The 56,567-nt window shown below is 30.0% G+C and carries 62 protein-coding genes and 3 pseudogenes (2 of these 65 cut by a window edge); 13 read left to right on the forward strand and 52 right to left on the reverse strand.

Features of this window, described 5'->3' with window-relative positions:
* The 5 genes and pseudogenes from surE to L8X28_RS03060 form a co-directional block, all read left to right on the forward strand.
* Positions 1–752, forward strand: partial view of a 5'/3'-nucleotidase SurE gene (gene surE / locus L8X28_RS03040; RefSeq protein WP_263665480.1) — the 3' portion only. It extends 22 nt beyond the left edge of the window; the window shows 752 of its 774 coding nt (coding positions 23–774); its start codon lies off the left edge, out of view; the stop codon is at positions 750–752.
* Positions 745–1,398 carry a ThiF family adenylyltransferase gene (locus L8X28_RS03045; protein ID WP_263665481.1) on the forward strand — a complete coding sequence of 218 codons (654 nt, stop codon included), beginning with the start codon at positions 745–747 and terminating at the stop codon, positions 1,396–1,398. Before surE ends, L8X28_RS03045 begins: the two co-directional genes overlap by 8 nt.
* A complete protein-coding gene (locus L8X28_RS03050; protein WP_263665482.1) occupies positions 1,382–1,825 on the forward strand; it encodes a GNAT family N-acetyltransferase in 444 nt (147 codons plus the stop codon). Before L8X28_RS03045 ends, L8X28_RS03050 begins: the two co-directional genes overlap by 17 nt.
* Positions 1,826–2,133, forward strand: a pseudogene (locus L8X28_RS03055) (hypothetical protein); the annotation flags it as partial.
* A gap of 13 nt (positions 2,134–2,146) precedes the next feature.
* Positions 2,147–2,968 carry a CPBP family intramembrane glutamic endopeptidase gene (locus L8X28_RS03060; protein WP_263661492.1) on the forward strand — a complete coding sequence of 274 codons (822 nt, stop codon included), beginning with the start codon at positions 2,147–2,149 and terminating at the stop codon, positions 2,966–2,968.
* A 3-nt stretch (positions 2,969–2,971) separates the two neighbouring features.
* Here L8X28_RS03060 and bioC read toward each other — a convergent pair whose 3' ends face one another.
* From bioC to L8X28_RS03080, 4 genes are read right to left on the reverse strand one after another with little or no spacing between them, the layout of a single operon-like run.
* Positions 2,972–3,670: a malonyl-ACP O-methyltransferase BioC gene (gene bioC, locus L8X28_RS03065; RefSeq protein WP_263665483.1), complete on the reverse strand. Its 699-nt coding sequence runs from the start codon at positions 3,668–3,670 to the stop codon at positions 2,972–2,974.
* Positions 3,655–4,281, reverse strand: coding sequence for a pimeloyl-ACP methyl esterase BioG family protein (locus tag L8X28_RS03070; protein WP_263660467.1), 627 nt, complete (start codon positions 4,279–4,281; stop codon positions 3,655–3,657). Before L8X28_RS03070 ends, bioC begins: the two co-directional genes overlap by 16 nt.
* The gene (locus tag L8X28_RS03075; RefSeq protein WP_263665484.1) at positions 4,278–5,402 is read right to left on the reverse strand and encodes an aminotransferase class I/II-fold pyridoxal phosphate-dependent enzyme; all 1,125 of its coding nucleotides are present in this window, start codon (positions 5,400–5,402) and stop codon (positions 4,278–4,280) included. The genes L8X28_RS03070 and L8X28_RS03075 overlap by 4 nt, the downstream gene beginning before the upstream one ends.
* Positions 5,402–5,914, reverse strand: a complete 513-nt coding sequence (locus L8X28_RS03080) for a tetratricopeptide repeat protein (protein ID WP_263665485.1) — start codon at positions 5,912–5,914, stop codon at positions 5,402–5,404. Before L8X28_RS03080 ends, L8X28_RS03075 begins: the two co-directional genes overlap by 1 nt.
* A 128-nt stretch (positions 5,915–6,042) precedes the next feature.
* On the opposite strand from L8X28_RS03080, the gene L8X28_RS03085 reads away from it, so the two are divergent.
* Complete coding sequence (locus tag L8X28_RS03085) at positions 6,043–7,311, forward strand: adenosylmethionine--8-amino-7-oxononanoate transaminase (RefSeq protein WP_263665486.1); 1,269 nt, start codon at positions 6,043–6,045, stop codon at positions 7,309–7,311.
* Here the strand turns inward: L8X28_RS03085 and bioD are convergent.
* From bioD to L8X28_RS03115, 6 genes and pseudogenes are all read right to left on the reverse strand, one after another.
* Positions 7,285–7,857 carry a dethiobiotin synthase gene (gene bioD, locus L8X28_RS03090; RefSeq protein WP_263665487.1) on the reverse strand — a complete coding sequence of 191 codons (573 nt, stop codon included), beginning with the start codon at positions 7,855–7,857 and terminating at the stop codon, positions 7,285–7,287. The two genes, L8X28_RS03085 and bioD, sit on opposite strands and share 27 nt — an antisense overlap.
* A 7-nt stretch (positions 7,858–7,864) precedes the next feature.
* Positions 7,865–8,179, reverse strand: a complete 315-nt coding sequence (locus L8X28_RS03095; protein ID WP_087699706.1) for a DMT family transporter — start codon at positions 8,177–8,179, stop codon at positions 7,865–7,867.
* Positions 8,179–8,526: a DMT family transporter gene (locus tag L8X28_RS03100; protein WP_087699708.1), complete on the reverse strand. Its 348-nt coding sequence runs from the start codon at positions 8,524–8,526 to the stop codon at positions 8,179–8,181. Before L8X28_RS03100 ends, L8X28_RS03095 begins: the two co-directional genes overlap by 1 nt.
* A gap of 61 nt (positions 8,527–8,587) precedes the next feature.
* A pseudogene (locus L8X28_RS03105) lies at positions 8,588–9,697 on the reverse strand (methyl-accepting chemotaxis protein); the annotation flags it as partial.
* Positions 9,698–9,802: 105 nt separating this feature from the next.
* Positions 9,803–10,246: pseudogene (locus L8X28_RS03110) on the reverse strand (cache domain-containing protein); the annotation flags it as partial.
* A 15-nt stretch (positions 10,247–10,261) separates the two neighbouring features.
* On the reverse strand, positions 10,262–10,579 hold the full coding sequence (locus tag L8X28_RS03115) for a hypothetical protein (protein ID WP_263665488.1): 318 nt from the start codon (positions 10,577–10,579) through the stop codon (positions 10,262–10,264).
* 188 nt (positions 10,580–10,767) lie between these two features.
* Between L8X28_RS03115 and L8X28_RS03120 the strand changes: the two genes are divergently transcribed.
* Positions 10,768–11,802 carry an isoaspartyl peptidase/L-asparaginase family protein gene (locus L8X28_RS03120; protein ID WP_263659513.1) on the forward strand — a complete coding sequence of 345 codons (1,035 nt, stop codon included), beginning with the start codon at positions 10,768–10,770 and terminating at the stop codon, positions 11,800–11,802.
* On the opposite strand, the gene L8X28_RS03125 is transcribed toward L8X28_RS03120, so the two are convergent.
* The 11 genes from L8X28_RS03125 to L8X28_RS03175 all read right to left on the reverse strand — a co-directional run bounded on the left by L8X28_RS03125 (position 11,799) and on the right by L8X28_RS03175 (position 22,666).
* Positions 11,799–12,221, reverse strand: coding sequence for a Sua5 YciO YrdC YwlC family protein (locus L8X28_RS03125; RefSeq protein ID WP_263665489.1), 423 nt, complete (start codon positions 12,219–12,221; stop codon positions 11,799–11,801). The genes L8X28_RS03120 and L8X28_RS03125 overlap by 4 nt on opposite strands.
* Entirely contained in the window at positions 12,218–15,481 is a 3,264-nt protein-coding gene (carB, locus tag L8X28_RS03130; RefSeq protein WP_263665490.1) for a carbamoyl-phosphate synthase large subunit, read from the reverse strand. The genes L8X28_RS03125 and carB overlap by 4 nt, the downstream gene beginning before the upstream one ends.
* A gap of 97 nt (positions 15,482–15,578) precedes the next feature.
* Positions 15,579–16,550: a catalase gene (locus tag L8X28_RS03135; RefSeq protein ID WP_263660462.1), complete on the reverse strand. Its 972-nt coding sequence runs from the start codon at positions 16,548–16,550 to the stop codon at positions 15,579–15,581.
* 89 nt (positions 16,551–16,639) lie between these two features.
* Entirely contained in the window at positions 16,640–17,383 is a 744-nt protein-coding gene (gene mreC, locus L8X28_RS03140; RefSeq protein WP_263665491.1) for a rod shape-determining protein MreC, read from the reverse strand.
* Positions 17,373–18,410, reverse strand: coding sequence for a rod shape-determining protein (locus L8X28_RS03145; protein ID WP_012662095.1), 1,038 nt, complete (start codon positions 18,408–18,410; stop codon positions 17,373–17,375). The genes mreC and L8X28_RS03145 overlap by 11 nt, the downstream gene beginning before the upstream one ends.
* Before the next feature lie 2 nt (positions 18,411–18,412).
* Positions 18,413–19,642 carry an ATP-dependent Clp protease ATP-binding subunit ClpX gene (clpX, locus tag L8X28_RS03150; RefSeq protein ID WP_263665492.1) on the reverse strand — a complete coding sequence of 410 codons (1,230 nt, stop codon included), beginning with the start codon at positions 19,640–19,642 and terminating at the stop codon, positions 18,413–18,415.
* A complete protein-coding gene (gene lpxA, locus L8X28_RS03155; protein WP_263665531.1) occupies positions 19,635–20,426 on the reverse strand; it encodes an acyl-ACP--UDP-N-acetylglucosamine O-acyltransferase in 792 nt (263 codons plus the stop codon). Before lpxA ends, clpX begins: the two co-directional genes overlap by 8 nt.
* On the reverse strand, positions 20,426–20,866 hold the full coding sequence (gene fabZ / locus L8X28_RS03160) for a 3-hydroxyacyl-ACP dehydratase FabZ (protein WP_039619275.1): 441 nt from the start codon (positions 20,864–20,866) through the stop codon (positions 20,426–20,428). Before fabZ ends, lpxA begins: the two co-directional genes overlap by 1 nt.
* A 68-nt stretch (positions 20,867–20,934) precedes the next feature.
* Complete coding sequence (locus L8X28_RS03165) at positions 20,935–22,008, reverse strand: epoxyqueuosine reductase QueH (protein WP_263665493.1); 1,074 nt, start codon at positions 22,006–22,008, stop codon at positions 20,935–20,937.
* The gene (gene bcp / locus L8X28_RS03170; protein WP_263665494.1) at positions 22,002–22,463 is read right to left on the reverse strand and encodes a thioredoxin-dependent thiol peroxidase; all 462 of its coding nucleotides are present in this window, start codon (positions 22,461–22,463) and stop codon (positions 22,002–22,004) included. Before bcp ends, L8X28_RS03165 begins: the two co-directional genes overlap by 7 nt.
* Positions 22,460–22,666: a tautomerase family protein gene (locus L8X28_RS03175; protein WP_133319508.1), complete on the reverse strand. Its 207-nt coding sequence runs from the start codon at positions 22,664–22,666 to the stop codon at positions 22,460–22,462. Before L8X28_RS03175 ends, bcp begins: the two co-directional genes overlap by 4 nt.
* A gap of 100 nt (positions 22,667–22,766) precedes the next feature.
* Here L8X28_RS03175 and ilvE point away from each other — a divergent pair, with 100 nt between their 5' ends.
* Genes ilvE through L8X28_RS03195 form a run of 4 tightly spaced genes read left to right on the forward strand, consistent with a single transcriptional unit; the run spans position 22,767 to position 25,848 of the window.
* Complete coding sequence (ilvE, locus tag L8X28_RS03180) at positions 22,767–23,681, forward strand: branched-chain-amino-acid transaminase (protein ID WP_133319507.1); 915 nt, start codon at positions 22,767–22,769, stop codon at positions 23,679–23,681.
* A 12-nt stretch (positions 23,682–23,693) separates the two neighbouring features.
* Positions 23,694–24,764 (forward strand): prohibitin family protein, encoded by a 1,071-nt coding sequence (locus tag L8X28_RS03185; protein ID WP_133319506.1) that lies wholly within the window; start codon positions 23,694–23,696, stop codon positions 24,762–24,764.
* A gap of 17 nt (positions 24,765–24,781) precedes the next feature.
* Entirely contained in the window at positions 24,782–25,318 is a 537-nt protein-coding gene (locus L8X28_RS03190; protein ID WP_263665495.1) for a DUF2393 domain-containing protein, read from the forward strand.
* Between the two features lie 41 nt (positions 25,319–25,359).
* Entirely contained in the window at positions 25,360–25,848 is a 489-nt protein-coding gene (locus tag L8X28_RS03195; RefSeq protein ID WP_263665532.1) for a DUF2393 domain-containing protein, read from the forward strand.
* Between the two features lie 3 nt (positions 25,849–25,851).
* On the opposite strand, the gene purF is transcribed toward L8X28_RS03195, so the two are convergent.
* Together purF and dapB are read right to left on the reverse strand one after the other, a co-directional pair.
* Positions 25,852–27,192 carry an amidophosphoribosyltransferase gene (gene purF, locus L8X28_RS03200; protein WP_133319503.1) on the reverse strand — a complete coding sequence of 447 codons (1,341 nt, stop codon included), beginning with the start codon at positions 27,190–27,192 and terminating at the stop codon, positions 25,852–25,854.
* Entirely contained in the window at positions 27,193–27,921 is a 729-nt protein-coding gene (gene dapB / locus L8X28_RS03205) for a 4-hydroxy-tetrahydrodipicolinate reductase (RefSeq protein ID WP_133319502.1), read from the reverse strand.
* Between the two features lie 135 nt (positions 27,922–28,056).
* Between dapB and L8X28_RS03210 the strand changes: the two genes are divergently transcribed.
* Positions 28,057–29,838, forward strand: a complete 1,782-nt coding sequence (locus L8X28_RS03210; RefSeq protein WP_263665496.1) for a PhoX family protein — start codon at positions 28,057–28,059, stop codon at positions 29,836–29,838.
* Between the two features lie 19 nt (positions 29,839–29,857).
* Here L8X28_RS03210 and trxB read toward each other — a convergent pair whose 3' ends face one another.
* From trxB to mqnP, 19 genes are all read right to left on the reverse strand, one after another.
* Positions 29,858–30,796 carry a thioredoxin-disulfide reductase gene (gene trxB, locus L8X28_RS03215; protein WP_258107683.1) on the reverse strand — a complete coding sequence of 313 codons (939 nt, stop codon included), beginning with the start codon at positions 30,794–30,796 and terminating at the stop codon, positions 29,858–29,860.
* 117 nt (positions 30,797–30,913) lie between these two features.
* Positions 30,914–31,228, reverse strand: a complete 315-nt coding sequence (gene trxA / locus L8X28_RS03220) for a thioredoxin (protein WP_039619298.1) — start codon at positions 31,226–31,228, stop codon at positions 30,914–30,916.
* 50 nt (positions 31,229–31,278) lie between these two features.
* Positions 31,279–31,617 (reverse strand): YraN family protein, encoded by a 339-nt coding sequence (locus tag L8X28_RS03225; RefSeq protein WP_263665497.1) that lies wholly within the window; start codon positions 31,615–31,617, stop codon positions 31,279–31,281.
* Entirely contained in the window at positions 31,617–32,870 is a 1,254-nt protein-coding gene (locus L8X28_RS03230; RefSeq protein ID WP_263665498.1) for a homoserine dehydrogenase, read from the reverse strand. The genes L8X28_RS03225 and L8X28_RS03230 overlap by 1 nt, the downstream gene beginning before the upstream one ends.
* A gap of 1 nt (position 32,871) precedes the next feature.
* The gene (locus tag L8X28_RS03235) at positions 32,872–34,074 is read right to left on the reverse strand and encodes an LL-diaminopimelate aminotransferase (protein WP_220566550.1); all 1,203 of its coding nucleotides are present in this window, start codon (positions 34,072–34,074) and stop codon (positions 32,872–32,874) included.
* Positions 34,075–34,086: 12 nt separating this feature from the next.
* The gene (locus L8X28_RS03240; protein WP_263665499.1) at positions 34,087–34,893 is read right to left on the reverse strand and encodes a hypothetical protein; all 807 of its coding nucleotides are present in this window, start codon (positions 34,891–34,893) and stop codon (positions 34,087–34,089) included.
* Positions 34,887–35,759: a hypothetical protein gene (locus L8X28_RS03245; RefSeq protein WP_263665500.1), complete on the reverse strand. Its 873-nt coding sequence runs from the start codon at positions 35,757–35,759 to the stop codon at positions 34,887–34,889. The genes L8X28_RS03240 and L8X28_RS03245 overlap by 7 nt, the downstream gene beginning before the upstream one ends.
* Positions 35,752–36,432, reverse strand: coding sequence for a 23S rRNA (guanosine(2251)-2'-O)-methyltransferase RlmB (gene rlmB / locus L8X28_RS03250; protein WP_263665501.1), 681 nt, complete (start codon positions 36,430–36,432; stop codon positions 35,752–35,754). The genes L8X28_RS03245 and rlmB overlap by 8 nt, the downstream gene beginning before the upstream one ends.
* Positions 36,433–36,451: 19 nt before the next feature.
* The gene (rsmI, locus tag L8X28_RS03255; RefSeq protein ID WP_263665502.1) at positions 36,452–37,270 is read right to left on the reverse strand and encodes a 16S rRNA (cytidine(1402)-2'-O)-methyltransferase; all 819 of its coding nucleotides are present in this window, start codon (positions 37,268–37,270) and stop codon (positions 36,452–36,454) included.
* On the reverse strand, positions 37,270–37,470 hold the full coding sequence (rpmE, locus tag L8X28_RS03260; protein WP_039664588.1) for a 50S ribosomal protein L31: 201 nt from the start codon (positions 37,468–37,470) through the stop codon (positions 37,270–37,272). The genes rsmI and rpmE overlap by 1 nt, the downstream gene beginning before the upstream one ends.
* Positions 37,471–37,547: 77 nt before the next feature.
* Entirely contained in the window at positions 37,548–38,210 is a 663-nt protein-coding gene (locus tag L8X28_RS03265; RefSeq protein ID WP_263662759.1) for a 16S rRNA (uracil(1498)-N(3))-methyltransferase, read from the reverse strand.
* A complete protein-coding gene (locus L8X28_RS03270; RefSeq protein WP_220566545.1) occupies positions 38,210–38,620 on the reverse strand; it encodes a hypothetical protein in 411 nt (136 codons plus the stop codon). The genes L8X28_RS03265 and L8X28_RS03270 overlap by 1 nt, the downstream gene beginning before the upstream one ends.
* Positions 38,620–38,820 (reverse strand): cytochrome C, encoded by a 201-nt coding sequence (locus L8X28_RS03275; RefSeq protein ID WP_133319490.1) that lies wholly within the window; start codon positions 38,818–38,820, stop codon positions 38,620–38,622. Before L8X28_RS03275 ends, L8X28_RS03270 begins: the two co-directional genes overlap by 1 nt.
* Positions 38,820–39,404, reverse strand: a complete 585-nt coding sequence (locus L8X28_RS03280) for a 6-pyruvoyl trahydropterin synthase family protein (RefSeq protein WP_263664558.1) — start codon at positions 39,402–39,404, stop codon at positions 38,820–38,822. The genes L8X28_RS03275 and L8X28_RS03280 overlap by 1 nt, the downstream gene beginning before the upstream one ends.
* Positions 39,401–40,150, reverse strand: a complete 750-nt coding sequence (locus tag L8X28_RS03285; RefSeq protein WP_263665503.1) for a 7-carboxy-7-deazaguanine synthase QueE — start codon at positions 40,148–40,150, stop codon at positions 39,401–39,403. The genes L8X28_RS03280 and L8X28_RS03285 overlap by 4 nt, the downstream gene beginning before the upstream one ends.
* On the reverse strand, positions 40,150–41,118 hold the full coding sequence (gene moaA, locus L8X28_RS03290; protein ID WP_263665504.1) for a GTP 3',8-cyclase MoaA: 969 nt from the start codon (positions 41,116–41,118) through the stop codon (positions 40,150–40,152). The genes L8X28_RS03285 and moaA overlap by 1 nt, the downstream gene beginning before the upstream one ends.
* A gap of 9 nt (positions 41,119–41,127) precedes the next feature.
* Positions 41,128–41,649, reverse strand: coding sequence for a DUF6115 domain-containing protein (locus L8X28_RS03295; RefSeq protein WP_133319486.1), 522 nt, complete (start codon positions 41,647–41,649; stop codon positions 41,128–41,130).
* Positions 41,642–42,139 (reverse strand): hypothetical protein, encoded by a 498-nt coding sequence (locus tag L8X28_RS03300; RefSeq protein WP_220566541.1) that lies wholly within the window; start codon positions 42,137–42,139, stop codon positions 41,642–41,644. Before L8X28_RS03300 ends, L8X28_RS03295 begins: the two co-directional genes overlap by 8 nt.
* Entirely contained in the window at positions 42,136–43,011 is an 876-nt protein-coding gene (gene mqnP, locus L8X28_RS03305; RefSeq protein WP_263665505.1) for a menaquinone biosynthesis prenyltransferase MqnP, read from the reverse strand. Before mqnP ends, L8X28_RS03300 begins: the two co-directional genes overlap by 4 nt.
* 69 nt (positions 43,012–43,080) lie before the next feature.
* Here mqnP and miaA point away from each other — a divergent pair, with 69 nt between their 5' ends.
* Positions 43,081–43,956: a tRNA (adenosine(37)-N6)-dimethylallyltransferase MiaA gene (gene miaA, locus L8X28_RS03310; protein ID WP_263665506.1), complete on the forward strand. Its 876-nt coding sequence runs from the start codon at positions 43,081–43,083 to the stop codon at positions 43,954–43,956.
* Here miaA and L8X28_RS03315 read toward each other — a convergent pair.
* The 10 genes in view from L8X28_RS03315 to L8X28_RS03360 are tightly spaced (at most 24 nt apart) and all read right to left on the reverse strand, a layout consistent with a single transcriptional unit that may run on beyond the window.
* Complete coding sequence (locus L8X28_RS03315; RefSeq protein ID WP_263665507.1) at positions 43,947–46,310, reverse strand: tetratricopeptide repeat protein; 2,364 nt, start codon at positions 46,308–46,310, stop codon at positions 43,947–43,949. The two genes, miaA and L8X28_RS03315, sit on opposite strands and share 10 nt — an antisense overlap.
* A gap of 24 nt (positions 46,311–46,334) precedes the next feature.
* Positions 46,335–47,732: an NADH-quinone oxidoreductase subunit N gene (locus L8X28_RS03320; protein ID WP_263665508.1), complete on the reverse strand. Its 1,398-nt coding sequence runs from the start codon at positions 47,730–47,732 to the stop codon at positions 46,335–46,337.
* Positions 47,732–49,204 carry a complex I subunit 4 family protein gene (locus L8X28_RS03325; protein ID WP_263665509.1) on the reverse strand — a complete coding sequence of 491 codons (1,473 nt, stop codon included), beginning with the start codon at positions 49,202–49,204 and terminating at the stop codon, positions 47,732–47,734. The genes L8X28_RS03320 and L8X28_RS03325 overlap by 1 nt, the downstream gene beginning before the upstream one ends.
* 1 nt (position 49,205) lies before the next feature.
* On the reverse strand, positions 49,206–51,008 hold the full coding sequence (gene nuoL, locus L8X28_RS03330) for an NADH-quinone oxidoreductase subunit L (RefSeq protein ID WP_263665510.1): 1,803 nt from the start codon (positions 51,006–51,008) through the stop codon (positions 49,206–49,208).
* Positions 50,996–51,307 carry an NADH-quinone oxidoreductase subunit NuoK gene (gene nuoK, locus L8X28_RS03335; RefSeq protein WP_087699810.1) on the reverse strand — a complete coding sequence of 104 codons (312 nt, stop codon included), beginning with the start codon at positions 51,305–51,307 and terminating at the stop codon, positions 50,996–50,998. Before nuoK ends, nuoL begins: the two co-directional genes overlap by 13 nt.
* Entirely contained in the window at positions 51,307–51,813 is a 507-nt protein-coding gene (locus tag L8X28_RS03340) for an NADH-quinone oxidoreductase subunit J (RefSeq protein WP_263665511.1), read from the reverse strand. The genes nuoK and L8X28_RS03340 overlap by 1 nt, the downstream gene beginning before the upstream one ends.
* On the reverse strand, positions 51,806–52,438 hold the full coding sequence (gene nuoI, locus L8X28_RS03345) for an NADH-quinone oxidoreductase subunit NuoI (protein ID WP_263661511.1): 633 nt from the start codon (positions 52,436–52,438) through the stop codon (positions 51,806–51,808). The genes L8X28_RS03340 and nuoI overlap by 8 nt, the downstream gene beginning before the upstream one ends.
* Before the next feature lie 9 nt (positions 52,439–52,447).
* Positions 52,448–53,446 carry an NADH-quinone oxidoreductase subunit NuoH gene (gene nuoH, locus L8X28_RS03350; protein WP_263665512.1) on the reverse strand — a complete coding sequence of 333 codons (999 nt, stop codon included), beginning with the start codon at positions 53,444–53,446 and terminating at the stop codon, positions 52,448–52,450.
* A complete protein-coding gene (locus L8X28_RS03355) occupies positions 53,443–55,896 on the reverse strand; it encodes an NADH-quinone oxidoreductase subunit G (RefSeq protein ID WP_263665513.1) in 2,454 nt (817 codons plus the stop codon). The genes nuoH and L8X28_RS03355 overlap by 4 nt, the downstream gene beginning before the upstream one ends.
* Positions 55,893–56,567 carry the 3' portion of a hypothetical protein gene (locus L8X28_RS03360; RefSeq protein ID WP_263665514.1) on the reverse strand. It continues 42 nt past the right edge of the window, so 675 of the gene's 717 nt are visible here — the last part of the coding sequence; its start codon lies beyond the right edge, outside the window — the gene reads right to left on this strand; its stop codon occupies positions 55,893–55,895. Before L8X28_RS03360 ends, L8X28_RS03355 begins: the two co-directional genes overlap by 4 nt.

The following is a 56,567-nucleotide window of genomic DNA, read 5'->3' on the forward strand; positions in this document are numbered from 1 at the left end:
ACGATGATGGCTATGAAAGTGAGGGTTTAAAAAAGCTTATAAAAATGCTAAGAAAGCATTTTAAAGCTAAAATTACCATAGTAGCTCCTGCTAGTGAAAAATCAGCATGCTCACACTCCATAACACTAACCAAACCTTTGAGATTTCACAAGGTTGGTAAAAGATTTTACAAGCTTGATGATGGCACGCCTGCAGATTGCGTTTATCTTGCTTTGCATGCTTTATACAAAAAGCGTTTACCTGATCTTGTCATAAGTGGGATTAACAAAGGTGCTAATGTAGGCGAGGATATAACCTACTCAGGAACTTGCGCAGGTGCTATGGAAGCAGTGCTTCATGGAATTCCTGCCATTGCTTTATCACAATTTTACAAAGATAATCAAAAAGAGCTTGATTATAAACTTGCTTTAAAACTTACTAAAAAAATAGTCAAAAATATCTTTGAAAAGGGCTTTCCTTTAGATAAAAAAGAATTTTTAAATATCAACTTTCCTTCTAGCAAAACAGCCTTTCAAGGCTTAAAAATTTGCAAAGCAGGTAAAAGAATTTATAGCTATAAAGCACACTCAAATACAAATCCAAGAGGTGTAGAATACTACTGGCTAGCTGCTGCTAATCTTGATCATGAAAATGAAAAAGACTCAGACATAGCACTTTTAAAACAAGGCTATGCCACAATAACCCCTATAATGCTTGATCTAACAGCTTATAAACAAATGAAAAATCTCAAAAAATGGATGAAAAATGGATAGATACACGCGTATAAAATGGCTTATTAATGAAGAAAATTTTATCAAAATTCAAAACACTAAAGTTTTAGTTTGTGGGCTTGGTGGAGTTGGTGGAATTTGTGTTGATGCGCTTTTTAGAAGTGGCTTTAGTAATCTAACTTTAATTGATGCGGATAAATTTGAAACTACTAATCAAAACCGCCAGCTTCATAGTGAAAATATAGGCGAAGAAAAAGCTAAGGTTTTTGAGCGTATTTACAATGCTAAAGGTATAGTCAGTAAAATCGATGATGAGTTTTTGAAAAGTTTTGATTTGAGCGAGTTTGATCTTATCATCGATGCGATTGATGATATACCTGCTAAGGTTGCTTTGGCTAATTTACTTGATTTGAAAAAGCAATTTTTTATCTCATCAACCGGTGGAGCTAGAAAGCTTGATCCAACGCGTATTAAAACGACAAGCATATTTAAAACACATGGCGATGCTTTAGCTAAAAAATTCCGCTATGAACTTAGAAAATCGGGCTTTAAAGGGGATTTTGATGTAGTATTTTCAGATGAAGAAGCCCATTGTAAAGATCTTGGCTCATTTATGGGTGTAACAGCTTCTTTTGGACTTGCTCTAGCTTCTTTGGCTTTAAGGAAAGTGCTTGATAAGAAAGCTTGATATAAAAGACTTAGCTCCTTGTATCAAGCTTTTTAAGCAAAGCGTATCCATTCTTTGTAAAAATGATTATACAAAAGAACAAATTCGTGTTTGGATTAATATAAACCAAAAAGCTTGGGAAGAAAAATTTCAAAATCAACTAGGTTTTATTTATGAAGAAAAAGGCCAAATTGTATCTTTTATAAGTATAAATTTAGAAGAAAAAACACTCGATCTTTGCTTTACTCATGCAAACTATGCTCATCAAGGTTATGGTAAAGCTTTATTGGAATTTGCTCTTAAAAACTACCCTTATAGTGAAATTTATACTTTTGCTAGTCTTAGCGCTAAAAATTTCTTTTTAAAAGCAGGATTTAAAATCATCAAAGAAAACATTGCTATAAGAGATCAACAAGAATTGAAAAATTTTTTCATGAAAAGAAAATAAAACGATTTTAAAAAAGCAAATAAAATGCATTTTATCTGCTTCTACTTTAAAATTTTTAATGTCTTAATTACACTCAATAAAGGTATTGTAAAAGATAATAATAAATTTTTCACTACAAAGGTAAAAATTATAAATATCATCAAGCTAAGTAAAAACACAAACTGGAATTTAAAACAATATAGACAAATTGTAGGTTTTATAAAAAGTAACAAAATTTACACTTTTGTCTTAAATATATAAATATAAATGATTTAAAAAAGCTTTACCTAAGAGAAGAAGTAGTAAAACTATATCTAGATCAATTATAAACAAGGATTTTATATGTTAGCTTTAAGCACTCATCTTTTTTTGGCTATTTCTTTGATATTGCTTTCATTTGATAAAGTCAAAATTTCGTATATTTTTTTACTCTTTTCAGTCTTGTTGGGATATGTATTTAAAATTATAGATATAACTTTTATAGTGATTAATGTATTAGTTTTTATAACGGCTATATTGTATCAGTATAAAAAAATTTTCATATTAGAAATAGCATTATTTATCTATGCTTTAGCTTTATTTCTTCATTTTATCCCTGGTGTAAATAACATCAAAGTTTTAGATCAAGTTTATGCAAGCACAAATAGCGCACCTTTTAATCTTTACTTTAGTATTGACAAGCCACTAGGGGTTTTTATACTTTTTATACTTTTTCCTATTTTATTTAAAAACACAAACTACACCAAAGCTTCAGTGTTAAAATGGAGCTTATTGCTTTTATCTCCTATTCTTTTGCTGTGCGTGCCTTGGTATTTGGGTGTTATCAAACTAGAAATAAGCATACCATCATGGATTTTATATTTTTTATTTTCAAATCTTTTGTTAGTTGCTTTAGTAGAAGAAGCTTTTTTTAGAGGTTATCTCCAACAAAGACTTACACAATTTATTCACCCCAATCTTGCTTTATTAATCGCAAGCATAGCTTTTGGATTAGTGCATTATAAAAGCGGTGTTTTGATGATTGTATTTGCTAGTGTTGCAGGCGTGATTTATGGCTTAGCTTATAAACACTCAAAAAGCTTATGGATGAGCGTATTGTTTCACTATGGATTAAATTTAATCCATTTGATATTTTTTACCTATCCATTTTACTTAAAACATTAGCGATTATAGTTTTCTAACTAGAAAAAATAAAGGATGATAAGTCAAGGTATTTTGAAATTCTTTTTCATAGTTTTTTAAAAATGCCTTGCTTATAAAAAATTTTTCACTCAAAGCATTTACCCCGCTTAGTTTCAAATGCCTAAAAAGCTCCAAAGTATCATCAAATTTTAACTCTTTTAACTCTTCTTTTGCTTTTATGATCTTAAAATTTTTAGAAAGTTTTTGCCTAATTTGCTCTAAAGTTAAATATTCAAGTGATAAATTAGTGCTTTGTTTTATTTGAGTGAAATTTTTTTCTCCAAAAGTAGAAAAAAGCAAAATCCCATTTTTATTTAGCATGCTTGCAAGATTTTCTAAAAGCTCATCTATCTTTAGCCACTGCATACAAGCATTTGAAGCAATAAGATCAAATTTTTTCGTATAAAAATGATGATTTTTAAGCTCATTCATATCAAAAACACCAAATTCATCAAATTTACAAGGATTTTCAAAAGGATAAATATCATTTAAAAAATAATGCTTAAATTTAATACACTCTTGCAAAGCCTTACTAAAAACCCCTACTCCACAGCCAAACTCAAATACCACTTTAAAATCGCTCAAATCATTCTCACTAAGCATTTTACAAAGCTCTTTAGCCATGTCTTTTTGCACTGGTGTATTTGCACTATAAGTATCTTTTGCTCTTATGAAAGTTTGCAAAGCTCTTCCCAAGTGTGGTATTTAAAAAATGCAAAATGTGGCTCATCGATAAACATTGCCTTTTCTTTAAAAAAATTTAAAACATGTTTTGGTGGAAAGATCTTATCCTCTTTGCTAATTATAGCTTTATCCCAAGTAAAATTTTCATTTAAATCTTTAGTGCAAAACTCATATAAACTTAAAAGTTCTGCTTTTAAATGCTCGTTTTTTTCAAAGTAAAACTCATCACTTAAATTCATTCTTTTTTCAAGCAAATTTGCTTTAAAATCCTCTAAAGCAAACCTTTTCATCGTAAGTTTAAAAATGGCTTTTTTAATCCCAAATTCATCATCTATAGGTAAATTTGTGCCATTTATGGCTATTTTTTTATCAAATTTTATATCTTTTAAAATTTTACTCGCCACGCAAACTCCCATAGAAAAGCCAACAAGAGTGATTTTTTCAAATTTATTAAGATCAAATTCCCAACCAAAACTCGTATAATCATACACCATTAAAACATTTACGTCACTTTTTAAATGCGTAAAATGGCTAAAATGCGAGCAAAATCCTGAAAAAAATAAAATCAACTCAGATGAATTTGCATTTTCATGTAAAAAATGAGTTTTCAAAGTACCTCCAAAACCTTTTCTAAGTCTTTTTTCACTAAACCAGCATGCAAAGAAAAGCGAATTCTAGCTGTATTTTTAGCCACGGTTGGCTCTTTAATAGCAGGTGCAAAAATACCATTTTCTAAAAGCTTTTGTGAAATTTCACTAGCTAGTGCATTTTGCCCTAAAATAAAAGATATCACATAAGCCTCGCCTAAAACTGCACCTTTACTTGCCAAAGCATTTTTAAACCAAGTGCTTAACTCTAAAAGCTCTTTTCTTTGAGCATTAAATTCATGCAAATGCTTAAAAACATGCAAAGTCCAAGCTACATTGATAGGCGCAATGGCAGTTGAGTATATAAAGGCCCTTGCTTTGTTGATAAAAAAATCTTTTTCATCACTTATCATGCAAGCTCCCATGGAAGCTATGGCCTTACCAAAGGTAAAAACTAAAAAATCCACTTCCTTTTCTAAGCCCAAAAATTTCACATAACCCAAACCATCATCTCCAAAACAACCTATGCTATGAGCTTCATCGATGTAAATTTTGATATTTTTAAACTCTTTTTTTAAATTTATGAATTCTTTTATAGGCGCAAAATCTCCATCCATACTAAATAGCGCTTCACTTATGATGATGATATTTTCAAATTCTTTATAATGCTTTTGCACTAAGCTTTGTAAATGCTTTATATCATTGTGTTTAAATCTTATAAATTTAGCTCCGCCAAGCCTTAAACCATCAATAATACTTGCATGTACTTGCTTATCTGCTAAAAATAAAGTATTTTTAATGCTTGCTAAAGCTTGCAAACAGCTAACATTTAAGGCATAGCCATTATTAAAATGCAAGATTTTTCTGCCTAACTTAGCCTCTAAAAAGCTTTCAAATTCATCAAAAATCGCATAATTTCCACTCAAGCTTCTTGAACTTGAACTAGAAAATTCAAATTCTTTTAAATGTGTTAAAAAATCTTGCTTTAATGTTTTTTCATTACTTAAATTTAAATAATCATTGCTTGCTAAATTTAGCAATTTTTGCTCATTATAAATAACATATTTTTCCTCATGTTTTAATGAGCGTAGAATTCTAAAATTATCTTGTTGTTTTAATGCATTTAAAATTTGTGCAATTTGCATTATTGTTTAAGCCTTGCGTAGTTTTGACAACCCTCATCGCTTTTTAAATCACAAGCCTTGCCAAAATATTCTAAAGCTTTAGAAAGATCCTTTCTAACACCTTTTCCATTTGCATACATAGCTCCAAGATTAGAACAACCCAAACCATTATTTAAACCACAAGCTTGCTGAAATAATTCCATTGCCTTAAAATTATCTTTTTTTACTCCAAATCCGTCTATATACATAACTCCAAGATCAGAGCAACTTAAACTATCGTTCAAGTCGCAAGCTTTTTTATAAAATTCTACCGCTTTAAAATTATCTTTTTTTACCCCTTCACCAAATTTATACATAGCACCAACATTACCACAACCAAAACCATCATTTAAATCACAAGCTTGTTTGTAATACTTCATAGCATTTATATAATCACCACTCTCATAAGCTTTAAATCCTTTTACAAATAAATCCTCTTGCGAGTATGCAAAATTTAAAAATAAAATCGCCAAGATAATCAATACTTTTTTCATACTTTACCTCTAAATTTAAGATAAAAGCTAATTATATAAATATTTTCTAAATAATCCTTTTTCATTTTAAAGCATAAATTTGAGTAAAAATTGTAGTATTATTAGTAATAAAAATCAAAGAAGTAAAAATGAATTTAAAAGAACTAGACTTAAAACACATTTGGCACCCTTGCACGCAAATGAGCGATCATGAGTTTTTACCTTTAATACCTATAAAAAAGGCTAAGGGAGTGTATTTGTATGATTTTGATGAAAAATCATACATAGACTGCATTAGCTCTTGGTGGGTAAATATCTTTGGTCATTGTAATGAATACATCAATGAAAAAATCAAAGATCAACTTCAAAATTTAGAGCATGTCTTGCTTGCAGGCTTTTCACATGAGCCTATCATAAAGCTATCACAAAGGCTTTGTGAGCTTTTACCTTTTGATAAATGCTTTTTTGCAGACAATGGTAGTTCAGCCATAGAAGTGGCTTTAAAAATGAGTTTTCAATACCACTTAAACAATGGCTCTAAAAAGGATAAATTCTTATCGCTTAGCAATTCTTACCATGGAGAAACCTTAGGTGCATTAAGCGTTGGCGATGTAGCACTTTATAAAAAAACCTATGATCCTTTACTTTTAAAAAGTATCACAACGCCTGTGCCAACAAGCAAAGACTATACAAAAGAACTTGAAATTTTAGAAAGTATTTTAAAAAATCATCATCATGAAATTTGTGCTTTTATACTTGAGCCTTTACTTCAATGTGCGGGCAATATGCATATGTACGAGCTTGGGTATTTAGATGAGGCAGTTAAACTTGCTAAAGATTATGGCGTGCAAGTGATATTTGATGAGATAGCCACAGGTTTTGGACGCACAGGGGAGATGTTTGCGCTTGATTATTGCTCACAAAGTATTGATTATATATGTCTTTCTAAAGCTATCACGGGTGGGTATTTACCACTTTCAGTAGTGCTTACTAAAGATGAAATTTATGAGAAATTTTATGATAGTTATGAGAGCCAAAAGGCCTTTTTACACTCTCACTCTTACACAGGTAATGCCCTAGCTTGTGCAGCGGCTAATGCGACTTTGGATATTTTTGAAAAAGAAAATATCATCGCAAAAAATAAAATCAAAAGTGCTTTTATAAAAACTCAATGGGAGAGTTTAAAAGAATTTGACTTTTTAGGAAATTTTAGAAATTTAGGCATGGTAAGTGCATTTGATATACAAAAAAGCAAATACCAAAGAGCAGGACTTGAAGTCTTTCAAAGAGCCTTAGAAAAAGGCTTGCTTTTAAGACCACTTGGAAATACAATCTACTTTATGCCACCATATGTTATAAATGAAGATGAGATTGCTTATGTAGTGGAGTCTTTAAGAGAGATTTTCAAGGATTTTTGAAAGTTTTTCACACACTTTATCATCAAATTTTATGATAGGAATTTTAGCGTAATTGCTTATAAAATCCTTGCTAAAAGTATCTTGAGTTTTTAAGATTAAAGCAAGGATTTTAATATCTCTTTGTTTTAGTGCTTCTATGCTTAAAAGCGTGTGATTGATACTTCCTAGATAGTCTTTTGCGACTAAAATCGTAGGGTGCTTAAACGCACTCATATAATCAATCATTGTTTTTTCATCATCAAGGGGCGAAAAAAGCCCGCCAGCTAGCTCGATAATGAGTTTTTCACTTTGTGGAATTTGTATATCAAAAGCTTTATAATTTAAATTCTCTAAAATCCTACCTTTGTGCGGGGAAGCAGGGGTTTTTAAAAACACACCTTCTTTGAAAATCTTAGTTTTTGGGCTAAACTCAGCTACTACCTCGCTATCTTTTGGCGTGCCTGCTTGGATAAGCTTAAAATAATCAAAACCCAATTCCTTACAAAGTCTAGCACTAAGATAAGTTTTGCCAACATCTGTGTCTATACCACTAATGTATATTTTCATTTTAAACCTATGAAAGTATTTTTAAACCCACAGTGCAAGCAATAATAAGGGCAATTAAAAAAAGCTTTAAAAAGCTTTTACTTTCTTTATAAAAAAGTACCCCTATGATAACCCCGCCTGCAGTTCCAGCTCCTGTCCATATAGAATAAGCCACACTCATAGCAATGCTTTGCATACTAAGGCTTAAAAATCCAAATGAAAAAGCAAAACACACTATCAAAGCTAAAAGATAAAGCTTATTTTTAGTGCTTACAAGTTGTTTCATAATAATCACGCCAAAAATTTCAAAAGCGGTCGCTAAAAATAAAAAAAACCATTCCATTACTTAGCTTCCTTGCTAATGATTTTAAGGCCTATGATACTTAAAAGCAAAATGGCTATTAAAGTAAGCTTGGTAATAGAGCTTGGCTCATTGAAAATAAACATCTCATTAAGCACCACTCCAACCGTGCCAATACCTACAAAAACACTATAAGCAATACTTACTTCAAGTCTTTCACAAGCTTTTAAAAAACATGTAAAAGATATACAAACTCCAATGGCTGTTAAAGCATAATGCCAAATTTCAGTAGAGTATTTTAAACCACTTACCCAAAAACACTCAACCAAACCACCTAAAATTACCATAAACCAACCAAAATTAGAGCTTATTTTTGTTCTTTCAATCATAATCTACCTTTTTAAAAGTGCAAATTATAACCAAAATTACAAAATAATAAGCTCCTTGGTATTAAATTTTCTTACTTTCTACCTCTTTTAATATATCTTGAGAAATATCCCCTACTTCTTTAGTAGTTTCATTAGTAAAATTAGCTATTTTTACATTTTCTTTTGTGACATCTTCTAGTTGAATTATCGCATCATTGATTTGTGAAATACTTTGAGTTTGTTCATGCATTGATATAGAAACATCATTAACACTTTGAACTAAAATATTTACATTAGCTTCTATCTCACCTAAACTTCTTTCTGTCTTTTCAGCCAAATGACGCACCTCATCAGCAACCACAGCAAAACCTCTGCCATGTTCGCCCGCACGAGCAGCTTCTATGGCAGCATTTAATGCTAATAAATTTGTTTGTTCTGCTATGTCCTTGATCACATTTACTACTTCTTTAATATTTTCAGCTTGAGAAACAACCTCTGTAGTTTTACCTCCAACATTTTGCATAGAAATGTTTATTTGCTCTACTGCTTTTATGGATTTTTCCAAAGAATTTGATTGAGAATAAGTTCCATCAACAAGTTTTTGCATAAATTCTTCTAGTTTTTCACATTGTATAGTTAGTTTATGTGCAAATTTAGAAGAAGAAATCAACATCTTTTTGATTTCTGAACCTAAAATATTTGTTGTTATTTCTACACTTCCTTTTGCATTTTCAACCTGTGTTGAAAAATCTAAAGCCTTATAACTTTCAAGCACTCTATCAAGCTCGTTGATGTTTGATCCTATTTTCTCTTCTAAAATATCAAGCAATTCATTTAATACATTTTTTAACTCTATTAGTTGAGGATTTATAGGATCATTATCAATTCTAACAGATAAATCTCCAAGCTCTATCTCTTTCAACTTTTGAACACTTTCAAACACAGCCTTCTTATCTTGCTTTAAATTCTTTTGGATATTTTTTATACCATTATTGATTTCTTTACCAATAATAGCAAATTCATCATTTCCTTTGATATTTAAATCTATATCTTTCATATCGCCTTTGTAGTTTAAACTTTCAAAAAAATCTTCTAAAGCTTCTTTAATAAATATAATTTTCTTAAGAAAATGCTCTATCATACCGCCCAAAATAACGATAATAACAAGGACAAAAATCACACCAAATATAACTTGGGTAATTAAAAGTCCGTTTAAAACCTCATCATAATCACTCAAAGCATTAGAAGAACACAAAGTTAAAGAATTTTCTCCCATAATACATACAGCTAAGCGTTCTTGACCTTTAAGTTTATACAAAATCAAATCAGTAGTTTCATTTGGAGTTACACTTGCAACATTAACAAAATTTTTTAACACTTCTTTAACTTCATTGTCTTCATAAAAATCTATATTAGCAGAAGAATGAGCTATCATTTCCTTTCTTTCATTGATTAAAAACACATTATTACTTGCAGTAGTTTTTAATCTTCCAAAAGCATTGCGTATATCATCTAGAAAAAACTCACCTGCTAAAACTCCATAAAATTTCCCATCAATAACAATCGGAATTGACACTGACAAAGCTATTTTTTTAGTTACGACATCTAAAAAAGGTTCTGAAATGCTTACCTTATTTTTATTTTTTGCATTTTGATACCACACGCGTTCTCTAGCATCAAAACCATCTTTTTCTTGATTTAAAATAAAATGTTTTCCTTTAGAATTAATATCTACATCAATTAAGCTACCATCTTTTTAATACCCAACATAAATAGCATTAAAAGAATAAAAACCAAACATCTTTTCTAAAAAAGAACCAATATATTCCTCACTTACATTTTTATGTTCAATAATATTTGCAGCGATTTTTTTAATATTCTCTATCTTGGTATTGAAGTATAAATCTGAAAAATTTTTTCCATTTTTAACACTTTCTTGCTTTCCACTTACAATACTTTGAAGAATATCCGTTTTAGACGAATAATAATTTAGTCCAACAAAAATACCAAATCCAACAACCAAAATCAAAGCTGTGAAAAATGATATTTTCTTAGCTACAATAGTTTTAAACATTAAAATACCTCCTAATTTTGCAATAAATATAAAAACATTTTAATTAATTTCTAAAAAATTTTTCAAAAATAACACCTATAAAAATAAAAAGTAGAATTTTTGTCCTAAAAATACTCATTTATTAATTAAATTTTAGTTATATTTAATTTTTATTAAATATAATAATAATTTTAAAAAAGGAGTAAATAATGAAATTTTTAACCTGTAGTAAAAGAATTTTATTGACATTAACTAGTTTAATATTTTTACTAAGCAATAATGTCTTTGCAAAAGATTTTGAACCTATCATCGTTATACATGGTGGAACAAGTGGCTTAGGACTTACCAAAGAAGAATTTGCCAAAAGAGAAAAGGTAATGAAAGAATCTTTAAAAGCAGGTCAAAGCATACTTGAAAAAGGAGGAAGCTCGGTTGATGCAGTTATAGCCGCTATTAAAGTAATGGAAGATAGTCCTGAATTTAATGCTGGGAAAGGTGCTGTTTTTACCTCTGATGGATTTAATGAACTTGATGCATCTATAATGGATGGAAAAAATTTAAAAGCAGGTGCAGTTGCTATGGCTAGGACGATTAAAAACCCTATAGAAGCAGCAAGACTTGTTATGGAAAAAACACCCCATACTTTAATAGCAGGCGAGGGTGCTGATAAATTAGCCAAAAAACATGGCTTAGAAATAGTAGGACAAAAATACTTCTTTACAGAGCACAGATACAAACAACTTCAAGAAGCTAAAAAAAGCAAGGAAGTTTTATTAGATAGTGATAAGGCAAAAGCTCATCTTGGTGTAAGCACCGAGCCATATTTAGGCACAGTAGGTGCAATAGCTTTAGATAAAAACGGCAACCTAGCAGCAGGTACAAGCACAGGTGGCACTACAAATAAAATGACAGGACGCATTGGGGATTCTCCTATCATAGGAGCAGGAAATTATGCAAATAATGACTCAGTAGCAATTTCTTGCACAGGAACAGGTGATATTTACATAAGAGTAGCTGCAGCTCATGAAGTTGCATCTTTGTATAAATACAAAAAACTTTCAGTGCAAAAAGCAGCCCAAGAAACTATCAAACAAGTTGCAAAACTTGGTGGTACAGGCGGAATTATTTCAATAGATAAAAATGGAAAAGTTGGTTATGCTTGGACTAAAGATAAACTTGGAATGTATCATGGACAAGCAAAAATCGGCGAAGAGCCAAAAGTATTTTGGCCGCTTGGAAATTAACGCAGTTTAACTTTTTTAATGCCTCGAAGTTTAAAAATCTTTGAGGCTCCACTTTCAAAAAACTTTTCATCTATTATTTTATCTGCATTTTGCATAGCCCAATTTAGATCAAATTTTTTTCCATGAATGTTTGCAGAAGTAGAATAAAGCCAATCAAACTTTTTTAAAAATTCCTCATGAGTGCAATCTTTCACAACGCGTATTGCTTTAGAATTAGGATATAAAAAAGTAGTTTTTTTGGATTTTCTAATAGTATTTTTAAAATGATTTGGCACTCTTGTAAGTTTTTTAAGCTCACTAAATTTAGCTGTGGTAATCAAACAATCTTGCTTTAAGGGCCTTTTTTTTAAAGTATTAAGGGCTTTTAAGTCCTTACTTAAAAACCCTGCTGTTGTATCAGTTTGAGCAAGATAAATCATGTTTTTAAGTATTCTTGTAAGCTCTTTACTTCAAGACATGATTTATTTTGTATAGCTTTGATAGCTTTAATCCCCGCATAAGCTGCTCTTAGATTTGTAAAATATGGGATTTTAAAGCGTAAAATATTTGCTCTAATTTTTTTAGTGTCGCCTTTAAAACTATGCTCATCGCTAGTATTTATAGCAAGTTGAATTTGAGAATTTTTTAATTTATCCTCTACATTCGGGCGTCCTTCAGAAATTTTATGCACAAACTCACACTCCAAGCCCGCTTCTTGTAAAACTTTATAAGTTCCACTCGTAGCAATGATTTTAAATCCTAGCTTAATATACTCATTAGCTAAATCTACTGCATATTTTTTATCTTGCTCTCTTAGTGATAAAAACACATTACCACTTTCTGGTAAGAAATTTGAAGAAGCAAGTTGGCTTTTTGCATAAGAGTTATCAAAGTCTTTACTTACCCCCATAACTTCACCGGTTGAGCGCATTTCAGGTCCAAGCTCAAGATCGCTTCCGCTAAGTTTAGCAAAAGGAAATACCACTGATTTTACACTAATATGTTTTGGCTTTTTAGCTCTTAAAATTCCGTTTTTTTCCTCTACCACTTTAAAGGTGTCATAAAATTTCAAGCTTTCTCTTAAATTTCCTTGCCACATCACGCGTGTTGCAACCTTAGCTAAAGGAATTCCTGTAGCCTTACTCACAAAAGGCACGGTTCTACTAGCTCTTGGATTTACTTCTATCATATAAAGTTTATTATCATAAATAGCAAATTGTATATTTAAAAGTCCTACTACACCTAAATTTAAAGCAATATCTTTTGTTTTTTGCTCAATCATTTCAAGCATAGCTTCATCAATATTTACAGCAGGTAAAGAGCAAGCGCTATCGCCTGAGTGAATTCCTGCTTCTTCAATATGCTCCATAATACCTGCTACATAAACTTCTTTTCCATCACTTATCGCATCTACATCAAGCTCAGTTGCATTATCTAAAAACTGATCGATTAATACCGGAGATTTATCACTCACATCTACTGCTTCTTGCATATAAAGTCTAAGCTCACTCTCATCATGCACTACACGCATTGCACGACCACCCAAAACATAACTTGGTCTAACAAGCACAGGATAACCTATCTCATTTGCTTTTATAATCGCTTCTTCTACACTTATAGCTGTGCCATTTTTAGGTTGATTTATACCTAGATCTTCAATAAATTTAGCAAATTTCTTTCTATCTTCAGCTAAATCTATTACCCTTGCACTTGTTCCTATAATCTTTGCCCCAAAAGCACTAAGGCGTTTTGCAAATTTAAGCGGAGTTTGACCACCAAAATGCACTATCACTCCATCGGGTTTTTCTCTATCAATAACTGCTCTTAAATGCTCAAAATCAATTGGCTCAAAATACAAAATATCGCTTGTATCATAATCTGTTGAAACCGTTTCTGGGTTACAATTATACATTATAGTTTTTACGCCCATATCTTTTAGAGCAAAAGAAGCATGCACGCAAGCATAATCAAACTCAATGCCTTGTCCTATGCGGTTTGGTCCACCACCTATAATCATCACTTTTTTATCTTTTTTATCTTTACTTTCTTTTACTTGCGTAGCTTCATTTGTATTAATACTTGAGTATAAATACGGGGTCAGTGCTTCAAATTCTCCTGCACAAGTATCTACTTCACTATATTGAGCGATGATTTTGTGTTTAATTCTTGCATAATAAATATCATTTTGGCTTAACTCAAGATTATCTTTTTGATTAATTAAGCTAGCAATTTTTTTATCTGAAAAACCTAAGGTTTTAGCTTTTCTTAATAGTTGCTTATTACTTAAAATATCCATATCTATTTGATTTTCAAATTCCACTATTTCTTTGATTTGGTTTAAAAACCAAGGATCTATTTTGCAAAGCTCAAAAAGCTCTTGTGTGCTAAAACCTTCTCTAAAAGCTTGTGCTATATAAAGCAAGCGTTTTTCATTAGCTTGGCGAATTTTTGCTAAAAGCTCATTTTTATCACATTCTATAGTATCAAACCCACTTAAATTTCTCTCAAGTGAGCAAAGTGCTTTTTGAATGCTTTCTTTAAAAGTTCTCCCTATAGCCATAACCTCACCCACGCTTTTCATAGCAGTGCCAAGCTCTGTGCTTGCATTTGGGAATTTTTCAAAAGTAAAACGAGGAATTTTAGTTACGATATAATCAATTACCGGTTCAAATGAAGCAGGAGTTCCTGTGATATCATTTTTAATCTCATCTAAACTAAATCCAACTGCTAAAAGCGTAGCTACCTTAGCTATAGGATAGCCCGTAGCTTTACTAGCTAGGGCTGAAGATCTTGAAACCCTAGGATTCATTTCAATAACTATCATTCTACCATTAGTTGGATTGATAGCAAATTGCACATTTGATCCACCTGTATCTACTCCAATTTCTCTTAAAATAGCAAAAGAAGCATTACGCATCGCTTGGTATTCTTTATCAGTCAAAGTTAAAGCAGGAGCTATAGTAATAGAATCGCCTGTATGAACCCCCATAGGATCGACATTTTCAATAGAGCAAACGATAATACAATTGTCATTTTTATCTCTAATGACCTCCATTTCGTATTCTTTCCAACCAAGTAAGCTTTCTTCGATTAAAATTTCATGGATAGGGCTTAGCGCTAAAGCAGTATTTGCAAGTTCTGCAAACTCATCCATATTATACACCACGCCACTTCCTGCACCACCTAAGGTAAAAGAAGCTCTAATCATCAAAGGAAAACCAATCTCATCAACAGCTTTTAAAGCTTCTTCATAATTATACGCATACATAGATTTTGGCAAATCCATGCCGATTTTTTTCATACATTCTTTAAAAACTTGTCTGTCTTCGCCTTTTTTAATCGCTTCAGGATTTGCACCTAAAAATTTTACATCTGTAAGCTCGCCACTTTCATAAACTTCCATAGCAACATTCAAAGCAACTTGGCCACCCATAGTAGGTAAAATCGCATCGATTTTTTCTTTTTTGATAATACTTAGAATACTTTCTTTGGTAATTGGTTCTATATAAGTTGCATCAGCAAATTCAGGATCTGTCATAATCGTAGCCGGATTAGAATTGATCAAAACTACTCTATAACCTAGCTCTTTTAAAGTTTTTGCCGCTTGAGTTCCTGAGTAATCAAACTCACAAGCTTGACCTATAATGATAGGCCCACTGCCTATTAATAATATATTTTTTATATCTGTTCTTTTTGGCATGTATTTTCCTAAGCTGAATTTTTAGCCAAATTATAACAAATATAAGTTTTTTAGAAGTTGAATTTAACAAAGAATTTAGCTCTTAAAGAGCTAAATTTTATTGACGCTTACCAAAAGTTATAGCATAAGCTTCATTTCTTACATCAAATAAAGGATCTTGTGGTGGATTAACCCCTTGAGGTACATCCGAAGGAAAATATACATCAAAATTACAATCTTCATCGCTCAAGGCATTAACCTTAAAAGTCCCAACTAGACTTTCTTTGTGCTTACCACTCCATAAAGCCGTTGTTTCATTGGTAATATCATTTTTATTTGCATATACTAAATACATTTTATACTCAACCGGCTTATTAGCTTTTACACGATTTTGGAAATCTTCTTTTAAAAAATCACTACTCGCACTTTTCATTTGTGCTTCATTTAAATATGCCACACCTTCACTTGGAACTAATTTCCATCTTGCTGGTAAATAGTTTTCTCCGTTTGCTTGTTTAAAATAAAAAGTATGAATACTAAAAAATGGAGTATTTGCTACACTTTTACTAATGCCAATTTTATCAGTATATGCAGCAAAATTTCTATAAGAATCAACCTCTTGCATCATCTTGCTTATTTTTTCTTGATCGACTTTACCATTTACAGGAAGTCTCATTTCAAAAAACTGACCGAATTCTTTAGGATTTTTTGCGAAATTTATTTCTGTATTTAGCATAACCATAGTCCAAGAAGCAGAATCTTTAGGATCAGTAATTCTAATAGCCATACCTCTTGTTTTGCTTTTATCATCTTTAAAAGCTCCACCCAAAGAATATCTTACTTGGATTGGCAAACTTTTTTGTGTTAACAAAGGCACATCAACTTCTTTATTAATAGACAAAGCTGGCTCAAAAGTTCCCATAGCACAAAAGCCTTTTGCATGATTAACTTTTGCTTTTGGATTTTTAGGATCAGCATTAAGTTGATAAAAAATATCTGCTATTTTTTGTGCATCATATTCCACTTCATTTGCATAAATAGCACCACTTAAACAGCAAAAAGCTAAACAACTACTGATATATTTTTTCATTTAATCTCCTAAATTTTTAAAATTCGGAGATAATTCTAATATTTAATAGTAAATAATAATTTATATCAACTAAAATAAATAACTTTTTATTAAAAATTTTCTACCATATAAAAATAACTTGGTACTTTCATTTTTACATAAGGTTTAACATATGCATTTTGATAGGCGCCTTCTTCTTCTATTTTAAAAATTTCGCCCACTGGAATTCCTGAAAAGAAAATCTCATCTAAGCCACTTGTATAAACCTTATCACCCATTTTAAGTTCAAGCCATTTAGGAATATATTTAACTAAAACATAATCATTTCTACCATGAGCTATACCTGGCGCTTGTTCCTTACCTATATATACGGAAAAAATACACTCTTCATCACCTTGTAAAAGTCCCAAAGCTCTACCATTTTTTTCTATAACTATGCCTGCTGTATAGCCATTATAAATTAAGCCTTTAATTTTTCCTTTATAATCCACATCAAGCCAAACCTTATGATAATCGCTAATTTGAGCATAAGAAGTTGCCTTAACTAAACTAACATTAGGATAATAAAAACTTGAATTTTTATCACTTAAAATATTGTTTAATTCATTGGCAAAGTTTTTCATATAGATATTGTTTTTTTCAAGTTCAGCATTTCTTTCTCTTAATTTTTTAATTTCTTGAACTTGATTAAAATGCTCATTAAATTTATCTTTTAAAAGATTAATGCTTTGAGAAAACTGATTAACAATAGCAATATTTAAATCTAAAACATTTCGTTTTATTATATCTCCATAATAAAACGAAACAAACACTAAAAAAGATAAAATTAAAACACTAAGAATTTTACTCTTCATTCGTTAGTTGGTGCAATAAAGAAATTTCTTCCAAAGCTTTACCTGTGCCTTTTGCCACTGCTAAAAGTGGCTCATCAGCTACATATACTGGAAGTTTTACAATTTCAGATAAATATTTATCAAGACCGCGTATTAAAGCTCCGCCTCCTGTTAAAACAACACCATTTTCAACAATATCAGCTGCAAGATCAGGCGGCATCATTTCAAGAACGATTTTTAATGCATCAGCAATTTCTTTTAAATGCTCACGCATAGCCTCTCTTACATCTTCACTTGTTAACTCTATTCTATTTAACAATCCTGTTACTTGATCGCGTCCTTTAACTACCATAGAAAGCTCTTTTGGAAGTTGAACTGCTGAACCAATAGCGATTTTAATTTCCTCGCCCGTTCTTTCACCTATGACAAGATTGTATTTTTCTTTTACATAATTTACTATACTAGTATCAAGTTTATCGCCAGCTGTGCGGATAGATTTTGAAATCACAAGACCGCCTAAAGAAGTAACACCAATTTCAGTAGTACCACCGCCAATATCTACCACCAAGCTCCCTTGAGGCTCTCTAATTGGTAAATTTGCACCAATAGCTGCTGCCATAGGTTCTTCTATCAAAAATACTTCTCTAGCACCCGCACTTAACGCACTTTCTCTAACTGCTTTTCTTTCTACTTGGGTTAATCCATAAGGAACTGAAATGATAATTCTAGGTCTTAAAAAAGATTTTCTTCTATGAGTTTTTTCTATAAAATAACGGATCATTTTTTCAGTCATATCAAAATCAGCAATCACACCATCTTTCATAGGACGGATTGCTTCGATATTACCTGGGGTTTTTCCTACCATTTCCTTAGCTTCTTTTCCAACAGCTAAAATTTTAACCCTACCATATCTTTCACGCTCTACTGCAACAACCGAAGGTTCATCAATCACTATACCTTTATCTTTTACCAAAACTAAAGTATTTGCAGTACCTAAGTCAATCCCCATATCGCTTGAAAAAAATCCAATTATTTGATCTAAAATCATTCTCAGCCTTTAACTTTTTTATTTTTTATAAATAAAGGTTTTGCACCTTCTTTGATCACTTCTTTAGTAATTACTATGCTATATCCATTATACTCTGGCAAATCAAACATCAAATCTACCATCATTTCTTCAATAATACTTCTTAAACCTCTAGCACCTGTTTTACGCTCTAGCGAAAGCTTAGCAATCTCTCTTAGCGCTTCATCTTCAAATTTTAATTCCACATTGTCAATAGCAAAAAGTTTTTGATATTGCTTAATAATGGCATTTTTTGGCTCAGTTAAAATACGCACCATGCTTTCTTCATCAAGCTCTTCTAAAGAAGCAAGCACATGCAATCTTCCTATAAGTTCAGGAATAAGCCCAAAATGCACCAAATCATCAGGCTCTAGTCTTTGAAGTAAAGCTTCTTTTTCATCTTTTTTATCATCAGTAAAAAAGCCCATGACATTATCGCCTAATTTTCTTTTAATAATATCACTAATACCATCAAAAGCCCCGCCACACACAAATAAAATATTGGTTGTATCTATTTGTATGAAGTCTTGATTTGGGTGTTTTCTACCGCCTTTTGGTGGGATATTTACCAAAGATCCTTCAATAATTTTGAGTAAGGCTTGTTGCACGCCCTCACCACTTACATCTCTTGTAATGGAGCGATTTTCACCCATTCTTGCGATTTTGTCTATCTCATCGATAAATATAATCCCTTTTTGTGCTCTTTGCACATCTCCATCAGCAGCTTGCAAAAGACGAGTAAGGATATTTTCAACATCTTCTCCCACATAACCTGCTTCAGTTAAAGAAGTCGCATCACAAATTGCGATAGGAACATCTAAAAATCTAGCTAAAGTCTGTGCCAGTAAAGTTTTTCCACTTCCCGTTGGGCCTACTAATAAAATATTTGATTTTGCTAATTCTGTATCATCATCTTCTAAGTCAGATCTAAAAAGCCTTTTGTAGTGATTATACACCCCTACACTAAAGATTTTTTTAGCTCTATCTTGCCCGATAACATATTTATCTAAATATACTTTTAATTCCTTAGGAGTAATATCTTTAAAATTTTCTTTATCAACTTCTTTATTTTTTAATTCTTTTTCCTCTCCAAAGAAAATATTGCAGGCACTTTCGGCACAATACTCACATATAAAGGCATTATTATAATCATTTACTAAAATTCTTCTTTCACTTGTTTCTATTTCATTGCAAAAACTACATCTTTTAACCATGACTTTTTTCCTTATATATAGGAATTCCTCTTTTTGTTTCTAAGATAAAATTACACATTTTTTTCACATTTTCACTAGAAGTATTTTCTAGCAAACTTAAAGCATTATCTTTTAAACTTCCTTGTCTGAATAAAAATTTAAAAGCCTTGCTTAAAATATCCACTTCTTCTTTATCAAAGCGTCTTCTAATGCCTACTAAATTTAAACTTCTAATGCTTGCTCGATTTCCTTCAGCTAAGCAAAATGGCACCACATCTTGAGAAAGTGCACTAGCACCTGCTATCATACACCCCTCACCTACCTTAACAAACTGATGTATTGGAGTAAGTCCACCTACCACAGTATAATCTCCAAGTTCCACATGACCTGCTAAAGTAGCATTATTTGCTAAAATAATATTATCTCCAAGCAAACAATCATGTGCAATATGAGAATAAGCCATTATAAAAGCATTATCGCCTATTCTTGTAAAACCATCACCCTTAGCTGTACCTGAATTTATAGTAACAAATTCTCTAATAACTGCATTTTTTCCTATAATAACACCTGAATTTATCTCATCTTTATAAGATATATCTTGTGGAATATCTCCAACTATGGCATAAGAAAAAACTTTAGAATTTTCACCTATGCTTACATTAGGTAAAATTCTTGCACCTTGTTTGATGATAGTATTTGCACCTATATTGGCATTTTTTCCAACATAAGCATAGGCTTCTACTACAACACTATCTGCTATGATAGCTCCATCTTCTATAACAGCACTTGGATGAATTTTGCTCATCATTTATCTACTATCATAGCTTTAAGTTCAGCTTCTGCAACCAATTGTCCATCAACAAAAGCTTTTCCTTGAAAAATCCACATATTTCCACGATTTTTTACCACACTCATCTCATAATCAAGCCTATCACCTGGACGCACTGGATTTCTAAATTTAGCATTATCAATGCCTGTAAAATATACTACTTTAGTGCTTGGATCCACCTTATCATCCATGCTTTCAAATGCTAAAACCCCTCCAGTTTGTGCCATACCTTCTAAAATTAACACACCCGGGTAAATTGGATGATCTGGAAAATGTCCCATAAAAACATGGTCGCTTATACTAATATTTTTATAACCTCTAACAACTTCTTTATTTTTTAATTCTACGATTTTATCTACAAGTAAAAATGGATACCTATGTGGTAAAATTTTTTGAATTTGCATTACATCTATCATAAATTTAGCCTTAAAATATATTCAAAATTCAGATTTTACAAAAAAAATATTAACAAACTAGTTAAGTTTTATAACTTCACAATCTTTTCTTTACTATCAAAATAAATTTCACTTTTTGCTATAAATTCATAAGCACCTTTGGTGATGTTTTCAACAATAATCACCGGCGAAAGATCATAAGCGCCAAAATGCTTTTGCCTTATTTTGATTTCTTGCTCTATTTTTAAAGGATTTTGTAAAAAATCTTCAAAATTTTTAAATCGCATTTTGCACAAACTATTTAAATAATCAAAACTCCATAAATTAATCTCATCCTTTACGCTTTTATAGCACTTTAAATCCTCTTCTAAAATACTAAATTTAGTGTAAGAATTTTTAAAATGAGAATAAAATAAAACATGAGTTTTTATGGCTTTTTTGTTTTCTTTTATCAAAGCTCTTAGTAAGCGATAATTTAAAAATTTCTCTCTTTGAATTTCAAATTTAACACCCTTTTTTTCTAAATTTTTTACTTGATTGTAAAATTTTATCTTTTCTTCTATGCTTGAAGGTAATATTTGTTTGTTTATAGGACTCATAAGCTCATCTATAAAAGCTTTTTGGCCTTTTTGTTTAGAAAGTGCATAAATACACCCACAATAATTTTGATGATAAAGCATATCTTGCTTAGCTAAGGCAAATTGTCTTTGCGTGCCTCCATTTTTTCTAAAATCAGGTGCCAAAAACTCTATACCAAATTTATCGCATTCTTTTTGTAAAGCTAATTTTAGCTGCTCTAAGTCTTTTTTAGGGGATGTTAAAAGGGTTGTTGTAAGTTTTTTTTCACCAATTTTTTGAGCAAATTCAACACTTTTATGCATTCTAAAATCAAAACAAATTTGACATCTTGCGCCTTTTTCAGGCTCGTCTTCATAACCCTTTACACTCTCAAGCCATTTTTCATACTCATATTCACCTTTATAAAGCTTAACACCCAATTTATCACAACTACGCTTAACATCTAAAAATCTAAGTTCATGCTCACTATAAGGATGAATATTTGGATCATAAAAAAAACCTATAATTTTCTCATCAGGATAAGTTTTGCTTAATTCTTGTATAAAATAATGACTATCCACACTACAGCAAATATGCACTAGCATAATTCTTTTAACACCTTAAAAGCATGATCTTTAGCTTTTACATTTTTATAAATTTTTGAGATTTTTCCATTTTCATCAATCACAAAAGTAGATCTTATAAGCCCCTCATACTCTTTACCATAATTTTTCTTTAAACCCCAAGCACCATAAAGTTTGCAAATTTCTTTTTCACTATCGCTTAATAAAGTGTGTTTTAAATCATATTTTTTTATGAAATTTTCATGCGATTTAACACTATCTGGACTAATACCTACAATCACAGCATTTTGCTCTAAAAAATCCTCATAACTTTGACTAAATTCACAAGCTTGTGTGGTACAACCTGGGGTGTTATCTTTTGGATAAAAATACAAAATAATTTTTTTACCCAAGAAATCACTTAAAGAAATTTTAACTCCATCTTGATTTAAAAGTTCAAACACAGGAGCTTTATCACCAATTTGCAATTCTTTCATTTTTTATCTTTCAATCTTAATTTTTCTACACTTTCGCCACCAAAAGCAATATTATATGGCTCAATATCTTCTAACATGATCACTATATTTTGCTTTGGCTTGTTGTATTTTGTATGTAAAAGTTCTGTAATATCTGCTATTAACTCTTCTTTTTGTGTTTTGCTAAATTCTGGTTTAGCTAATTTGATATTTATAATTGGCATGATTTTTCCTTGTTTTAAATATAATAATTTTACTATATTCTAGTAATTATTAGTATATTTTTGATAAAATTAGTTTTATTTTCAACAAAAAGGCTTAGTTATGATTAGGGCAAAAAAAATTTGGATGGATGGAAAAATCATTGATTTTGATGATGCAAAAATTCATGTTTTAACACATTCATTACATTATGCAAATGCAGTTTTTGAAGGAACAAGAGCTTATAAAACACAAAATGGTTTAGCAATTTTTAGATTAAAAGAACACACCAAAAGACTTTTAGAGTCTGCAAAAATTACTTTAATTAATTCTCCTTTTTCTCAAGAAGAACTTGAAAATGCACAAGTTGAACTTTTAAGAGCAAATGATTTTCAAAATAACACCTATTTGCGACCATTAATCTTTTTAGGTGATGGTACTATGGGAGTTTATCATGCTAAAGCTCCTGTTAGGGTAGCTATTGCTGCTTGGGAATGGGGTGCTTATTTAGGTGAAGAAGGCTTAGAAAAAGGTATTAAGGTTAAAATTTCTTCTTTTGCTAGAAATAGTGTAAAATCTAGCTTAGGTAAAGCAAAAGCAAGTGCAAATTATTTAAATTCTCAAATGGCTAAATATGAAGCTATAGAAGCAGGATATGAGGAAGCCTTAATGCTCGATGAAGAAGGTTTTGTAGCAGAAGGAACAGGTGAGTGTTTTTTTATGATTAAAGATAATAAGCTAATCACACCGCCAAATGATTTTTCATTAAAAAGTATCACTCAAGATACTGTTTTAAAAATTGCACATGATTTGGGCATAAGTGTAGTGCGTCAAAGAATTTCAAGAGATGAAGTTTATGTAGCTGATGAAGCATTTTTCACAGGAACTGCAGCAGAAATAACTCCGATAAATAATATTGATGCAAGAATTATAGGAGATGGAAAAAGAGGTGAGCTAACGACAAAGCTTCAAAATGCGTATTTTGATATAGTTTATGGACGCAATGAAAAATACGCTTCTATGCTAACTTATATTTAACAAAGGAACTAAATGCCAGCTGATTTGAATGATTATTTTAATAAAAAAAACAATCAAAACAACAATAAGCAAAATTTAAACTTCAAAACACCAGAATTTAATTTCAAAGGTTTTGGGAAATTTTCCCCATTAATTTATAGTGCAATTGCGATTATTTTAGTTTTTGCACTTTTTAAACCTTTTGCAATAGTAAATTCAGGGGAAATGGGGATCAAATCCACTACAGGTAAATACAGCCCTACCCCACTTGAACCAGGACTTCATTTTTTTATGCCTATACTGCAAAAAATCACTATCGTAGATACTAGAGTAAGACAAATCAACTATGCTTCAATCGAAGGAATAAATGAAAATTTACAAATAGGATCAGGCGTTGTTAATAAAAATAGTATTTCAGTGCTTGATTCAAGAGGCTTGCCTGTATCTATTGATGTAACCGTTCAATACAGATTAAATCCTTTACAAGTTCCTCAAACTATCGCAACATGGGGGCTTAATTGGGAAAATAAAATCATAGATCCAGTAGTAAGAGATGTTGTAAGAAATGTTGTAGGTCAATACACTGCAGAAGAGCTTCCAACAAATCGTAATACTATAGCGGTGCAAATTGATCAGGGCATTAGAAAAACTATTGAAAGCCAACCAAATGAGCCAGCAGAGCTTCAAGCAGTTCAGCTTAGAGAAATTATCTTACCTATAAAAGTAAAAGAACAAATCGAAAGAGTACAAATTGCTAAACAAGAAGCTGAAAGAACTAAATATGAAGTTGAAAGAGCTAACCAAGAAGCACTTAAAAAAGCGGCTTTAGCTGAAGGGGAGGCAAATGCAACTATTATTAGTGCTAAAGGTAGAGCAAGTGCCGTAAAAATTGAAGCTGATGCGCAAGCATATTCAAATAGAGAAATAGCAAAAAGTTTAAATAATCCTTTACTTGATTTAAAACAAATTGAAACCCAAAAGCAATTTAATGAAGCACTTAAAGTCAATAAAGATGCTAAAATTTTCTTAACACCAGGCGGAGCTGTGCCAAATATTTGGGTTGATAGCAAAGATAATAAAAGAACAAGTTCAGTAGCAAATTAAAAAATAAAGAAGTGATGATGAATGTTCAACATATCCGAGAGCAAATGATCTTTTATACAGCTCATTTGCACTTGATTGATTTTTTGTTAATGGCTTTAGTTGTATTCTTTTTCATTATCACTTTATTTATTGCTTTGATTGTTAGAAACAAACCTACTTTTGCTTTTATTATAATTTTTTTAGGAATTTTATGTTCACTTAGTATTGCGTATTTGGGATATTTTTTAATTGATACTAAAGTTAGATCCAGAATAGCTAGCTTAGATAATGCTCAATTTTTTGTATATGATAATTCTTTAAGTGTTGATTATAGCTTGACAAATACTTCTAAAAAAAGTTTTAAATTTTGCAAAATAAAAGTAGAAGTATTTAGAAAAAGCGATGAAAATAATACTTTTAAAAATTTAATGCATTTATTAAAACCATTAAGAAGTAAATCTACCACTATCGAAAAAACAATAAGTCCCAACCAAACTATTAATCTAAAAACCAAATTTTCCGATTTTAATGAAGGTCAAGATTTTGACATTAAGATTAATTCAAAGTGTTTTTAATGGGATATTTTACTTTTTTTCATATTCTTATCATTTTTATTATGCTAGCTTCAACATTCCTTACTTGGATTTTATTCTATTTAAAAATACAAAACAAAAAATATATAATAATTTTTTGCATAATAAGTTTTATATTAGCCTCAATCTTAACTATTTCTTTACTATTAACTATAGATCAATACACAAAAAAAGCTAGTTTGAGTAATTTTTCAACCTACAGACGCTTAGCTACAGAAAGTATTATTATAAAAGGTAGAGTAACCAACGATACTAATTTTAAAATTTCAGAATGCTTTTTAGAACTTAGAATTATTGATAATAATAAAAAGCATGAAATCAGTGGAGAAATTTTTAATCAACAAAATTTTGATAGCATAAAAAAAGCAAATCAACAACAAAGAGATGTTTCGTATAATATTAACATTGCAAATCAATTATCAGGTCATACCTACAAAGACTTTTCTTTTGAAGTGGGATTGCCACCTCATTTTCAAAGTTATAAAATTTTTAAACAATTAAAATGCAGATAAGGATTATTTAATAAAATAATCCCCATCAAAACTAATCAAAGAATATTTTCTTTCATTGCCTATGCTTGAAACTAGCTCATTAATATCTAAAAAAGTCAAACTATCTGCACCTGTATATTCTCTAACCTCTTCAATACTCTTATTAGCTGAAATTAACTCTTCAAAAGTTGGAGTGTCTATACCATAAATATCAGGAAATTTGATTTCTGGACAAGCTATAGCCAAATGAATTTTTCTAGCACCTGCTTGTCTTAAAAGTGTGATGATTTTTTTAGAAGTTGTTCCTCTTACTACACTATCATCAATCACCACTATATCTTTGCCTTCTAAAACTTTCTTCATAGGATTTAATTTCAGTTTTACTTTTAAATTTCTCATTTCTTGAGTTGGTTCTATGAAAGTTCTTCCAACATAGTGATTTCTAACTATGGCCATTTCAAGTGGAATTTTTAAATATTGCGCAAAACCTATAGCAGCACTTACTCCACTATCAGGAACAGGCACTACAAAATCTACTTTTTCTTTAAATTTTTTAGCCAAGGCTTCACCCATTTTTTTACGCACTTCATATACACTTTTACCTTCTATAATACTATCAGGTCTAGCAAAATAAATATATTCAAATGCACAAATTCTTGGATCTGTTTTATCAAAAACTTGAATGCTTTCAAACTCATCACTACCTTGAGTAAAAACTAGCATTTCACCGGGCTTTATATCGCGGATAAATTCAGCTTCTATCAAATCAAAAGCACAAGTTTCACTCGCTACAATATATCCACCATCTTTTAATTTTCCCAAAGATAAAGGTCTAACCCCATAAGGATCTCTTACCACAAAAAGTTGATTTTTACTAGCCAACATAAAGCAATATGCACCCTTGCTTTGCATTAGACTTTCTATAAACCTATCTTTTAAAGTTTCTTTTTTGCTTTTTGCTATTAAATGTACAACATTTTCTGTGTCCATATTAGAATGAAAAATAGCCCCATTGTCAATTAACTCTTTTCTAACTTCTTCTTTATTAATCAAATTTCCATTATGCACTAAAGAAATATCACCCAAAGAACAAGTAGCTGCGACAGGCTGTGCATCATGCAAAGAAGAATTTCCAGCGGTAGAATAACGATTATGGCCTACAGCTATACTACCTTTTAAATCTGCTAAAATTTGAGTATTAAAAATTTGTCCTACTTCACCTTTAGCTTTATGAGTTTTGATATTTAAACCATCACTTACACTAATTCCACTTGCTTCTTGGCCACGATGTTGCATAGCAAATAAAGCATAATAAGCCACCGTGCTTGCATTTTTTGAATTAATTACTCCAACTACCGCACACATTTAAATTCCTAAACAATCGTCTATATCATATAAGCCATTTTCTTGAGAAACTAGCCATTTAGCACATCTAATAGCCCCCATAGCAAAAGTAGCTCTTGAAGTAGCACTATGATTTAATTCTATAAATTCACCATCATTATAAAATCCAACTCTATGAGAACCCACTATATCACCACCTCTTAAGCTCATCACTGCGATTTCATCTTTACTTCTTTGACCAATAATCCCATCTCTACCACTTACTCTAACCTTTTCCAAATCTAAATTCCTAGCCTTAGCGACATTTTGTGCTAAAGTCATAGCTGTACCACTTGGAGCGTCTTTTTTCTTATTGTGGTGCATTTCAAGTATTTCTATATCAAAATCCCTTAAAGCTTCACTTGCTAAACATGAAAGTTTTTTTAAAATAGCTACACCCAAAGACATATTGGTAGCATAAAGAATTGGCATAGTAATGCTTGCACTTTGCATTAACTCATTTTGCTTAGCATCTAATCCTGTAGTACCTATCACTAAAGGTTTAGGATTGCTTCTTGCGTATAACAACAAATCCTCGCAACCTTTCGGGGAAGAAAAATCAATTATTACATCACATTTGTTAAAAAATTCTTCATAGCTTGATCCTTGATAAAAAAATGCACTTGCTTTAGCATCTTTTTGATCTTGTAAACAATTTTCAATTTGTTTACCCATGCGACCATTGCTCCCATGAATTCCTATACATATCATAAATTTATCCTTTATATTTGTAGTGAGAAATTGTATCACTAAGTTAATTAATACAATATTACATACCATGAGCAAAAGTTTCCAAAAAGTTTCCAAAAAACTTTAAATTTATAACACATTTTTAAAAGGAGTTTTATGAAAAGAAGAACATTTTTGAAAGGCTCAGCTTTGGGTTCTATGGTAGCATTTTTTGCTAGCTCAAATTTAAATGCGAGTTTATTAAAAGATAAAGATTTGCTAAATTTTAAAGAAATACCTGCTAGCACAGAAGATAAAGTTATCGTACCAGATGGCTACAAAGCAGATATTTTAATCTCATGGGGCGATCCTCTTTTTAGCAAAGCATCTATTTATGATGAAGAAAAAAATATCGATAAAAAAGCTGTGGAAAATGCTAAATTAACTTTTGGGGACAATAACGATGGTATGAGTTTTTTTCCTCTTTCAAAAGATAGGGCTATACTAGCTATTAATAATGAATATATAAATCCTGAAATTATGTTTAAACATCAAGGTAAAAATCTTAGCTTAGATGATATTTTATATGAACAAGCAAATTTAGGGGTGAGTATTTTTGAAATAAAAAAAGAAAAAGATCAATGGTCTGTGGTGCTTGATTCTAAATACAACCGCAGAATCGATGCAAATACAAAAATGAGCGTTAGTGGTCCAGCAAAACAACAAGTACTTCAAAATGAAAATTTTATATATGGAACTTTAAATAATTGTGCCAATGGAAAAACACCTTGGGGGACTTATCTTACTTGCGAAGAAAATATAAATGATTTTTTTGGAAGTTTAGATGAAAAAATTAAATTTTCAAAAGAGCAACTTAGATTTGGATTTAAAGCTCAAAGTCAATATGGGTGGGAAAAATTTGATGAAAGATTTGATTTAAGTAAAAATCCAAACGAGGCAAATAAATTTGGATGGATTGTGGAAATTGATCCATTTGATCCAAACAGCATACCTATAAAAAGAACAGCTCTTGGAAGATTTAAACACGAAAATGCAGAATTAATTGTAGAAGATGATGGAACCGTTGTAATTTATATGGGAGATGATGAAGTCAATGAATTTATTTATAAATTTATAAGCAAACATAAATATAAAAAAGGTCTAGATACTAGCAAAATTTTAGATGAAGGAACCTTATATGTAGCACAATTTAATGGAAAAATAGGAGATTTTAGAGGGAGTGGAAAATGGATTGAGTTAGAATATGGTAAAAATAACCTTAATAAAGAAAATGGTTTTAACTCTCAAGCAGATGTGTTAATCAATGCTAGAATTGCTGGAACTATTGTAAATGCAACTCCTATGGATAGATGTGAATGGATAGCAAGCCATAAAGAAAGTGGCTCAAAAGAAGTATTTGCTACCTTAACAAACAATAAAAAAAATAACAACCCAAATCCAGCAAACCCAAGAACAAAAAATATTTACGGACAAATAATTAAATGGGAGCATAAAAATTCTCATAAAGATGATGAATTTACTTGGGAAATTTTTGCACTTGCAGGAAACCCTGATAATCAAACAAGTTTAAATAAAGGCTCAAACAACATTACAAGTAATAATAAATTTAATTCCCCAGACGGATTAAGTTTTGATAGAGATGGTCGCCTTTGGATACAAACTGATGGAAACTATTCTAATCAAGAAGAATTTGAAGGCATGGGAAATAATTGTATGTTAGCAGCTAATCCAAAAACAGGGGAAATAAAAAGATTTTTAACAGGACCAATAGCTTGCGAAATAACAGGAATTGCTTTTAGTCAAGATTATAAAACTATGTTTGTTGGAATTCAACATCCAGGAGAGAAATTAAAAGGCAGTCAATTTCCTTATGGCAAAACACCAAGATCAAGTATAATAGCAATAAGTAAAATTGATGGCGGAGTTATTGGAAGTTAATCAATTTACACTAGAAATTCTAGTGTAAATTTTCAATATAAGCTAAAGCGCTAAGCGCTGCAACCGCTCCATCACCTGCTGCACATATTACTTGTTTTGGAGCATCTTTTCTTAAATCACCTGCTGCAAATAACCCTGCTATGTTAGTTTGCATTTTAAGATCAACACTAACTTGACCACCTTCTTCCATAGCACATAAAAATTCACCATTGTCTTGTTTTAAGATTTCATTTCTTACATTTAATCCAACAAAGGTAAAGATTCCAGGCACATCAAGCTCTCTTTTAGAACCATCATTAAATGCTATTTTAATTTTATTAACACCCATATTATCACCGCAAACCTCATCAACAACCGCATTTGTGATTAATTCTATTTTGTCATTATTTTTTACTTTTTCAACTGTTGAAGGTGCTGCTCTAAACTCATCTCTTCTGTGGATTAAATACACTTTTGAACAAATATTAGCTAGATACAAAGCTTCTTCTAAAGCAGTATCTCCCCCACCTAAAACAGCCACTTCTTTATTTTTATAAAAAAAGCCATCGCAAGTCGCACAAGTACTCACACCTTTACCAAAAAATTCATCCTCGCCTTTAAAACCAGCACGACGCGGAGTAGAGCCTGTGCAAACAATAACTGCTTTTGCTTGTTCGTTTTTACCGCCTTCCAATTTTATATTAAAACTTCCATCAGAATTTTTACTAATTTGCTCAACACCTACCATCTCATGTTTTAAACCAAAACGCATACATTGTTCATTCCAAGGAGCCATAAAAGAAATTCCATCTAAAACTTGAGCAACTCCAGGATAATTTTCTATCTCTGAACTCGAAGTAATCTGCCCACCAGGCATACCTTTTTCAAACATTACAACATTTTTTAATCCACCTCTTGTAGCATATAAACCTGCGCTCAAACCTGCAGGTCCACCACCTATAATAGCTAAATCTAACATGATATTTTCCTTATAGTTTTATTTATAAGTATTATACAAATTTTTCTTTAATTATAAATAATAAAAATTATTAAATAGTAAAAAATATGAAGAAAAGCCACAAAAAGTGGCTTAAGATTATAAAAGTGAGTTTAGTTTATCTGCTAAAGCTTGTTTTGATTGAGCACCAACTAGTTGATCAACCACTTCACCATCTTTAAAGAAAATGATAGTTGGGATAGATCTTACACCAAATTGTGCAGCCAAATCACCTTGCTCATCTGTATTTACTTTACAAATTTTAGCTTTACCATCAAAATCATTTGCAAGCTCATCAATTACCGGCGCAAGCATTCTGCAAGGTCCGCACCATGGAGCCCAAAAATCTACTAAAGCTACACCTTCTTTTGCTTGTGCAAAATTTTCTGTAGTTAAATCAATATATTTTCCCATTTTTTCTCCTTTGTTTTTTCAAATTCTATTAAAATAGAATAAACATTCCCTTAATAACTAATGTTCTCTAAAAGTTTTATATCATCTTTATATACGCAAAGTAAATCTAGTTGATAATTTTCATCATTTTTATGTTTCATAAAGTAATATTCTATAGTCTTAATAATTTTATTATATTTTTTATTATCCAATCTATATTCTACCTCATAATCACCTTGCGTGCTTTTAACTTCAATAAAATGTAAAATTTTATCTTTTTTAGCAATAATATCAATTTCTCCAAATTTAGAATGAAAATTTCTTTTTAAAATTTCAAATCCTTGTATTTTTAAAAATTCACACGCTAGCTCTTCTCCTTTTTTACCAAAAAGATATTCAAATAATGCCATTACTCTTCTATTCTCATCATAAAAACATCATCTTTTACAAATTCTTGTCCTCTAAGCTTTTGAGTTAAAATTTGTATATTTTTTTCATAAGTTTGATGAGTGATGAAAAATAAAGTGCTATAATCTTGCTTTTCTTTTTTAGGCTTTTGCAAGAAAGTATCGATTGAAATTTGATGTTCACTCATTAATTGTGTGATTTTTGATAAAACTCCTATTTTATCTAATACCTTTAATCTTAAATAATATCTTGTATAAATTTCATCTTTACTTAAAAGTTTATAAGAAGTATCATTTAAATACCCAAAAATAGCACTATTTTTTTCTTTTCTTGCTATATCGATTAAATCAGCTATAACAGCACTTGCAGTTGCCCTGCCACCTGCTCCTGGGCCATAATATAAACTTTCACCCAATACATCTCCATCAATACTAATAGCATTCATTACCCCATCAACTTTTGCTAGTATTTTATCTTTGCTAAGCATGGTAGGATGAACTCTTAATTCTATTTTTTCATCTTTAATCTTAGCAATACCCAAGTGTTTTATGGTATATTCAAATTCTTTTGCAAAATAAATATCCTCATTACTTACTTTGCTAATACCCTCAATCAAAATATCTTCAGGTTTTACTCTTAATCCATAGGCAATATTTGCTAAAATCAAAAGTTTATGCGCTGCATCAAAACCCTCTATATCAAAAGTGGGGTTAGCTTCAGCATATCCTAAATCTTGTGCTTTTTTTAACACCTCTTGGAATTTGGTATTATCTTCGGTCATTTTACTTAAAATATAATTGCTTGTGCCATTTAAAATGCCTTTAATAGAAACAATATTATTAGCACTCAAGCCCTCTTTTAAAATTTTAATAATAGGAATTCCACCCGCCACACTCGCCTCATAACCAAAAGCTGTATCTTGTGCTAATTTTTCAAGCTCATAACGATGATAAGCAAGCAAAGCTTTATTAGCAGTTACCACTGCTTTTTTTCTTTTTAAAATTTTTGAAATTATCTCAAAGGGTAAATCAATACCACCCATTAACTCCACAAATACATCAATATCTTCACGCTCTAAAACCTCATCAATATCATTTACCACAGGAATTAATGCATTTGGTTTTGGATTTCTTGCCAAAGCAATTACTGGAATAATTTCTTCATCACATCTTGCTTTGATTAAATCTTGATTTTTTAGCAAAGTTTCTACAACAGCACTTCCTACCGTACCATATCCCAAAATTGCGATTTTCATTTTATTCCCTTAAATATTTTTTTATATTTCTTGCTGCTTGACGAATGCGATTTTCATTTTCTATTAAAGCTATTCTAACATACTCATTACCCGCTTCACCAAAACCAACTCCAGGACTTACCGCTACATTTGCTTTTTGCAAAAGCTGTTTAGAAAATTCCATACTTCCAAGGTGAGCTTTACTTTGAGGGAGTTTTGCCCAAACAAACATACTTGCATTTGGTTTTTTCAGCTCCCACCCTGCCTGAAAAAATGAATCAAGCAAGACTTCTAATCTTTTTGCATAAGTTGCCTTAATCTCTTCAACACAAGTTTGATCTCCATCTAAAGCTATAGTAGCAGCAACTTGTATAGGAGTATACATACCATAATCAAACCAAGACTTGATTTTTTTCAAAGCCGCAATTAAGCGTTTATTACCCACTACAAAACCTACACGCCAACCTGCCATATTGTAAGACTTTGAAAGTGTATAAGTTTCTACCGCTACATCTTTAGCACCTTCTACTTCAAAAATAGAAGGGGTTTTATAAGAACCAAAAGTCAAATCTGCATAAGCAATATCAGAAATAATATAAAATCTTTCTTTTTTTGCCATTGCAACTAATCTCTCATAAAAACTTCTTTCCACAGTGACTGTTGTAGGATTGTGCGGAAAATTTACTACTACATATTTTGGACGCGGAATACTTTCATGTAGTGTTTTTTGTAAATTTTCAAAAAAAGTATTTTCATTTAATTCATAATTTTCATTAAAATCAAAATTCATAGTTGCTACATTACCACCTGCTATGATAAAAGCTTGAGTGTGTATAGGATAAGCGGGTGTAGGTACAATAGCTACATCTCCTGGGTTAATAACAGCTCTTGCTAAATTTACAAAGCCTTCTTTAGAGCCCATCGTTGCAACTACTTCACTTTCAGGATCTAAATCAACATCGTATTTTCTTTTATACCAATTACAAATTGCAAGTCTTAGTTTATAAATTCCACTCGAAGCAGAATAACCAGAAGTTTTTTCTTTATTTGCACTTTCACAAAGTTTATCTATAATGTGTTGAGGAGTTTTACCATCAGGATTTCCCATAGAAAAATCTATTATATCCTCCCCTGCTCTTCTTGCTGCCATTTTAATCGCATTAACTTCAGCAAAAACATAATTTGGAAGTCTTTCTATGGTATTAAAATGAATTTCTTCAAACATTTTCCATCCTTTTTAGCGTCTTAAGTAAATTTTTAAACCCCTTTTTATGTTATCAAGGCTAAACATATCGCCAATGATAGCATATTTTGCACCCAATGGTATATTTACATTTACTTCATTTTGTTTGTGTGTGTTTTCTATACCTTGAATAAAATTTAAATTTTTATCTAAAAATTGAATTTTACAAAACCAAGAATCAAGATTGTGCGCGCTAAGCTCTATGCTTTTTGCTCCTTGTAAATCAACAATATATTCCCTTAAAGGCTTATTTAATTGAGTGATGGTATTTAGTGGAATTTGAGTATTAACTTTAGGTTTTGCTTTTGAAAAATCTAGCTCATACTCATAATTTAATTCTGAAATTTTAGAAATATCTTTAATAAAAACAGAGCTTGATAACAAGGCTTTATAGAAAACTCCTGGATCAAGCATATATTGAGAATCTACAGCTAACTTATAGGTGATATAATTTTCCCTTAAAGTTAATTCAGTTGGTATAAAATACACATAGCCTAATTCATTTAAAGTATCATTAATAGTTTTAAAAAATAAAACAGAATCAGCTTGAGCTTTAAAACTAAAAGTTAGAGTTTTTGGCTCATTTAATATAAAATTTGCCAAAGAATTAGTTTTTAAAATTTGAGAAATAGTGTAAATATCTACATTTCCGCGTTCATCTTTATAATCATTCCTTGCAAACAAGAGCTCTAATTTCGCATCTTTAGAATTATCATTAACAATATGTTTTGCAACTTCTAAAGCACTTAGTGCAAAAGCGTTAAGAGTAAAAAAAATGGAAAATATTAAAATTCTTACCATAATTTTCCTCTATTTTCTTTGATAAATTCAGCTTTTGTAATTTGTTTGATTTTACCATCTTTAATCATTAAAAATTTAGACACACCGTTTTTAAACTCTAAAGTATTATTATTTTCATCGTTTAAGCTAAAAGCAGCGTGGCCTGTGGTAATTAACATATCTTTATCCAAAGGTAAAACATAATCATTTTTAATAGTTAAAGAGCTCTTTCTAAAAGTTTTTAAATCCACTATACCAAGCCAAAGCTCTGCACTTGGTTTTATAATGCTTTCATTGAGTAAAATGATATTTTCTTCAGGCATATTTGAGCTAGCATTATCTTCTAATGTTTTTTCTGTATTATTGTTCTCGCTTATTGGTTCTAAAATAGTCGCGTTTGTTTCATTATTTTCCATAGCATCATCAGCAAAAAAATTAAGAACTGGTGTTTCATTTTCATCAACTTTTTCTTCTAAAACAACCTGCTCTTGATTTAATACATTGGTAGTATTTTCATCTAAAGTAGAACTTTGAAAAAATCTTGAAACACCCCAGGCCAAAGCTACTATCAAAAGTACTACTACTATAATCACAATATACCATACACTTGAGCTTTCTTTGGTATATGAGTTCATTCTAGGTGAAATATGCACATGATTTTTTTTCTCAATACCATTTTCTTCTAAATAGACATGATATTCTTCTAAAAAATTAGAAAAGTCAAGCTCATACTCTCTTTGTAAAATTTTAATAAAGCCATTTACATTAAAGCGAGATAAAGACTTAAAATCTTTCTTAATGATATATTCAAGACAAGCTATTTCTATTTGTGTTCTTTTTTGAACTTCTAACAAATTTAAATCTTCTAATTTTTTCCAACTATCCATTTTTCATCCTATCGCAAAGTATTGCAAATGCTGCACTAACATTTAAACTATCAAAATCATTGTGCATTTTTATACCTACGCACTCATCGCATTTTTTAAGTACCTTTGGCGCTATACCAAAACCTTCACTTCCCATAATCAAAACTTTTTTATCTTTGGCCTTGATAGTATGTATATCACTACCTCCGCTTGCACTAGCATAGATATAAAAACCTTTTTGTTTTAACTCATTTATCATGCTTAAAATATCATCATTTAAGACTATTTTCATATCTAAAGCTGCTCCACTACTTGCACGAATAACTCCATCCATAGCCACGCTTTTAGCTACCAAAATAACCCCATCAGCACCTAAAGCATAAGCACTACGCACGATAGCACCTATATTTCCAACATCGCTAATATTATATAAAATAACTATAAAATCTTTTTCTTTTAAACTCTCAAAAGAGCTAAATTCAAATTCATCAATTTCCATTAAAAAACCTTGATGATTTCCACCTCTTGCCAAACTTTGTGCGGCTTTAAAATCGAGTTTTTTAATTTTTTTTGATGCCCTTGTTATTTTTGTAAAATCAGCTTTTTCACATTCTTTCGCTAAATAAATTTCTTTAATTTTTTCTTCATGCTTTTCTAAGATATAAAAAAACACTTGCTTACCATAAACTATCATTTTTAAATAATAACCAAATTCAACTTAAAAGCAGTTTTTGATAATTTTCTTTTGGAGATTTTGCATTGATTTTCGAAAGAAGTTTTGCCTTTGCCTTTAAAGATAAATCAAGCTCATAAACATCTTGCTCACACAAGGTATTTTGATGAAATTGCTTTTCTTTAGCATTTACCACTGCACACCATTCACCGCGTAAATCCATTGTTTTTAATTTTTCCAAAACCTCTAAAGCTTCTGCTCTAAATTTAGTTTCAAATTTCTTTGTTGCTTCTTTTATGATAAAAATTTCTCTTAAAGGATCAATTTTACTAATTTCTTCTACTAAATTAAGTATTCTAGTGGGTGCTTCATAAACTATACTAGGATAAGGATTAAGCATTAAATTTTCAATATCTTTTTGTCTTTGAGGATTTTTATTGGCCAAAAAACCCATAAAAATAAATTCTTTTTTACAAAATGCACTTGAAACCAATGCAAGCAAAGCAGCATTTGATCCTGTTAAGACTTCATAGTCAATATTGTTTTTAATAGCATATTCGATTAAAAATTGCCCCGGATCGCTAATACCTGGCATACCTGCATCACTTAAATATGCAATATCTTGTTTAAAAAAATCCTCATCTATTTTTGCTAAAAAATCTTTTTCATTATGAGTATGTAAAGCTATATATTTATCAGGCTTTATTTCTAAATTAAATTTTTCATTAAGAAGATGAATTAAAGATTTGCAAACTCTTGTATCTTCACATAAAAAGAGCTTGCATTTTTGTAAAATTTCTAAAGAATGAAAAGAAATATCGTTTAAATTTCCTATGGGCGTAGGAATAAAATATAACATTATTGCATTGCGTATTTTTTCTTAAATTTCTCTACACGACCCGCAGCATCTACGATTTTTTCACTACCTGTAAAGAATGGGTGGCAGCTTGAACAAATATCAACTTTAATTTCTGATTTATTTGACTTAGTAGTAAAAGAATTTCCACAAGCACAACTAACTTTACACTCTACATATTCTGGGTGAATTTCTTTCTTCATTGTTTATCCTTTTTCAAAACATTAAGGCGTAATTATATAGATTTTTATATAAAAAATAGCTAAATTTAAGCATGCTTTTAAATTATAAATTTTGAAGCAACCCCTATAAGTGCTGTTTGTGCTTTAAGTATATAGTTGGCTTGTAATTTTGCTCTTTTTATATTTATTTCTCTTTCTTTTTGCGAAAATCCGCCTTCAGCCCCAACCAAAAATACATATCTATCGGGATCAAAATTCATCAAATCTTTACCTTCAAAATCTATCAAAACAATATTTTCATAAGCTTGCTGAAATTTTTTAAAGTCATCAAAACTTTCAAGTTCCATTAAAGAAGCACGACCGCATTGCTGGGATGATTCTATAAGAATTTTTTCCATTCTTTTAAAATCTAATTTAAAATTTTTTTGCGAGTATTCCATATACACAAAAGAAAGTTTTGCTACTCCAAGTTCATTTAAAAAAGGTAAAGTTTTTTCTATAACCTTTGGATCAATCACCGCCAAAGCTAAATGTATATATGTTTTTAATTCTTGTTTTTCTTCTTTTTTGTCAAGTAAATTTAATACGCAAGAGCGTCTAGAAAGCTCTATGCATTCATAAGTGTAAGTATAAAAATCTTTCAAATTCTTTAATATAATTTTATCACTCACTTTAATTCTTCGAGCCTTTAAGTGCAAAAAGGCTTCATTTTCTAGCTCTAAACTTGCAGTACCACTTTGTGGGTGATATAAAAATTGCATTAAAAATAAAACCTCTTAAGTAAATAAGGTACAAAAAGTAAGAATATACCTAAACACAAAATAAAAAAACTTAAAAATCTAAATTTAGCATAGCGTTTAAACAATCTTGCTTTTTTAAATAAAACAAATTGATAAATAGCCAAAGCAAAAATCAAAATCCAACAAAACCACATAGAAAGCACATAGAAATTAAATTCAAAATGCTTTAAAGCCCATAACAAACTTCCAGTAAAAAGTGTAATTGCTAAAAACAAATAATAAATTGGCAAAAATAGACGAATTCTTTTTATAAAGATAAATTCTTGTGAGAAGTTACTTTGAGTCAAATACAAATAAAACAACATTAAAAAACCATTTGTATATAAACTATACACATGCAATGCTAAAAAAAATTCATAACTTTGATCCATTATTGTCCTTGTGTATTATTTTCATCTTGTATATCATCATCAACAGGTATAGGAAGTGTTTCATCATCTATAATGACATTAGAATCACTTTGTTCAATCTGAACTTGCTCGGTTTGTATTTCTTTTTTTATATTTTTATTCTCTTGATTTGAACAAGCCATAAAAAGCAATATTGGCACAATCAATAAAATCTTTTTCATTACACCTCCTTTTGATTGATAAAAACAAAATTTACATCTTGAAGTTTTTCAAAAAAATCTTTGTCTTTCCATTCATCTCTTATAGCTTGTGAAAAGTCAATATCTGCCAAATCAATCTTTGGTAAAAATTCACTATAAGCATCTTCTCTAAAACCTTGTGCATAACCTGTTCTTGTTTCATGCACAATAATGCTTTTTAAACTAACACCTTGCTCACCATTGACCATCTTAGTCTTTAAAAGCAAAGTATCAATCAGTACAAAAAATATGCGTACAAAATTTTCCGCACTTACATTCACAGGTAAACTCACCCATCTTTGCGAGTGCTTTTTCATATCTTCTAAATAAGCTTTATCATCATCTTTAAAAAGCGTAATAGCATGATCAAAACTATCAATAATTTGTTTTATCTCATCTTTTAACAAACCAAAATCATACACCATTCCAGCATTATCAAGGTATTTACTCTCAAGTAAAATTTCTACCTTATAAGAGTGGCCATGTATGCTTGTTTTACATCGCTTGGAGCTACAAAATCTAACAATATGAGCATTTTCAAATTCAAATATTTTTCTAATAATCATACGCCTTCTTTATCTCCCCAAATTCTAATATGCAATCTATCGGAGTAATTATATCCATTTTTTATACAAAATTCAGCAACACTTAAGGCGTTTTTGGAAATTTCTTCTTCATTTGACCCCATAGGCATACAAAAAACATCATTTTTACAAACTTGTAAAATTTCATTGATTTCTTTTAAGGCTTTATTTTCTTGTAAAAAATCCTTATCCAAAACAAATTTATAAAAACTTTCCTTAGCATAATTTTTAAAAGCTTTCAAAGCTTTTTCATTAATTCTTTTTTCTTTTTTTACACCACTATTGCTAAGCTTTACTCCTAAAGCAAAATAACATTTTTTATACAAAGGATATTTTTCAAAATCAATTTCAATACTTGCATTTGTTTCAAAATGCACCATAAAATCATTTTCTAAAAGTAAATTAATAAAACACAAAAAATCTTTATTTTGATAATTTAACAAAGGCTCACCACCCGTAATTACAACTATAACTTTGCGTGAATTTGCTAGCTTCAAAACCTCATCAAAAAGCTTTGTTGAAGTATATGTTTTATAACAAGTTTTAAATTCTTTAGTAAAAACAGCTCTTATAGTATCACAGCCCAAAAGTATTTTAGAATCTTTTTCTTTTTTTACTCCAAAGCCTGCGCAGTTAAAATTACACCCGGCAAATCTTACAAATATAGCCAAATTTCCACTATATTTTCCTTCACCTTGCAAGCTTAAAAAAGTTTCAACAACTTCCATTATCCACCTGTTTGATAAAAGGCTCTTGTAGAACTTTGATTGGCATCATTTTCTGCCCATCTATTTTTTTCTGATTTATTTTTTATCACGGTTTTTAAAACTTCACAAGCACTTGCTATGTCTTTATTGCGTATAGCTTTTTTAATGCTTAAAGCCTCATCATAATATAAACAAGGTATTAAAAGCCCTTCGGCTGAAAGCCTTATACGGTTACAACTATCACAAAAATCATGGCTATGTGGATCAATAATGCCAAACTCATACCCATCTTCAAGTTCATAAATAGTCGCAGGTGCATTTGGACTTTTTTGTCCTTGTTTAAAAGAATACTTTTGAGCAATGATATTTAAAATTTCTGTTGATTTTAAGCCTTTTAAATCTCCATAAGCATGATAATTTTCCATAAATTCTATAAAGCGAATTTGGCTTTTGCGTGCTTTGGCAAATTCTAAAAGATCGATAAATTCACTATCATTAATCCCTTTAAGAGCTACGGTGTTAAATTTAATATTAAAACCTAATTCTAAAGCCTCATTAATACCATTTAACACATCTTTGAGTATGTTTTTTTGAGCTAATTTAAAGGCCACTTCTTCTTTTAAAGTATCCAAAGAGATGTTAATTCTTTTTAAGCCCGCTTGTTTTAAATCCTTTGCTTGTTGTTTTAATAAAGAAGCATTAGTAGTAAGCGCTAGATCTATATCTTGCTTATACTCACTAATCATAGCAATAAATTTATGCAAATCTTTTCTTACTAAAGGCTCACCGCCTGTAATACGAATTTTCTTAATTCCTTCATCAATACAAACTTTAACAAACATAAAAAGCTCTTCAAATGATAAAAGATTTTCCTTAGCACTCCATTCAAATGGAGTTTTTGGCATACAATAAAGGCAACGAAAATTACATCTTTGTGTTACTGAAATTCTTAAATAATCGATCACTCTTCCATAGCTATCTACTAACATCAAAGGCCTTTATAATAATTTATTAAATTTTAAAATAAGCTCAACCCTGCCCATACCTATACGCAAATCTTTTGCAATTTGCTCTATGGATTTTTTTTGATTAAAAAGTTCTATGACTTTTTGTTCTTCATTATCATAGCTTGGGCTTAATTTTGTAATACTTTGGGTTTTTTGTTCTAAATTTAATAAACGATTTTTTTGCTCACTTTGAAATTCTTCAATTACTTCCTCTACTTCTTTTAAAGCACTTAAAATAGGAATAATATTTTGATTGATTTTTTGTTCTAGCACCTGCAAAAGTTCTTCTTTTAATTCTTCTCTTATGGCTTCAGTGTCTATTTCTTCTTTTTCTTGCTCTTGCTCATCTAAACTTTCTTTTTTTAAATAATGATATTGTTTATTTAAATCTTCTATCATTTTACCAAGCTCATTAATCTTAACAATACTTTCTTTTTCTTTAATCATCATATAAGCAAACATAGCAAAAATTAATAAAGCTACAACTAGCCACAATAATAAATCACTATCCATTTTCTTGCTCCTTTAAAATTTTAATCATTGCTCTTTGCATATTTGCTACAAAATTATCATACACGAGCTCATCTTCTGCTTTTATTTGCGTGATTTTTGCTTCATTCTCATTTAATGCTTTAAAAAAAATACTAATTTTTTGACCATTTAAATTAAATCTAGCATAATAATCTTCATCTTGCATTAAACACCTATCTTTAAATTGAATATGTGTAAAATTTACCCCAATCACAAAAGATTTATATTTTAAATTAACAAATAATTTTGTTTTATTAATATCATTTTTTATCAAATACAATTCTTGCTTTAAATCCATAAGCAAATCAAAAATCAACTGCTCACCCTCGCTAAATTCTACCCTTGAAGCAAGCTTTTTCCATTTGCTTAAATTGACATAATTATTACTTGAAACATATTCTTGCAAAAACTCTTCATATCTTTCTGTGCTCTCTTCAAATTCTAATTCCAAAGAACTTTTAAAAAATTTCATCTCCATAAAAGATCAACCCATATAAAAATAAAAAACACTATACTTAAATACCCATTTAAAGTAAAAAATGCTTTGTCAATTTTTGCAAAATTCTTTCTAACAATGCGGTGCTCAAAAAATAAAATAACAGCACTAACAATCACACCTAAAAATGCAATATTTCCTGTTGGAGCTACCCAAACAAATAAAAACCAAAAAAGCACTGCTAAAACATGACAAAATGCTGAGATGAACAAGGTCGCTTCAAGCCCAAATTTAGCAGGTATAGAGTGCAAGCCTGTCTTTTTATCATACTCCATATCTTGCAAAGCATAAAGTAAATCAAAACCAGCTGTCCAAAAAGTAATACCCAAACACAAAATAACACTATAAATTTCAATACTTCCCAAAACCACAATACTGCCTGCAATAGGAGCAAGTCCTAAGCAAAATCCTAATACTAAATGCGCTAGGGATGAAAATCTTTTAAAGGCTGAATAAATAGCTAAAATAAACAATACCGGCAAAGAAAGAGCAAAGGCTAGTTTGTTGATAAAATAACTTGCCAAAACAAAAATAATAGCATTTAAAATAATAAAAAGTAAAATGCTAGTTTTACCTATACGACCATCGATATTAGGTCTATTTGCACATCTTGGATTGTTTTTATCAATGTCTTCATCCATCAAACGATTGATTGCCATTGCAAAATTTCTTGCACTTACCGCGCAAATAACACCCAAAAACAAAGCTTTAAAACCAAACCAAGTGCTATCATTTAAAATAACAGAAGCTACAATCATAGAAACAAACAAAAATGGTAAAGCAAAAATAGAATGCTTAAAAACAATCAAGTCCAAAATATCTTTTAATTTTTCTTTTAATAAAGGCATTTTTTCTCTTTATAGTATATTTTTGTTATGATTTTACTAAAATAATTTTAAATTTAGGATATTTTTACGATGTTTTTTGAATTTGCTCTTATTGGAACTACTGCAAGTGGCAAAACAGAACTTGCTAACAAACTAGCTTATGAATTTAATGCAAGCATTTTAAGCCTTGATAGTCTTTGCGTGTATAAACAAATCAACATCGCTTCAGCCAAAACAGAGCAAAAAACCTTAGATGAGCTTGATTATTTTGGCATAAATTTATTAAATGTCAATGAGCATTTTAACATTGCTTTATTTTTTGAAGAATACAAAAAAGCAAAAGCCTTTGCTCAAAAAAACAATCAAATGTTAATTATTACAGGTGGAACTAGTTTTTATTTAAAAGCTTTAATGGATGGCTTGAGTGAAAATTTCAAAGAAAGTCAAAGCACGCTAAGTAATGATGAAATTTATCATTTAATGATAAAAACTGATCCACATGCCAAAATAGAAAAAAACGACACCTATCGCTTAAAAAAATGGCTTGGAATTTATGAGCAAACTAATAAAATCCCAAGCGAAGTTTTAAAAGAAACAAAACAAGAAGCTTTAATTAAAAAACTTGATATTTTTGAAATTTCTTGGCAAAAAGATCTTTTGGAAAAACGCATTATTAAACGCACTAAAAATATGCTTGATGAGGGTTTAATAGATGAAGCTAAAATGCTATATAGTAACTATGATCATCATTTAAAAGCACTAAATTCCATAGGCTTAAAAGAATGTAAAGATTTTTTAGATAAAAAAATAAATTTAAACGAGCTTGAAGAACTCATCATCATTCACACAAGACAACTTGCCAAAAGACAAAGAACTTTTAATAAAAAATTCAACAAAGAAATTTTAGATTTTCAAAACCCTTATGAAAATTTAAAAGCTTATATTTTAAAAAAACATCAAGGCTGAGTGTTTAAGACATTTAATTTATCTTTACATAAATTTTGCCAATTGCTTGTTGTGTTAATATTTATACAATTTTGCAAACTTTGCTTTCGATTTTGTACATCTTTTAAATCTTCATAAATATTACTTTGCATATAAAAAGCTCTTGCGCGCTCATCGTCTTTTAAAGGATTAGCAAGCAAATCTTTAAACAAAGTTAAGGCTTGTTGAGCTTGATTGTTTTGTTTTAAGGCTTTGATATAGATAAATTCTAAATCCGGACTAAAAAGATTTACTCCTTTTAAATTTTGATAATCAATAGCCTTTGGAGCATAAGTTAAAATACTTGTTAGAAAATTATTTTTTTCACAATAACGCAAAAACTCATAATATAATTCCACCATACGATAATTCATAGGAAATTGCTCTAGTTTTTGCAAAGTTCTTATCATAGCATTATAATCTTGCAATTTAAGTTCAGCAAAAAATTTAATATAATTTGCTTCAAATTTTTCATCATCGCTAATAATAGTTCTTGTATTTAAAATATCATTAATTGTTTTTACAACAAAACGATAACGCTTATCTTTAAGCGCTAAATCTGCACTTTGGAGTTTATAAAAAATAATATCATCATTTTCATTTTCCACTATATATTTTTTAGCTTCTTCTATACGAGTAGTACGCTTAAAGCATTCAAGCATTTGTTTTTTATTTTGTATTTTATTTCCCACATCATAGACCTTAAAATCATCATATATTTTAACAGCAGCTAAGCACTCATCATTTTTTAAATTTTGTTCTAAAACTAAAATAGCAGCTTGTTCTAAAAGATTTTTGATTTCTTTGTTGGAATATTTTTCTATGTCTTTTTGATAACTTACAACTTTTTCATAATTTTTTTCTTGAAAATATAATCTCACATTATCAAATAAAGCCATACTAGAAATTTCTCCAGCATACTTTTGCATGATCTCTTCATATCTTTGATGTAAAAAACTTGCATTATTATCTTTTAAATATAAGAAATTTTTATCTTGAGCTTCTTTTATTAAACTCACATATTCACCCAAAGGAAAATCTTCTGTGTAAAGATCTAAATACTTTTGAGCTTTAGTATGTTCATTTGCATTTAACAAAGCCAAAGAAAGATCTTTTAATACTCTTTCATATTCCTTATCGACTTTAGTCAAATGCGTAAAAATATACTCATAAATTTTAGAACTTAAATCATAAATTCTATGATTACTAAAAGCCTTAGCTAAAGATAAAGAATTTTCTAAATCACTCATAAAAAATTCAGGATTTGACTCTAAAATTTTACTTGCTAACTCCTTGGCTTCTTTTGTATTTTGCGCTTCTAAATAATTTTTAGACAAAAATAAAGCAGCCCTACTAGCTAAATCTGCATTCGGAGTAGAATAATATACATCTTGATAAATATTATTTGCTATATTTTTTTTACCCAAATGATATAAATAATCTGCATAATCAAGTAAAGCTATTATAGTATATTTATCGTCTTTATGCTCAGTACTTAAAGTATCAATAATATAATCAACATTAGACCTTTGAGATAAGCCCATATAAACTCTCATCATGATATACATTACTTCCGTATAATCTTTATCATTAATATAAGTTCTCACCCATCTTTTAACATCATCTAGCATTTGTTCTAAAATTTGCTGATCTTTATCAAGCTCATAAGTGTAAAGCTTATTTTGCGCTCTTAATTTATAAAGCTCAAATTCATTCATAAATACACTACCTTGATAACGCTTAATAGCATTAACAGCATCTCGTAAAACTTGATCGTATTTTTTGGCTTCATATTCTTGTTTGATATTAAAATATGCATTAAAATCTGCACTTTTTGAAGTTTCCATAGGATTAGAATTTAAATCCAATGCTCCAATATAAGGCATTAATGCATCATCAAAATAAATATCAAAATCAAGTCCATCGCTAGGTTTATAATACCTTAAATCCTTAGTAAAAATAAACACAAAATGTTTAGAAGTATCTCCATTTTGACTTTGAATTTCTTTAGCATTAAAAATATCTTGAGAATAATTAAACATTTTAGCTAAAATTTTAGGATATATTTTAATTGTCAAAAAAGTTTGGTGTTTTTCAAAATAAATTGTAAAATCATCAAATTCTTTATTTTGAAATTGCATATTACTAACGCCCAAAACATTACACTCAAAATGAGTTTTTTCAAATTCAAAAATACTCTTGCAAGTAAAATCTTTATTATCTTTTAAATGCAAAAGTGTAAAGGGACGATTTTGTTCTTCCCCTTTATTAACAATAACCTCAAAAGAAAATATATAATTTATGCTTAATAATAATAAAAATAAAATCCTTATCATGAGCGTGATTATAGCAATATTATTTCACAAAAGCAAAAACACACATGATAAGCTTCCGATAAAACATAAACTTAAAATAATCTTTTGCTTGATATCTAAATTTATACTCTTTATAGATTGACTTTTTTTAAAAAAGATATAAATTAAAATTTTCAAATAAGCATAAAGCATGATCATGGAACTTAAAGCTATAGCAAATATAAGCACATAATAGCCTGAATTTAAAATAGAAGCTAAAATTAAAATTTTACCCCAAAAAATCCCAAAAGGTGGAATTCCTGCTATACATAAAATAAACATAGCTAATATTATAGATAATACGGGTCTTTGATCAAATAAGCCAGAAAAACTTTCAAATGAGCTTTTTTGAAATAAACTTAAGATTAAAAAAATTCCATAGTTTGCAAAAGCAAAAGAAACCCAATAAACGAACAAGGCAAAAATTGAAAGCAGGTAAGAAGTTCCATCTCCTTGAGAACTCACACTCATACTAGAAACAATAACAGCCAATATAAAAGAAGAATGAGTAATAGAGCTATATGCAAGCATTTTTTTTGCATCTTTTTGAATTAAAGCCACTATGCTTACAGCAAGCATAGAAAAAATTGCTAACGATGCGACTATGTATTCAAATTTTACTCCACCGCCTAAAGCAGAAAAAATTCTTAAAACTACTATTATCATAGCAATTTTTGGAACAATAGATATGAAAGCTATAAAATTTGTATGAACTCCACAATATACATCTTTTAGCCAAAAATGAAAAGGAGCGATAGAAAGTTTTACTCCAACAATAACCAAAAACATTACTCCAGCACATAATAATATAGGATCTGAAATATATTCAGAATGCAATAAATTATCCAAATCCAAAGACTTTGTTTTTAAATACACAAAAGCACAAGCAAAAACAAAAAATCCAGCCCCTACTGCAGCTAAGGCAAAATATTTTATGCTAGAACTAATAGCATTATGAGTTCCTCTTAATGCTATTAATGTATAAAGAGCTAAAGAAGATCCTTCTAAAGCTAGGAAAATCACAATCAAATTAGTACTTGAAACCATTAATATTAAAGAAGCAACCATAAACAAAAATAAAGAAAAAAATTCTGCTCTTTGTTCATCTTTGTCTATAAGCAAATAAAGCATAGAAAAAAACAAAATAATTATTTGCGCAAAAATTGCATAATTATCGCTTACAAATAAACCAAAAAAAGCATGAGAATCATCTAAAACAAAACCATTATAAAGCAATAAAAAACACAAAGTGCTAAGCAAAGCTATAACACTTGCTCCTATATAAAAATTTCTAGAAAGTTTTTTAAACGCACTCAATAAAAGTAATGCAATAGCCCAAAAAAGCAATGACAACACAGGAAATAATAATACAAAATTTAATTTTTCTAAACTAAAACCACTCATTAAAAACCTCTTATACTATCTATGATTTTTTGATTTTCTATGGCGATATTTCTTGTTTGCATAACTTCAAGAATACTATTTACATTAGAAGCAATTTGATCTAGCATAGCACTTGGAGCTACCCCTAAATAAATCACTAATGCACTTAAAATACTTAAAACAAAAATTTCACCTTTTTTAAGCGTAAATTTACTGCACACTTCTTCTTCGCAAGTAGCAAAAAACATATTTCTATAAATATTTAGCATATAAATAGCTCCTAAAACGATTACACCGCCCGCAAATAATGCATACCATAAATTTACACTTGCCACACCTTGCAAGATCAAAAACTCACCTACAAAGGAAATAGTCAAAGGTAATGAAATAGATGAAAACAACAATACTGCAAAGAAAAAGCTAAATAATGGAGCTGTTTTAGCTAAATTTTTATAAAAGTCTAAATCAAAAGTATGATATCTTTTGTAAAGCATATAAGCGGCTAAAAATAAGCCACCTGTTACTATACCATGTGCAAACATATAAAATACAGAACCACTAACCCCATTATAAGTAAAAGTTACGATACCTAAAATTACCACACCCAAATGCGAAATTGAGCTATAAGCAATTAATTCTTTTAAATCCTTGGCTTTAAAAGCAATTAAGGCTGCATATAAAATTCCAACTATACATAAAATAGCAAGTAAAGAATAATAATGATTCAAAGTATCAGGCGCTAAAGGCAAAATAAATCTTAAAAATCCAAAAGGTGCCATTTTAAAGCTTACAAGCATTACAGATACTAAAGTCGGACTTTTGGTATAAACCTTTGGAGCCCAAGTATGAAAAGGAAATAAAGGACTTTTAATCGCAAAAGCAATAAAAAATCCTACAAATATTAGATTTTGTGCATTCTCAGGTATAAAAAATTCACTCTTATACCAAGCTAACAAATCAAAACTCCAATATCCAAAACTTTGATAATACAAAAATCCCACATAAATAATAGCTAAAAGCATAAGCATAGAACCACAAAATGCATAAATGAAAAATTTAATCCCTGCCTTATAATTATCTGAATATCTACCTATTAAATAAATAAGCGGTATAAGAGAAAACTCCCAAAATACATAAAACAATAAAGCATCCAATGAAGCAAAAAGTCCTACAATGCAAAATTGTAATAAAAATATACTTATTACAACACTTTTATCTTGAATATCCAAACATATAAAAGATAAAAAAATCATAATAGAACAAAGTAATATTAAATAAAGCGCTATAGCATCTACACCTATGTGAAAATTAACTATCAAAGAATTTAAACTAAATTCATAAGCCATGCCACTATCGTAGTTAAATAACAAAAAAACATTAAAAACTAAAATCAAAAAACTAACTAAAACAGCAAAGGACTTGCTATCTTCTTTTTGTAAAAATAAAGCTATAAAAGCCGCAAAAAATGGAAATAACATTAATAAACCAAGCATATTACACCGCCAAAGCTAAACAAAATAAACACACAAAAGCCAAAACTACAATTCTTAAAGCCAAAGAATAATCCTTACCCATACTAAGAACCCTAGCAAATGTTTTAAGGAAAAATGCAATACTATCTACCAAAGCATCTAAAATTTCTTTATCAGCTTTTCTTAAAAATTCACAAAATAAAGCATACTTACTAACAATAAATTGATGATAAAATTTTGGTATGTAGTATTCATTAAACAAAAGTTTGTAAATACTTGTTTTAGAAAGTGATGGTTTAAACCAATTTTTCCAATAAGCTATGATAGCTAAAAGCACTCCAAGTACCGCAGAAACACTTACAAGTATCATAACTAAAGAATTTTGACCATCAATAAAAGCTAAATTTTTACTTACAAAATCCATAAAGCTATGCTCAAAAAGTCCTGCTATAATAGCAAGTAAAGCCAAAGGACTCATCGCAAGCAAAGCTATTTTACTAGCTTCATGGGGATGTTCTTCATGTCTTTTTGGAGTAAAAAATACAAGCATTAAAAGTCTAAAGCTATAAAAAGCTGTCATAAAAGCTGCTATTAAAAGTACTAAAAAAATTCCATGATGATGGCTTATAAAAGAAAATCCTAAAATTAAATCTTTAGAGAAAAAGCCTGCAAAAGGATAAATTCCTGCTAAAGCTAAAGAACCTATAAGCATTAAAATAGCACTAAAACGCATACTTTTATAAAGTCCACCCATTTTACTAATGTCAAGCTTATCATTCATAGCATGCATAACATTACCTGCACCTAAGAATAATAAAGATTTAAAAAATGCATGAGTTGCAAGATGAAATAAAGCTATTGCATAAGCTCCAAGACCTGCTGCTACAAACATATACCCAAGTTGAGAAAGCGTCGAATATGCAATAATTCTTTTTAAATCTTTAGCTACCATAGCCATAGAAGCAGCAAAAAGTGCTACAAAAGCTCCAAGTATAGCGATAAAATACCCTACTTCAGGAACTTGTAAATAAAGCTCCCCTGCACGAATTACCAAATAAACTCCCGCAGTAACCATAGTAGCAGCATGGATTAGAGCTGAAACTGGCGTAGGTCCTGCCATAGCATCAGCAAGCCAAGTATGGAAAGGAAATTGTGCTGATTTACCCATAGCACCTACAAAAAGTAAAAGTGCTATTAAAATCAAAATCACATCATTTTCATGCCCTAAAGATAAAAGGGTAAAAAATTCATCATATTTTAAAGAGTTAAATTCTATATAAATTAAGAAAATTCCTAAAAGCAAAGCCAAATCTGCGATTCTATTCATGATAAATGCTTCATTAGCAGCAAAAGTGTATTTTTCATTATGATACCAAAAACCTATCAAAAGCCATGAGCAAAGTCCAACACCTTCCCAACCTATGAAAAGTCCTAAGAAATTATCACTCATAATCAAAAACATCATAGAAAAAACAAAAAGTCCCAAATAGCTAAAATAGTGATTAAACCCTTCATCATGCTCCATATAAAATATACTATATAAATGCACAAAAGTCGCTACTATACTTACCACATTCATCATAATCAAAGTAATAGAGTCTATTTTAAAACCAAAACTAACATCTACTAAAGATATCCAAGTACCAAGTTCAAAATTAAAATGTACTCCATTATTTAATAAAACAATTGAAGCAAGAGCCGAAAAAGCCATAAATAAAGAAGCTAAATAACCTAAAATAATTTTCTTAGCACTAAAAGCAAAAATACCTAAAATAACAGCTGAGGCCAAAGGAGAAAAAAGTGCAATTAAAGCTAAATTTTGCATTTTATCTCTCCTTTTTCAGCTAAAGAGCTAAGCTCTAGTGTTCCTGTTTTTCTATACCATAAAACACAAAGCGCTATCCCAACAGCTACTTCACAAGCTGCAACTCCCATTACAAATAAAGCAAAAATTTGACCTTCTATGTCTTTATGAGAAGCTCCTGCTGTAACTAAAGCCAAATTAGCAGCATTTAATAAAATTTCACTTGAAATAAAAAGCATAATTAAATTTTGGCGTTTTATGATACCTATTAGACCAATGATAAACATCAAAATAGCCACAATGTAGTATTTTTCTAACATCATTGTTCGTCCTTTTTTATATTTTTTTGAGTAAGTGCTATAGCACAAATTAAAGCTATTAAAAGTAAAATTGCCATAAATTCAAAAGCAAGCATATATTTTGTAAATAGAGCAAAGCCTATTTGCTGAGTAGAATCAAGACTATAAACTTCACTAGTTTCATTTAAACCAAACTCATATCCCATAATAATACTAACTAATAAAACAGCACTAAAAATCACAGCAAGAATGAAGATTCTTTTACCTTTTAAACTTTCTTTTACTTTTATAGAAGCATCAAAAAACATCATAGCAAAACTATAAAGACCTAAAATAGCTCCACTGTAAACAATTATTTGAATTGCTCCAATAAATTCAGCATTAAGTAAAAAATAAAATCCACTTAAAAAAACCATAGCCACAGCCAAAGAACTGATAGCATAAAGCACGCTAGTGCTTAAAACACTAATTAAAAAAAATCCCAACACCAAAACACTTAATAAACAAAAAGCTATCGTTTCAAACATTTTCTTCCTTTGGAACATCTTGCTGTCTTTGCAAATCTATCTCATAATAATTTGGAGTTTTCTTTACTAAATCATCAGCATCTTTTCTTAAACTACCACTTCCTTCAAACACCACTTGATTTTTAAGCTCATCGATAGGGGTTAAAAAATCTTCCTTTTGACCAAAATAAGATCTTTGCTCTGCGGCATTTTCATATTCTTTACCATGCACAATGGCAAGTTCAGGACAAACATCAGCACAAAATCCACAATAAATACAACGCCCTAAATTAATACTATAATTTTCGACCTTTTTGCGTCCATCTTCACTTAAACTCGTTTCCATTCTTATACAATTACTAATGCAAATTTTTTCACACAAGCCACAACCAATACAACATTCATTTTCACTTTCAATAAAACGCATCAAACGATGAACTGCACGATATCTATCATCTAAAGCAACTTTTTCCATAGGATATTTAATCGTTGCGCTATTGTTTTTTTTAAACATTTCTCTTAATACGACAAACAAACCTACAAAAAGCTCTGTATTTAAAGAACGCTTGATTACTTGTATGAATTTTTCATAAGTATTTTGAGGATTTTTGCGCTCAAAATCTACTTTAAAATAACCTTTTTTCATTGTTTTTTCCTATATCACAAGTACTAAAGCACTAATTAATAAATTTAAAACCGCTAAAGGTATTAAAATCAAATAACACATTCTCATTACTTGATCAGGGCGCAGTTGCGGAAAAGCACCTCTAGCCCAAAAATACCAAAAGAACACAAAAGACACTTTCAAAAGCATCATAATAGCCCCTGGTATAATCCAAAAATCATTAAATCCACCCAAAAATAAAAGCGATATCATAATCGCTCCAGTAATCATGGCTGTATATTCTCCGATAAAAAACATACCCCATCTAAGTCCGCTATACTCAGTGCCATAACCTGAAACAAGTTCGGTTTCGTTTTCACTTAAACAAAGTGGAGTTCTATTAGTTTCTATAAAAATAGCTATCACAAATAAAATAAAAGCTAAAGGTTGTTTAAAAATAAGCCAAGAAAGTATGCCATCACTTTGATAGTTATTAATATCTACTAAAGACAAAGATCCAACAAGCATTACAACACACACCAAAGAAAGTCCCGCAACACTCTCATAAGAGATAATAGAAACAAGCCCTCTTGCCCCGCCTAGCAGCGACCATTTATTATTACTTGCTAAACCTCCTAAAAAAATCGCATAAAAACTAACTCCACCCATACCTACAACAAAAAGCAAGGCCACATTAATATCAGCGATAATAGGACGAATCACTCTACCAAATAAAGTAAATTCAGGAAAAATAGGTATAGCTGCAATTGCTACAAAAGCACAAATTGCTGCAATCAATGGAGCAATTAAAAATACCACTTTTTGAGCATAAGTTGGCACTATATCCTCTTTAGTAAAAAGTTTAATCATATCAGCAACTACTTGAAGCAAGCCAAAAGGGCCTACCATATCAGGTCCTAAACGACGATGAAATAAAGCCAAAGCCTTTCTTTCAAGATAAGTTGCCAAGCCTGCTAAAGTAGCAAAAATAGCTATAACAAACACGCATTTTATAATTGTTTCTACAATAAAAAAAGTAATATCACTCATATTTTAGCTCCTGCTTTTTCAAGCCAAACTTTTACATATCGAGTATTATCAAATAAAGATTTATAATCAATCTTACTATCATAATCCCCTAAATACGCACCATTTTCTAAAGATTCATCACATTTTACACTTATAGCAATTTGAGTTTTTTCATTTTTTAAAATAACACTATCATCTTGGTTTAAATCAAATTTTTGCATTAAATCAGACGATAAAAATAAAGCTCCAACCTCATTAAAAGCTCTATTACTAAGCTTTGAAAACTGATGAATGCTATTTGCATGATATAAAGTTAAATTTCCTTCATTTTGCTCTTTAACTTCTTGAACACTTAATGTTTTTTCAAACTCAAAATGGGAAAAATCGAGCTCATAACCTCTATGATTTACCCCACCATTATCATAATGATTTTCTAACTCATCAAAGTCAATTACCCTAAAGCCTTTATTTTGTGGTAAAAATTTAGTATAGTTGATTGTAAATTCTTCATCAAAACCTAAGGCATTTGCCAAATCATTTAAAAAATAACCTTTAAATTCTAAAGCCGCATTTGTAGGAACTAATCTTTTATCATAATTTACAAAGCTACCTTCTTGTTGATTTAAACTAGAACTTGCAAGATCAAAATGCCCATCATAAGAAAAAGTAAAATCGCCTTTTTCGTTATAACCTAATGTTTTTCCTACTTGAAAATCTTGACTTAAATCACAAATTAAACTCACGCCTAAGGTATTAGTGCAAGTTGGATTTAAAAAGACTTTAAATTCAGTATATTTTTGCACCAAAGCACAAAGTTTTGCTAGCTTGGCACTTTGCTCATCATAGTAAAAATCACCTCCTATAATAAGTGTAAATTTTTGCTTTTTTACGAGTAAAGTTTCTAAAATATCCTCATCTATGCCAAGATTTTTCGCATAATTTGATCTTTGCACCTCTATGCTTTTTTTAATTTTTTTAGGCACAAGTTTTTTAACTTCTTCTATAATAGTTTCGCCGTTTTCATTTTGCTTTTCTATCTTTTCAATAACTTCTTCATTGATAGTTTCTTCTATTTCTTTTGTATCTTGATAATACGCATTTTCTAATGTGTTTTTAAAATCCTGCGGAAGCTCTTTGGCAAATTTTTGCAAGATAAATAATAAAATACTTTCATTATCTTTAATATCATGATTAATCTGCAAGAAATTTTTAGAATATTTATCCACACCTTTATCTTTTATAGGGTGAAAATATAGCCCTGCACCTTTATTCATTACCAAAGCGTTATTAACTTTATATCCTAGCGTTGGCGCATCATAGCGTAAAAATGAACCTACGATGATTAAAAAATCACTTTGAGTGATATCGTCTGTATTTGCATTATACATTGCATTTGCATTTTGATAAAAACAAGCTAGGAAATCTTGGAATTTTTTGGCTTCATGATTTATAAGATTAAGATTAAATTTTTTACTTAAATTTTGCAAGATTAAAGCTTCTTCATTAGTAATAAAACTATTAAATAAAATATTTTCTATTTCATTATTTTTTATCATATTTACTAATTTTTCAAAGGCTTTTTCATCTTTACCTTGAACTTCATTTTGGGTATTAAAACCATATCTTGCGGCTTTATTTAGCGTAGCAAAAGCAAAATCATTGCTCACTCTATAAATTTTTTCTTTTTGATTATTAATACTAGTTTGTTTAATATCATAATACATCAACTCACAATCACTTGAATGTGGATTACTAGCTGGAATTTTCTTTAACTCCCAAGCATTAGATGTATATTGAAAAGCCGAACCCACCAAAGCTCCCGTTGGACATACACTTGTACATTCTCCACAAAAAGAACAATCAAGTATATCGCCACCACTTGGCGCAATTAAACTCTTTTGAAATTTAGTCCAAATAGCTAGCGCATCTTTACTCATACTTTCTTTAAAGCTTGCATCGGGTGTATTTGCTCCTCTTGGAGTAGTTTTTAAAGCGCTTTCTCCTATTTTATCTTTACAAACTGTAATACATCTTTCACACACGATACATAAAGCTGGATCATAATTAATCTCGCCCCATTTTTTATGCTCTTTATGGGTATCTTTAATCCAATAATTTTGCACATTTACTCTTGCTTTGTGTGTAAAGTTTTGAAGCTCACACTCACCGGATTTATCACATACTCCACATTGCAAAGGATGATTAATGCAATATGCTTGCATGATAGCATTACGCTCATCCCATAAATTTGGCAAATCACTTTCTACTACCATACCTTCTTTAACTTTAGTATTACAAGAATAAACCTTTTTACCATCAGCTTCTACCATACACATACGACAAGCAAGTGTTGGAGAACAACCATTTAAATAACAAATTGCGGGAATGAAAATATCATTTTTTCTTGCGACATTTAAGATATACTCACCCTCATTTGCCTCACATTCTATACCATTAATGATAACTTTCATTTTATAACCTTAACTTGAGCTTTTGAAAAAGCAAAATCAGCGCTTTCATAATCAAACAAAGCCACCGTGCCTTTCAAATCATGATTGATTTTTACTATAGTTGTAAATTCTTGAGTGTTTATTTTTAAATTAATTTTATCCCCATCCTTAACCTTAGCAATTAAAGCAAAAGAAGAAGAGCAATGCAAATTTTTGTCTCCCAAAGGTGCTTGCATGATAATAGTTCCATCAAAATTATCAAGTTCTAAAAGCTCACTAAAAGAATTTTGTATTGATAAATTTTCTTCATTTTCATTAGAGCAAATTAGCAAAAGATTAAATTTATGACAAAGTTTTTCTAAAAAATACTTAATATTTTCAAAATCTTTATGTTGATATAAATTTTCATCAAAAATAATACATTTTGCTTCTTTTAAAAACTCTAAAATCTCTAAAGCTTCTTCTTCACCAAAGCAAGATTCAGCACTTAAATACCCCTCATCAAATTCGTTAAATTCAGTCTCCAAGCTCATCTTACAAAGCAAAGCAAGCACAAAAGGCACACTTGCAATCTCACATTTATAGAAGTTTGCTTTTAAATTTTTATCCTCTAAACAAGAAATATTATAATTTTTACTTTTGTTAAGCTTAGCGCAAAGTGAAGGATTTTTTAAAGAAAGCAAATCCACAAA

It is taken from the genome of Campylobacter sp. CNRCH_2016_0050h (genome assembly GCF_025772605.1).
GTDB lineage: Bacteria > Campylobacterota > Campylobacteria > Campylobacterales > Campylobacteraceae > Campylobacter_D > Campylobacter_D lari_D.

Excerpts from the sequence above, each read along its gene's own strand:
- L8X28_RS03045 (WP_263665481.1), top strand. The coding sequence starts at position 745 with ATGGATAGATACACGCGTATAAAATGGCTTATTAATGAAGAAAATTTT.
- L8X28_RS03060 (WP_263661492.1), top strand. The coding sequence starts at position 2,147 with ATGTTAGCTTTAAGCACTCATCTTTTTTTGGCTATTTCTTTGATATTG.
- L8X28_RS03075 (WP_263665484.1), bottom strand. The coding sequence starts at position 5,402 with ATGCAAATTGCACAAATTTTAAATGCATTAAAACAACAAGATAATTTT.
- L8X28_RS03080 (WP_263665485.1), bottom strand. The coding sequence starts at position 5,914 with ATGAAAAAAGTATTGATTATCTTGGCGATTTTATTTTTAAATTTTGCA.
- L8X28_RS03085 (WP_263665486.1), top strand. The coding sequence starts at position 6,043 with ATGAATTTAAAAGAACTAGACTTAAAACACATTTGGCACCCTTGCACG.
- bioD (WP_263665487.1), bottom strand. The coding sequence starts at position 7,857 with ATGAAAATATACATTAGTGGTATAGACACAGATGTTGGCAAAACTTAT.
- L8X28_RS03095 (WP_087699706.1), bottom strand. The coding sequence starts at position 8,179 with ATGGAATGGTTTTTTTTATTTTTAGCGACCGCTTTTGAAATTTTTGGC.
- L8X28_RS03100 (WP_087699708.1), bottom strand. The coding sequence starts at position 8,526 with ATGATTGAAAGAACAAAAATAAGCTCTAATTTTGGTTGGTTTATGGTA.
- L8X28_RS03115 (WP_263665488.1), bottom strand. The coding sequence starts at position 10,579 with ATGTTTAAAACTATTGTAGCTAAGAAAATATCATTTTTCACAGCTTTG.
- L8X28_RS03120 (WP_263659513.1), top strand. The coding sequence starts at position 10,768 with ATGAAATTTTTAACCTGTAGTAAAAGAATTTTATTGACATTAACTAGT.
- L8X28_RS03125 (WP_263665489.1), bottom strand. The coding sequence starts at position 12,221 with ATGATTTATCTTGCTCAAACTGATACAACAGCAGGGTTTTTAAGTAAG.
- carB (WP_263665490.1), bottom strand. The coding sequence starts at position 15,481 with ATGCCAAAAAGAACAGATATAAAAAATATATTATTAATAGGCAGTGGG.
- L8X28_RS03135 (WP_263660462.1), bottom strand. The coding sequence starts at position 16,550 with ATGAAAAAATATATCAGTAGTTGTTTAGCTTTTTGCTGTTTAAGTGGT.
- mreC (WP_263665491.1), bottom strand. The coding sequence starts at position 17,383 with ATGAAGAGTAAAATTCTTAGTGTTTTAATTTTATCTTTTTTAGTGTTT.
- L8X28_RS03145 (WP_012662095.1), bottom strand. The coding sequence starts at position 18,410 with ATGATTTTAGATCAAATAATTGGATTTTTTTCAAGCGATATGGGGATT.
- clpX (WP_263665492.1), bottom strand. The coding sequence starts at position 19,642 with ATGGTTAAAAGATGTAGTTTTTGCAATGAAATAGAAACAAGTGAAAGA.
- lpxA (WP_263665531.1), bottom strand. The coding sequence starts at position 20,426 with ATGAGCAAAATTCATCCAAGTGCTGTTATAGAAGATGGAGCTATCATA.
- fabZ (WP_039619275.1), bottom strand. The coding sequence starts at position 20,866 with ATGATAGATGTAATGCAAATTCAAAAAATTTTACCACATAGGTATCCA.
- L8X28_RS03165 (WP_263665493.1), bottom strand. The coding sequence starts at position 22,008 with ATGCTAGTGCATATTTGCTGTAGTGTGGATAGTCATTATTTTATACAA.
- bcp (WP_263665494.1), bottom strand. The coding sequence starts at position 22,463 with ATGAAAGAATTGCAAATTGGTGATAAAGCTCCTGTGTTTGAACTTTTA.
- L8X28_RS03175 (WP_133319508.1), bottom strand. The coding sequence starts at position 22,666 with ATGCCAATTATAAATATCAAATTAGCTAAACCAGAATTTAGCAAAACA.
- ilvE (WP_133319507.1), top strand. The coding sequence starts at position 22,767 with ATGATTAGGGCAAAAAAAATTTGGATGGATGGAAAAATCATTGATTTT.
- L8X28_RS03185 (WP_133319506.1), top strand. The coding sequence starts at position 23,694 with ATGCCAGCTGATTTGAATGATTATTTTAATAAAAAAAACAATCAAAAC.
- L8X28_RS03190 (WP_263665495.1), top strand. The coding sequence starts at position 24,782 with ATGAATGTTCAACATATCCGAGAGCAAATGATCTTTTATACAGCTCAT.
- L8X28_RS03195 (WP_263665532.1), top strand. The coding sequence starts at position 25,360 with ATGCTAGCTTCAACATTCCTTACTTGGATTTTATTCTATTTAAAAATA.
- purF (WP_133319503.1), bottom strand. The coding sequence starts at position 27,192 with ATGTGTGCGGTAGTTGGAGTAATTAATTCAAAAAATGCAAGCACGGTG.
- dapB (WP_133319502.1), bottom strand. The coding sequence starts at position 27,921 with ATGATATGTATAGGAATTCATGGGAGCAATGGTCGCATGGGTAAACAA.
- L8X28_RS03210 (WP_263665496.1), top strand. The coding sequence starts at position 28,057 with ATGAAAAGAAGAACATTTTTGAAAGGCTCAGCTTTGGGTTCTATGGTA.
- trxB (WP_258107683.1), bottom strand. The coding sequence starts at position 30,796 with ATGTTAGATTTAGCTATTATAGGTGGTGGACCTGCAGGTTTGAGCGCA.
- trxA (WP_039619298.1), bottom strand. The coding sequence starts at position 31,228 with ATGGGAAAATATATTGATTTAACTACAGAAAATTTTGCACAAGCAAAA.
- L8X28_RS03225 (WP_263665497.1), bottom strand. The coding sequence starts at position 31,617 with ATGGCATTATTTGAATATCTTTTTGGTAAAAAAGGAGAAGAGCTAGCG.
- L8X28_RS03230 (WP_263665498.1), bottom strand. The coding sequence starts at position 32,870 with ATGAAAATCGCAATTTTGGGATATGGTACGGTAGGAAGTGCTGTTGTA.
- L8X28_RS03235 (WP_220566550.1), bottom strand. The coding sequence starts at position 34,074 with ATGTTTGAAGAAATTCATTTTAATACCATAGAAAGACTTCCAAATTAT.
- L8X28_RS03240 (WP_263665499.1), bottom strand. The coding sequence starts at position 34,893 with ATGGTAAGAATTTTAATATTTTCCATTTTTTTTACTCTTAACGCTTTT.
- L8X28_RS03245 (WP_263665500.1), bottom strand. The coding sequence starts at position 35,759 with ATGGATAGTTGGAAAAAATTAGAAGATTTAAATTTGTTAGAAGTTCAA.
- rlmB (WP_263665501.1), bottom strand. The coding sequence starts at position 36,432 with ATGATAGTTTATGGTAAGCAAGTGTTTTTTTATATCTTAGAAAAGCAT.
- rsmI (WP_263665502.1), bottom strand. The coding sequence starts at position 37,270 with ATGTTATATTTTATTCCTACGCCCATAGGAAATTTAAACGATATTTCT.
- rpmE (WP_039664588.1), bottom strand. The coding sequence starts at position 37,470 with ATGAAGAAAGAAATTCACCCAGAATATGTAGAGTGTAAAGTTAGTTGT.
- L8X28_RS03265 (WP_263662759.1), bottom strand. The coding sequence starts at position 38,210 with ATGCAATTTTTATATCACCCACAAAGTGGTACTGCAAGTTTAGAGCTA.
- L8X28_RS03270 (WP_220566545.1), bottom strand. The coding sequence starts at position 38,620 with ATGGATCAAAGTTATGAATTTTTTTTAGCATTGCATGTGTATAGTTTA.
- L8X28_RS03275 (WP_133319490.1), bottom strand. The coding sequence starts at position 38,820 with ATGAAAAAGATTTTATTGATTGTGCCAATATTGCTTTTTATGGCTTGT.
- L8X28_RS03280 (WP_263664558.1), bottom strand. The coding sequence starts at position 39,404 with ATGATTATTAGAAAAATATTTGAATTTGAAAATGCTCATATTGTTAGA.
- L8X28_RS03285 (WP_263665503.1), bottom strand. The coding sequence starts at position 40,150 with ATGGAAGTTGTTGAAACTTTTTTAAGCTTGCAAGGTGAAGGAAAATAT.
- moaA (WP_263665504.1), bottom strand. The coding sequence starts at position 41,118 with ATGTTAGTAGATAGCTATGGAAGAGTGATCGATTATTTAAGAATTTCA.
- L8X28_RS03295 (WP_133319486.1), bottom strand. The coding sequence starts at position 41,649 with ATGGATAGTGATTTATTATTGTGGCTAGTTGTAGCTTTATTAATTTTT.
- L8X28_RS03300 (WP_220566541.1), bottom strand. The coding sequence starts at position 42,139 with ATGAAATTTTTTAAAAGTTCTTTGGAATTAGAATTTGAAGAGAGCACA.
- mqnP (WP_263665505.1), bottom strand. The coding sequence starts at position 43,011 with ATGCCTTTATTAAAAGAAAAATTAAAAGATATTTTGGACTTGATTGTT.
- miaA (WP_263665506.1), top strand. The coding sequence starts at position 43,081 with ATGTTTTTTGAATTTGCTCTTATTGGAACTACTGCAAGTGGCAAAACA.
- L8X28_RS03315 (WP_263665507.1), bottom strand. The coding sequence starts at position 46,310 with ATGATAAGGATTTTATTTTTATTATTATTAAGCATAAATTATATATTT.
- L8X28_RS03320 (WP_263665508.1), bottom strand. The coding sequence starts at position 47,732 with ATGAGTGGTTTTAGTTTAGAAAAATTAAATTTTGTATTATTATTTCCT.
- L8X28_RS03325 (WP_263665509.1), bottom strand. The coding sequence starts at position 49,204 with ATGCTTGGTTTATTAATGTTATTTCCATTTTTTGCGGCTTTTATAGCT.
- nuoL (WP_263665510.1), bottom strand. The coding sequence starts at position 51,008 with ATGCAAAATTTAGCTTTAATTGCACTTTTTTCTCCTTTGGCCTCAGCT.
- nuoK (WP_087699810.1), bottom strand. The coding sequence starts at position 51,307 with ATGTTAGAAAAATACTACATTGTGGCTATTTTGATGTTTATCATTGGT.
- L8X28_RS03340 (WP_263665511.1), bottom strand. The coding sequence starts at position 51,813 with ATGTTTGAAACGATAGCTTTTTGTTTATTAAGTGTTTTGGTGTTGGGA.
- nuoI (WP_263661511.1), bottom strand. The coding sequence starts at position 52,438 with ATGAAAAAAGGTTATTTTAAAGTAGATTTTGAGCGCAAAAATCCTCAA.
- nuoH (WP_263665512.1), bottom strand. The coding sequence starts at position 53,446 with ATGAGTGATATTACTTTTTTTATTGTAGAAACAATTATAAAATGCGTG.
- L8X28_RS03355 (WP_263665513.1), bottom strand. The coding sequence starts at position 55,896 with ATGAAAGTTATCATTAATGGTATAGAATGTGAGGCAAATGAGGGTGAG.